This window comes from Burkholderia torrens (genome assembly GCF_984668525.1).
On record NZ_OZ480211.1, the window covers coordinates 735716 to 793386 of the forward strand.

The 57671-nt window shown below is 64.2% G+C and carries 46 protein-coding genes (2 of these 46 running past the window's edge); 28 read left to right on the forward strand and 18 right to left on the reverse strand.

The window, feature by feature from the left end:
* Positions 1-3897, reverse strand: the 5' portion of a protein-coding gene (locus AC5LXX_RS03385) for a YhdP family protein (protein ID WP_493410468.1). The gene continues 306 nt to the left of window position 1, outside the view; the window shows 3897 of its 4203 coding nt (coding positions 1-3897); its start codon is at positions 3895-3897; the stop codon falls past the left edge of the window.
* Between the two features lie 230 nt (positions 3898-4127).
* On the opposite strand from AC5LXX_RS03385, the gene glnE reads away from it, so the two are divergent.
* Complete coding sequence (gene glnE, locus AC5LXX_RS03390; protein WP_493410469.1) at positions 4128-6935, forward strand: bifunctional [glutamate--ammonia ligase]-adenylyl-L-tyrosine phosphorylase/[glutamate--ammonia-ligase] adenylyltransferase; 2808 nt, start codon at positions 4128-4130, stop codon at positions 6933-6935.
* A gap of 92 nt (positions 6936-7027) precedes the next feature.
* Here the strand turns inward: glnE and recN are convergent, their stop codons facing one another.
* Both recN and AC5LXX_RS03400 read right to left on the reverse strand, forming a co-directional pair.
* Positions 7028-8677 (reverse strand): DNA repair protein RecN, encoded by a 1650-nt coding sequence (recN, locus tag AC5LXX_RS03395; protein ID WP_493410470.1) that lies wholly within the window; start codon positions 8675-8677, stop codon positions 7028-7030.
* A 19-nt stretch (positions 8678-8696) separates the two neighbouring features.
* Positions 8697-9599 (reverse strand): NAD kinase, encoded by a 903-nt coding sequence (locus AC5LXX_RS03400; RefSeq protein ID WP_493410471.1) that lies wholly within the window; start codon positions 9597-9599, stop codon positions 8697-8699.
* A 131-nt stretch (positions 9600-9730) separates the two neighbouring features.
* Here AC5LXX_RS03400 and hrcA point away from each other — a divergent pair, with 131 nt between their 5' ends.
* From hrcA to AC5LXX_RS03415, 3 genes are all read left to right on the forward strand, one after another.
* Positions 9731-10753 carry a heat-inducible transcriptional repressor HrcA gene (gene hrcA / locus AC5LXX_RS03405; RefSeq protein ID WP_011544637.1) on the forward strand — a complete coding sequence of 341 codons (1023 nt, stop codon included), beginning with the start codon at positions 9731-9733 and terminating at the stop codon, positions 10751-10753.
* A 135-nt stretch (positions 10754-10888) separates the two neighbouring features.
* Positions 10889-11953, forward strand: coding sequence for a ferrochelatase (gene hemH / locus AC5LXX_RS03410; protein ID WP_322081922.1), 1065 nt, complete (start codon positions 10889-10891; stop codon positions 11951-11953).
* Positions 11954-12037: 84 nt separating this feature from the next.
* On the forward strand, positions 12038-12445 hold the full coding sequence (locus AC5LXX_RS03415; RefSeq protein WP_493410472.1) for an RNA-binding S4 domain-containing protein: 408 nt from the start codon (positions 12038-12040) through the stop codon (positions 12443-12445).
* Here AC5LXX_RS03415 and AC5LXX_RS03420 read toward each other — a convergent pair.
* Positions 12417-12578 (reverse strand): hypothetical protein, encoded by a 162-nt coding sequence (locus tag AC5LXX_RS03420; RefSeq protein WP_185658127.1) that lies wholly within the window; start codon positions 12576-12578, stop codon positions 12417-12419. The two genes, AC5LXX_RS03415 and AC5LXX_RS03420, sit on opposite strands and share 29 nt — an antisense overlap.
* A gap of 354 nt (positions 12579-12932) precedes the next feature.
* Here AC5LXX_RS03420 and grpE point away from each other — a divergent pair, with 354 nt between their 5' ends.
* The 5 genes from grpE (at position 12933) to AC5LXX_RS03445 (ending at position 19328) form a co-directional block, all read left to right on the forward strand.
* Positions 12933-13478: a nucleotide exchange factor GrpE gene (gene grpE / locus AC5LXX_RS03425; protein WP_493410473.1), complete on the forward strand. Its 546-nt coding sequence runs from the start codon at positions 12933-12935 to the stop codon at positions 13476-13478.
* Positions 13479-13488: 10 nt separating this feature from the next.
* Entirely contained in the window at positions 13489-13917 is a 429-nt protein-coding gene (locus AC5LXX_RS03430; protein WP_493410474.1) for a thioredoxin family protein, read from the forward strand.
* Positions 13918-14064: 147 nt separating this feature from the next.
* On the forward strand, positions 14065-16017 hold the full coding sequence (gene dnaK, locus AC5LXX_RS03435) for a molecular chaperone DnaK (RefSeq protein ID WP_039361356.1): 1953 nt from the start codon (positions 14065-14067) through the stop codon (positions 16015-16017).
* A 266-nt stretch (positions 16018-16283) separates the two neighbouring features.
* Entirely contained in the window at positions 16284-17420 is a 1137-nt protein-coding gene (gene dnaJ / locus AC5LXX_RS03440; protein WP_124449377.1) for a molecular chaperone DnaJ, read from the forward strand.
* Positions 17421-17423: 3 nt separating this feature from the next.
* The gene (locus AC5LXX_RS03445) at positions 17424-19328 is read left to right on the forward strand and encodes a chorismate-binding protein (RefSeq protein WP_493410475.1); all 1905 of its coding nucleotides are present in this window, start codon (positions 17424-17426) and stop codon (positions 19326-19328) included.
* Between the two features lie 7 nt (positions 19329-19335).
* On the opposite strand, the gene AC5LXX_RS03450 is transcribed toward AC5LXX_RS03445, so the two are convergent.
* The 8 genes from AC5LXX_RS03450 to hda all read right to left on the reverse strand — a co-directional run bounded on the left by AC5LXX_RS03450 (position 19336) and on the right by hda (position 25441).
* Positions 19336-19785: an STY0301 family protein gene (locus AC5LXX_RS03450; RefSeq protein ID WP_493410476.1), complete on the reverse strand. Its 450-nt coding sequence runs from the start codon at positions 19783-19785 to the stop codon at positions 19336-19338.
* Positions 19782-20162 (reverse strand): BPSL0067 family protein, encoded by a 381-nt coding sequence (locus tag AC5LXX_RS03455; protein ID WP_493410477.1) that lies wholly within the window; start codon positions 20160-20162, stop codon positions 19782-19784. The genes AC5LXX_RS03450 and AC5LXX_RS03455 overlap by 4 nt, the downstream gene beginning before the upstream one ends.
* 190 nt (positions 20163-20352) lie before the next feature.
* The gene (gene panB, locus AC5LXX_RS03460; protein ID WP_124449373.1) at positions 20353-21168 is read right to left on the reverse strand and encodes a 3-methyl-2-oxobutanoate hydroxymethyltransferase; all 816 of its coding nucleotides are present in this window, start codon (positions 21166-21168) and stop codon (positions 20353-20355) included.
* A gap of 44 nt (positions 21169-21212) precedes the next feature.
* Positions 21213-21899 (reverse strand): deoxynucleoside kinase, encoded by a 687-nt coding sequence (locus AC5LXX_RS03465; protein ID WP_124449371.1) that lies wholly within the window; start codon positions 21897-21899, stop codon positions 21213-21215.
* Positions 21896-22438 (reverse strand): 2-amino-4-hydroxy-6-hydroxymethyldihydropteridine diphosphokinase, encoded by a 543-nt coding sequence (gene folK, locus AC5LXX_RS03470; protein ID WP_124449369.1) that lies wholly within the window; start codon positions 22436-22438, stop codon positions 21896-21898. The genes AC5LXX_RS03465 and folK overlap by 4 nt, the downstream gene beginning before the upstream one ends.
* A gap of 35 nt (positions 22439-22473) precedes the next feature.
* Complete coding sequence (gene pcnB, locus AC5LXX_RS03475; protein ID WP_493410478.1) at positions 22474-24012, reverse strand: polynucleotide adenylyltransferase PcnB; 1539 nt, start codon at positions 24010-24012, stop codon at positions 22474-22476.
* 5 nt (positions 24013-24017) lie between these two features.
* A complete protein-coding gene (locus AC5LXX_RS03480; protein ID WP_493410479.1) occupies positions 24018-24695 on the reverse strand; it encodes a histidinol-phosphatase in 678 nt (225 codons plus the stop codon).
* Between the two features lie 11 nt (positions 24696-24706).
* The gene (hda, locus tag AC5LXX_RS03485) at positions 24707-25441 is read right to left on the reverse strand and encodes a DnaA regulatory inactivator Hda (protein ID WP_059235994.1); all 735 of its coding nucleotides are present in this window, start codon (positions 25439-25441) and stop codon (positions 24707-24709) included.
* Between the two features lie 250 nt (positions 25442-25691).
* Here hda and purM point away from each other — a divergent pair, with 250 nt between their 5' ends.
* Together purM and AC5LXX_RS03495 are read left to right on the forward strand one after the other, a co-directional pair.
* Positions 25692-26747, forward strand: coding sequence for a phosphoribosylformylglycinamidine cyclo-ligase (gene purM, locus AC5LXX_RS03490; protein ID WP_006484927.1), 1056 nt, complete (start codon positions 25692-25694; stop codon positions 26745-26747).
* Between the two features lie 110 nt (positions 26748-26857).
* Positions 26858-27253, forward strand: coding sequence for a YybH family protein (locus tag AC5LXX_RS03495; protein ID WP_493410480.1), 396 nt, complete (start codon positions 26858-26860; stop codon positions 27251-27253).
* A gap of 37 nt (positions 27254-27290) precedes the next feature.
* Here the strand turns inward: AC5LXX_RS03495 and tet(64) are convergent, their stop codons facing one another.
* Positions 27291-28484 (reverse strand): tetracycline efflux MFS transporter Tet(64), encoded by a 1194-nt coding sequence (gene tet(64) / locus AC5LXX_RS03500; protein WP_493410481.1) that lies wholly within the window; start codon positions 28482-28484, stop codon positions 27291-27293.
* Positions 28485-28546: 62 nt separating this feature from the next.
* On the opposite strand from tet(64), the gene tetR reads away from it, so the two are divergent.
* Complete coding sequence (gene tetR / locus AC5LXX_RS03505) at positions 28547-29179, forward strand: tetracycline resistance transcriptional repressor TetR (protein WP_493411081.1); 633 nt, start codon at positions 28547-28549, stop codon at positions 29177-29179.
* 5 nt (positions 29180-29184) lie between these two features.
* On the opposite strand, the gene miaA is transcribed toward tetR, so the two are convergent.
* Both miaA and mutL read right to left on the reverse strand, forming a co-directional pair.
* Positions 29185-30162: a tRNA (adenosine(37)-N6)-dimethylallyltransferase MiaA gene (gene miaA / locus AC5LXX_RS03510; protein WP_493410482.1), complete on the reverse strand. Its 978-nt coding sequence runs from the start codon at positions 30160-30162 to the stop codon at positions 29185-29187.
* A complete protein-coding gene (gene mutL, locus AC5LXX_RS03515) occupies positions 30159-32156 on the reverse strand; it encodes a DNA mismatch repair endonuclease MutL (protein WP_493410483.1) in 1998 nt (665 codons plus the stop codon). Before mutL ends, miaA begins: the two co-directional genes overlap by 4 nt.
* 184 nt (positions 32157-32340) lie before the next feature.
* Between mutL and AC5LXX_RS03520 the strand changes: the two genes are divergently transcribed.
* Complete coding sequence (locus AC5LXX_RS03520) at positions 32341-33024, forward strand: DedA family protein (RefSeq protein ID WP_493410484.1); 684 nt, start codon at positions 32341-32343, stop codon at positions 33022-33024.
* 84 nt (positions 33025-33108) lie between these two features.
* Here AC5LXX_RS03520 and AC5LXX_RS03525 read toward each other — a convergent pair whose 3' ends face one another.
* From AC5LXX_RS03525 to AC5LXX_RS03535, 3 genes are all read right to left on the reverse strand, one after another.
* Entirely contained in the window at positions 33109-33921 is an 813-nt protein-coding gene (locus AC5LXX_RS03525; RefSeq protein WP_493410485.1) for a mechanosensitive ion channel family protein, read from the reverse strand.
* A gap of 234 nt (positions 33922-34155) precedes the next feature.
* Positions 34156-36159 (reverse strand): capsule polysaccharide biogenesis protein, encoded by a 2004-nt coding sequence (locus AC5LXX_RS03530; protein WP_493410486.1) that lies wholly within the window; start codon positions 36157-36159, stop codon positions 34156-34158.
* Between the two features lie 27 nt (positions 36160-36186).
* Positions 36187-37338, reverse strand: coding sequence for a glycosyltransferase family 4 protein (locus AC5LXX_RS03535; RefSeq protein ID WP_493410487.1), 1152 nt, complete (start codon positions 37336-37338; stop codon positions 36187-36189).
* Between the two features lie 440 nt (positions 37339-37778).
* On the opposite strand from AC5LXX_RS03535, the gene AC5LXX_RS03540 reads away from it, so the two are divergent.
* The 15 genes from AC5LXX_RS03540 to AC5LXX_RS03610 form a co-directional block, all read left to right on the forward strand.
* Entirely contained in the window at positions 37779-38963 is a 1185-nt protein-coding gene (locus tag AC5LXX_RS03540; protein ID WP_493410488.1) for a polysaccharide biosynthesis/export family protein, read from the forward strand.
* Between the two features lie 2 nt (positions 38964-38965).
* Complete coding sequence (locus tag AC5LXX_RS03545) at positions 38966-40072, forward strand: KpsE/RkpR family capsule polysaccharide export protein (protein WP_493410489.1); 1107 nt, start codon at positions 38966-38968, stop codon at positions 40070-40072.
* Positions 40062-40856, forward strand: coding sequence for an ABC transporter permease (locus AC5LXX_RS03550; RefSeq protein WP_493410490.1), 795 nt, complete (start codon positions 40062-40064; stop codon positions 40854-40856). Before AC5LXX_RS03545 ends, AC5LXX_RS03550 begins: the two co-directional genes overlap by 11 nt.
* Before the next feature lie 13 nt (positions 40857-40869).
* Entirely contained in the window at positions 40870-41523 is a 654-nt protein-coding gene (locus AC5LXX_RS03555; protein ID WP_493410491.1) for an ABC transporter ATP-binding protein, read from the forward strand.
* Between the two features lie 76 nt (positions 41524-41599).
* Positions 41600-43504 (forward strand): class I SAM-dependent methyltransferase, encoded by a 1905-nt coding sequence (locus AC5LXX_RS03560; RefSeq protein WP_493410492.1) that lies wholly within the window; start codon positions 41600-41602, stop codon positions 43502-43504.
* A complete protein-coding gene (locus AC5LXX_RS03565; protein WP_493410493.1) occupies positions 43501-46410 on the forward strand; it encodes a rhamnan synthesis F family protein in 2910 nt (969 codons plus the stop codon). Before AC5LXX_RS03560 ends, AC5LXX_RS03565 begins: the two co-directional genes overlap by 4 nt.
* Before the next feature lie 101 nt (positions 46411-46511).
* A complete protein-coding gene (gene rfbB, locus AC5LXX_RS03570) occupies positions 46512-47570 on the forward strand; it encodes a dTDP-glucose 4,6-dehydratase (protein WP_493410494.1) in 1059 nt (352 codons plus the stop codon).
* A 279-nt stretch (positions 47571-47849) separates the two neighbouring features.
* On the forward strand, positions 47850-48734 hold the full coding sequence (rfbA, locus tag AC5LXX_RS03575; protein ID WP_493410495.1) for a glucose-1-phosphate thymidylyltransferase RfbA: 885 nt from the start codon (positions 47850-47852) through the stop codon (positions 48732-48734).
* Positions 48731-48853 (forward strand): hypothetical protein, encoded by a 123-nt coding sequence (locus AC5LXX_RS03580; RefSeq protein ID WP_493410496.1) that lies wholly within the window; start codon positions 48731-48733, stop codon positions 48851-48853. Before rfbA ends, AC5LXX_RS03580 begins: the two co-directional genes overlap by 4 nt.
* Positions 48854-48873: 20 nt before the next feature.
* Positions 48874-51138 carry a glycosyltransferase family 2 protein gene (locus tag AC5LXX_RS03585; protein WP_493410497.1) on the forward strand — a complete coding sequence of 755 codons (2265 nt, stop codon included), beginning with the start codon at positions 48874-48876 and terminating at the stop codon, positions 51136-51138.
* 192 nt (positions 51139-51330) lie between these two features.
* On the forward strand, positions 51331-53631 hold the full coding sequence (locus AC5LXX_RS03590) for a glycosyltransferase family 2 protein (protein WP_493410498.1): 2301 nt from the start codon (positions 51331-51333) through the stop codon (positions 53629-53631).
* A gap of 129 nt (positions 53632-53760) precedes the next feature.
* Complete coding sequence (locus AC5LXX_RS03595) at positions 53761-54717, forward strand: phytanoyl-CoA dioxygenase family protein (protein ID WP_493410499.1); 957 nt, start codon at positions 53761-53763, stop codon at positions 54715-54717.
* Positions 54718-55097: 380 nt separating this feature from the next.
* Positions 55098-56303, forward strand: coding sequence for a capsule polysaccharide biogenesis protein (locus AC5LXX_RS03600; protein WP_493410500.1), 1206 nt, complete (start codon positions 55098-55100; stop codon positions 56301-56303).
* A complete protein-coding gene (locus tag AC5LXX_RS03605) occupies positions 56296-57087 on the forward strand; it encodes an SDR family NAD(P)-dependent oxidoreductase (protein WP_493410501.1) in 792 nt (263 codons plus the stop codon). Before AC5LXX_RS03600 ends, AC5LXX_RS03605 begins: the two co-directional genes overlap by 8 nt.
* Positions 57084-57671 carry the 5' end (the start) of an LTA synthase family protein gene (locus AC5LXX_RS03610; protein ID WP_493410502.1) on the forward strand. Its footprint extends 942 nt past the window's final position, so the window shows 588 of its 1530 coding nt (coding positions 1-588); it begins with the start codon at positions 57084-57086; the stop codon falls past the right edge of the window. Before AC5LXX_RS03605 ends, AC5LXX_RS03610 begins: the two co-directional genes overlap by 4 nt.

A 57671-nucleotide genomic window follows, 5' to 3' on the forward strand; every position in this document is an offset into this window, starting at 1 on the left:
CATCATCGAGAAATCGTCGGTGCGCGCGATCCCGTTCGAGATCCGGCCGGTACCGGTGATCTTGTCGAACGGCAGTCCCTTGCCGACCACGTCGCGGAAATTCAGCGTCAGGAAGCGCGCGAGGCTCTGCAGGCTCAGCACGCCGAGGAGTTTCGCCGCGCCCGGATCGACCTTCAGGATCTGCCCGTGTTCGAGATCGACCGCGACCTGGCCGCCGAGCGACGGGAAGTCGAGCGCCGTCGGGCCGCCGCGCCAGCCGACCTTGCCCGTCACCGTCCCGTGGCCGTCCGCGAGCGTGCGCGGCAGGCCGACGCGATCGAGCAGCGCACCCGCGTTGTCGATATCGAGCTTGAAGTCGAACACGGTGCGGCGCGGCGCGTCGTTCTCGTCGGCGCCGCGGGCGAGCGCGCGGCGCGACGTGCGCCAGTTGCCGGTCGCCGTCAGCTTCGCGGCCGGGTTCGACAGTTCCAGCTTGTCGAGCTGCCACACGGGCGTGCCGTCTTCGTCGATGTTGCGCGCATTGACGACGAGCCGGCCGATGTCGTGGTTGCGCTCGACGACCTGGTCGACGATCAGGTCGATCGACGGCATCGGGCGATCGGTCGGCGTCGGCAGGTTCATCGCGCGGCCGACGAGATCGTGCTGCGCGCTGTCCGGGATCACGAGCTTCGCGAGCCGCGCGTTCAGTACGCCCGCGCCGTTGTGGCCGCCGCCCGGCGCCCACGACAGGTAGCCCGACACCTGGTTCGACGCGATGTTCGCCTGCCACAGCTCGTCGACGTGCGACGCGCCGACGATCACGTTTTCCCAGTTGCGCTTGAGCAGCTTCAGCGTGCCGAAGTGGAACGCGAAACGCTTCGGCGCGAAGCTTGCGAAATCGACGCGCGGTGCAGCCTGCTCCGGTGTGCGCGGCGTGTCGGACTTCAGCGTGTGGGCGAGTGCGAGCCACGCATCGGCGTCCAGTTCGTTGACGTCCACGGCCGCGCTTACGCCGTCCTGCGGCATGTCGGGCATCCGGTGGATGCCCATCGCGCCGCGCACCGCGCGCAGCGGCTGGCCGCGCGTCGCGTCGAGCAGGTAGGTCGCCGATACGGGGCCGAGCGTCAGGTCGGCATGCTCGAGGCGCTTGCCGTCCGCCTGCGGCGCCGGCTGCAGCGTGAAGCTGAACGGCATCGGCGTGCCGGCCGGTTTCGCGAACGGCGCGGGGAAGTTCAGCGCCACGCCGGTCAGGTCGGAATGCGCACTGACGTCGGGCAGGCGGCCCGGTGCGCCGCGCACGGCGATCTTGTACGGCGCGTCGCCGACCACGTGTTCGAGCAGCGCGGCCGCCGCGCCGTGCAGGTTCAGGCCGCGAGCGGCGTCGAGCGCGAGCCGGCCGTCGACGTCCACTGTGTACGGGCCGTGCGACTGGAAGTTGCCGTTCGCGCGCACGGGGCCGCCGAGGAAGCGCGCCGACAGGTCGTGCAGCGACGCGCCGGCCTCGGTGAAGCGGACGCTGCCGCGCAGTGCCGACAGCGGCGGCACGCCGCTGGTCGTCAGCGTGTTGCCGCCGAATGCGAGCGCGCCTTCGACGTGCGTGTGCGGATGCGCGACGTGCTGTGGAATCGTGATCTTGAGCGCGAGCGACGCGGGCCCCTGCGCGTCGATCCGCTGGCCGATGTGGCCGCTCATCGTGCCGAGCGAGCTGTTGTCCGCGTAGTCGACCAGGTCGGCGAGCGGGCCCTGCGCATGGCCGTCGATGATCAGCGGCGAATGCGACGGATTGCCGAGATCGTCGATGCGGCCCGTGACCTTCGTCAGCGCGACGCGCTTGTAGTGCGCGCGGTGGATGTCGAAGTGCAGCTTGTTCTGCGCGAGCTCGAACACGCCGTCGATCCCGTCGAGCGCCGGCCAGACGCTCGGCGTACCGTTCGCGAGCTTGCGCGGCGGGTAGGGCGTCGGCTCGAAGCGGCCGCCGGTGAACGGCGCGACGATGTGGAACACGCCGGCGTCCGGCTCGTGTTCGAACGGGAATTTCTCGAGCGGGCCGCGCGCGACGATCGACGCGCCCTTGGTCACCTTGCCGTCCTGCAGCGCGTGGCCGAGATAGTCGCGCAGGTGCTCCGACATCCCGGTCGGCAGGTAGCGCGGAATGCGCGCCACCGATGCGCGTGCGAAATCGGCGCGCAGGTCGAGCGTGCCGCGGCCGTGGCCGGGGTTCGTGTACGAGCCCGACACCGCGATTTCGGCATCGGGGTTCGACACGAGCAGGTCGGGCAGCGATACGTCGACGCGCGCGTGCTTGTCGCCGGGCTGGGGCGTGATCGTCCATTTCGCGTTGCCCCGCAGCCGGTCGAACGTCAGGCGCGGCTCGTCGAACTCGCCGGGCACGGTGACCGCCGCATTGACCGTGTCGAAATGTGCGTTGCCGCCCGTTTCGTTCGCGTCGACGCGGCCCCACAGGTTCTCGATGCCCGGCCAGCCGGCGCGCGGGTGGCCGCGCGGCGAGAGCCCGGGCGGCGGCTCCTGGGCCGCGAAGCTGATGCCCTGCAGGTCGCCGAGGAAGCGGTAGCGGACGATCGGCGCGGCGCCCATGCGCCGCTCCTCGTCGGCGAGGTCTGGCCGCGCGGGTTTCGCGCGCTCGACCTCGATGTGATAGTTCTGCACCATCCCGCGCGGGTCGATCTTGATCAGCTCGTTGCGCAGGCGCGCCGGCAGCGGCAGGCCGCGGATGAACTCGCTGAGGATGCCGAGATCGACGCGGTCGCCGACGACGCTGATCAACTGCCCCTGCGTCTCGGTCGGCACGCGGTAGCGCGCCGTCAGCGTCGACAGCGCGAGCGAACGCGCGAGCGGCGTGCCGTCCGGCAGCGGCGGCTGGCCGAGCTCCGCGTTGAAGTGCGTCAGGTGCAGCGTGTAGTCGTGGCCGGCGTCGAGCACCATGTCCCAGCCGAAGCCGACCGTCGGCACGTCGAGCCGCGGTTGCGTCGGGCGCACGCGCAGCGCGACGTCGGCGCCTTGCAGGTCGCCGCCTGCCGAGCGCAGGTGGCCGTCGCCGAAGGTCGCCCAGATCGCGTTGTCGATCCGGCCCGCGTGGATCGTCAGCGGCACGTCGAGATAGCGCGTCAGCGTCTGCAGGTCGACCGGGCCCGTCGACAGGTATGCGTCGCCCGTCCAGTTCGACGGCTTGCCGATCGGCGCGAGCGGCTTGTGCCTGAAGCGTGCGCGGAAATCGAGCGGGCCGAGCAGCAGCGTGCCGTTCGCGGGCGCCTGCAGCGCGGCCTTGTGCACGCGGCCGTTGTTGAGCACCGCGAGCCGGATGCCCGACAGCACGAGCTCCGGCGCGTCGTGCTGCGCGTCGCGCCAGCGCAGCGTGCCGCCGCGCAGCACGATCGCTTCCTGCTTCAGAAGCCACGTGCCGAACGTGTCGTTGCCGCCGTGCGTGGTCGCGACGCCGACGCCCGCGACGCTCAGCGAGCCGTCGGCCGCGCGTGCGACGACGAGGTCGGGCTGGTCGACGATCAGGCTCGACAGCGCCGGCGACAGCCGCAGCAGCGACATCCACGACAGCGCGGCCGTCGCGTGCGGGACCGACAGCGCGACCTTGCCGTCACGGCCGCGGATCGTCAGGTTCGTGAGTTCGACGCCCGGCTGCATGCCGGACCAGTTCGGGGAAAGCTTGCCGATCGAAAGCTGCGCGTGGAGCTTGTCGGACACCGCGCGCTCGATGCGCGGGCGGAATTCGTCGATGCGGGGCAGCAGGACGTAGCGCAGCCCGAGGAACGTGCCGGACGCGATGAAGTAGGTGCCGATCCCGACTGTCAGCGTCACCCTGAACACGCGACGCAGGACCGGATGATCGTGCTTCGGAGGTCCCGCTTCGGGCGCAGCTACGGCGGATTCCTGACGGTCGGACATGCGGCGGACGGGCGGCGATATGGTAGTTTTGCAGATTGACGTTGAAATGTATCACACGGGTTCGTGCCGGCGGCCGTTGCGGCAGCGCGGCACGGGCTTTCCGGCGCGCGGTTTCGCGGCGGCGCACGAGCGTCCCGCGATGCCGCGCCGAGTTCATGAGGCCGGTCGGCAGCGGGGCGCGCACGGCGCCGGCCCGTGCCGGCCGGCCTTTCCGCCAGGCCCGCTTCTCGATGACCGACGCTTCCGCCCTGATCAGCACGTCCTATTCCCGATACCTCGCCCGCGCGGCCGCCGCGCGGCCCGCGCTCGCCGAGCAGGTCGCCGCGTGGGCGGCCGCGCCGCTCGGTCGCGCGCAGCTCGACGCGCGCCTCACCGAATTGCTCGCGACGCCGGCCGGCACGGCCGCGCCGACCGAGGAGCAGTTGAAGCGCGCGCTGCGGCAACTGCGCGCCGAGGCGTTCGGCGCGGTCGCGGAGCGCGATTTGCGCGGGCTGGCCGACGTCGCCGAGGTGACCGGCGCGATGACCGATCTCGCCGAAGTGGCCGTGCAGCGCTCGCTCGCGCTGCTGTCGGCCGAGCTCGAGGCGATGTACGGCGAGCCGCGCGGCGCCGACGGCCAGCACGTCGTGCTCGGCGTGGTCGGGATGGGCAAGCTCGGCGGCCGCGAGCTGAACGTGTCGTCGGACATCGACCTGATCTTCGTCTACGAAGACGACGGCGAGACGACCGGCGGCACGCGTTCGCCACTGTCCACGCAGGAATACTTCACGCGGCTCGGCCGGCGCCTGATCGGCGTGCTGTCCGAGGTCACGGCCGACGGCTACGTGTTTCGCGTCGACATGCGGCTGCGCCCGAACGGCGATTCGGGGCCGCTCGCGTGCAGCCTCGGGATGCTCGAGGAATATTTCTACGTGCAGGGGCGCGAGTGGGAGCGCTATGCGTGGATCAAGGGGCGGCTCGTGTCGGAAAACGACAGCGACGCCGCGCGGCGGCTCCAGTCGCAGCTCGAGTCGCTCGTCAAGCCGTTCGTCTACCGTCGCTATCTCGATTTCGGCGTGATCGGCGCGATCCGTTCGCTGCACCAGCAGATCCGGCAGGAAGCCGCGCGCCGCGCGTCGATGCGGCCCGACAAGGCCGACGACATCAAGCTCGGGCGCGGCGGGATCCGCGAGATCGAGTTCAGCGCGCAGGTGTTCCAGCTGATCCGCGGCGGCCAGGATGCTGAATTCCGCGTGCGGCCGACGCTCGCGGTGCTGCGCCATGCGCAGGCGCGCGGGCTGATCGGTGAGGACGTGCGTGCGCGCCTGTCCGATGCTTACAACTTCCTGCGCACGCTCGAGCACCGGCTGCAGTACCGCAACGACGCGCAGACGCACGCGATGCCGGTCGAGCCCGACGAACGCGCGGCGCTGGCCGCGTCGCTCGGCTTTGCCGACTATGCGGCGCTGATGACGGTGCTGGACGAGCACCGGAACTTCGTCGAGGCGCAGTTCGACCAGATCTTCGCGGACAAGGTGAAGGGCGGCGGCGGCCCTTGTACGGCCGGCGACGACACGGCCGCTGCGTGGATCTGGAGCGGCGCGCTGGCCGACGACGGCGAGGACGACGCGCTGGTCGCGCGCCTCGACGGCCTCGGTTTCGCCGATCCGGCCACCGTGCTCGCGCGGCTGCGCGCGGTCTGGCAATCGTCGCGCTACACGGGCCTGCCGGAAAAGAGCCGGCAGCGCTTCGACAGCGTCGCGCAGCGGGCGCTCGACGCCGCGCCGAAGATCGATGCCGCGCGCCGCGACGACACGATCGTGCGCCTGTTCGACCTGCTCGAGACGGTCAGCCGCCGTGGCGTCTATCTCGCGCTGCTGACCGAATATCCGGCCGCGCTCGACCGCGTGCTGTCGGTGCTCGGCGCGACGCGCTGGGGCGGCGGCTACCTGATCCGCCACCCGCAGCTGCTCGACGAACTGCTCGACGACGAGGTGATCGCGAGCCCGTTCGACTGGCCCGCGTTCAAGGACGCGCTGCGCGCGCGCCTCGCGGCGGCCGACGGCCCCGAGCAGCAGATGGACCTGCTGCGGCACGCGCAGCACGCGGAGGTGTTCCGGATCCTGCTGATCGACCTGGCCGGGCAACTGTCGGTCGAGCATGTGAGCGACCGGTTGTCCGAGCTGGCCGACGCGGTGCTCGACGTGACCATCGAAGTCGTCTGGTCGCAGTTGGCGAAGCGCCATCGCGACGTGCCCAAGTTCGCGGTGATCGCATACGGCAAGCTGGGCGGCAAGGAACTCGGCTACGCGTCGGATCTCGACCTGATCTTCCTGTACGACGATCCCGACGAGCGCTCGGCGGACGTCTACACGACCTTCACGCGACGGCTCATCACGTGGCTCACGACCGCGACCGGTGCCGGCGCGCTGTTCGACATCGACCTGCGGCTGCGGCCGAACGGCGAGGCCGGGCTGCTCGTCACCGATCTCGATGCGTTCCGCCGCTACCAGCTGCGCGAGGGCGATGCGGCGAACACCGCGTGGGTGTGGGAGCACCAGGCGCTGACGCGCGCCCGCTACAGCGCGGGCGACGCGCAGATCGGCGAGGATTTCGAGGCGATCCGCCAGCAGGTGCTGACGACGCCGCGCGACGGCGGCGTGCTCGCGAAGGAGATCGTCGACATGCGCGGCAAGGTGTTTGCCGGCCATCCGAACCAGACCGAGCTGTTCGACCTGAAGCACGATCGCGGCGGGATGGTCGACATCGAGTTCATCGTCCAGTACTGGGTGCTGCTGCACGCGTCGAGCGACGCCGAGCTGATCCGCAACACCGGCAACATCGCGCTGCTGCGCGAGGTCGCGCGCTTCGGGCTGATGGGGGCGGACGAAGCCGAGCGCGTCGGCGCCGCGTACCGCAAGTACCGGAAGCTGCAGCACAAGCTGCGGCTCGACGGGATGGAGAAGGCGCGCGTCGATCCGGCCGTGGTGGCCGACGAGCGGGCGGCGGTGACGGCGCTGTGGGCGCGCGTGTTCGGCGCGGTTGAAACGGGTGTTTGAATGAAGGCGGGGCAGGCGCGGTATCGATCCGCGCACTGCCCCGAGCCGGTTGCGAGCGTGCCTGGTTCGGCCGGCGCAGGCCGGCGGCGGCGTCAGGCCGCCAGCATTTCCTTCGCGTGCTTGCGCGTCGTGGCCGTGATCTCGAGCCCGCCGAGCATTCGCGCGACTTCCTCGATGCGGTTGGCGCGGTCGAGCGCGACGACCGTCGAAACCGTGCCGCCGCGATCGTCGGCGCCTTTCGCGACCTGGAAGTGATGGTCGCCGCGTGCGGCGACCTGCGGCAGGTGCGTCACGCACAGCACCTGGCGCTCGCGCCCGAGCTGGTGCAGCAGGCGGCCGACCACTTCGGCGACGCCGCCGCCGATCCCCGTATCGACTTCGTCGAAGATCAGTGTCGGCGTCGGGCTTGCCGCGCTGGCAATGACCGCGAGCGCGAGGCTGATCCGCGCGAGTTCGCCGCCCGACGCGACCTTCGCGAGCGGCCGCAGCGGCACGCCCGGGTGCCCCGCGACGCGGAATTCGACCTGCTCGAGCCCGTGCGGGCCGCCGTCGGCGAGCGGGGCGAGCGCGACTTCGAAGCTGCCGCCCGCCATCGACAACTCCTGCATGCCGGCGGTGACGGCCGTGCCGAGCGCCTTCGCGGCCTGCGCGCGCGCCTTGGACAGGTGCCGGGCATCGGCGAGATAGGCTTCGCGCGCCTTGGCTTGCGCCGCCTCGAGCGCGCCGAGATCGGCGGCCGCATCGAGCGCGGCGAGCTGCGCACGGCGCGCCGCATGTTCCTCGTGCAGCGTGTCGGGCGGCAGCCGGAACTTGCGGGCGGTCGAGTGCAGCGCATCGAGACGCGTCTCGACCTGCGCGAGCCGCTCGGGATCGAGATCGACGCGCTGCGCGTAGTGCGACAGCGAATAGACGGCTTCCTGCAGCTGGATCTCGGCCGGTTCGAGCGACGCGAGCGCGTCGCCGAGCGCCGTGTCGTAGTCGGCCAGGCTGCGCAGCTTCGACACGATCGCGCCGAGCTGCGCGAGCATCGCGTCGTCGGACTCGGACAGTGCGTTGAGCGCGCCGCGCACGCCTTCGATCAGGTTCGCCGAATGCGACAGCCGCTTGTGCTCGTTGCTGACTTCGTCCCATTCGCCGGGCTGCGGCGCCAGCTTGTCGAGCTCGGCGAGTTGCCACGCGAGCTTTTCGCGTTCGAGCTGCAGCTCGCGCTCGTGCGCCTTCGCGGCATCGATCGCCTGCGTCGCGTCGCGCCACACGCGCCAGGCACGCGCGACGTTCGCGGCGTCGGCGACGAGCCCCGCGTGCGTGTCGAACAGCTCGCGCTGCGCGTCGGGCCGCATCAGCAGCTGGTGCGCGTGCTGGCCGTGGATGTCGACGAGCATTTCGCCGAGTTCGCGCAGCTGCGCGAGCGTCGCGCTGGTGCCGTTGATGAACGCACGCGAACGGCCGTTGGCGTCGATCACGCGGCGCAGCATCACGGTGTCCTCGGTGTCGAACGCGTGTTCGTCGAGCCAGCGCGCAACGCGGTCGTGCGGCGTGAATTCGGCCGTGATGTCGGCGCGGCCGCAGCCGGTGCGCACGACGCTCGCGTCGGCGCGTTCGCCGAGCGCGAGGGCGAGGGCGTCGATCAGGATCGATTTCCCGGCGCCGGTTTCGCCGGAGAAGACGGAAAAGCCGCTGTCGAATTCGAGATCGAGCGCGGCGACGATGACGAAGTCGCGGATCGAGAGGTGGCGGAGCATGGTGTCGGGCGGAGCGGCGTCAGGACGCCTTGTCGTCTTCGTTCGAGGCGTGTTCGTTCCAGTGCAGCTTCTTGCGCAGCGTCGCGTAGTAGCTGTAGCCGATCGGGTGCAGGAACGGCACCGTGTGCTTCGAGCGGCGCACCTCGATCGTGTCGTTCAGTTCGAGCGACGTGAACGACTGCATGTCGAAGTTCACGTTGACGTCGCGCCCGCCGACGATCTGGATCGCGATTTTCGAATCGTCGGGCAGCACGATCGGCCGGTTCGACAGCGCGTGCGGCGCGATCGGCACGAGCACGATGCCCGCCAATTGCGGATGGAGGATCGGGCCGGCCGACGACAGCGCATAGGCGGTCGAGCCGGTGGGCGTCGCGACGATCAGGCCGTCCGAACGCTGGTTGTACATGTACCGGCCGTCGACCGACGCGCGCAGCTCGACCATTCCGGAGAAGCCGCTGCGGTTCACGACGACGTCGTTGAACGCGAGCGCGTGGTAGATCGGTTCGCCGTCGCGCATGATCCGCGCCTCGAGCAGCGCGCGCTCCTCGCGCTCGAACTTGCCCGACAGGATCACCGGGACGAGCGCCTGCATGTCGGCTGCCGCGATGTCGGTGATGAAGCCGAGCCGCCCGTGGTTGATCCCGATCAGCGGCGTCTTGTACGGCGCGAGCTGACGGCCGATGCCGAGCATCGTCCCGTCGCCGCCCAGCACGACCGCGACGTCGGCGCGCGCCCCGATTTCGGCCGGCGTCAGCGCCGGGTAGCCGGTGATGCCGATCTCGCGCGCGGTCTCGGCTTCGAATACGACCTCGAAGCCCTGCCTGGCGACGCAGGCGGCCAGCGTGGCGAGCGGCTCGGCGATGTTGGGCGTGTTGCTTCGGCCGACGAGCGCGACGGTGTTGAACTGATTACCGGTTTTCATGCCGGCATTACACCATAGCTCGTTGACGAAAAGAACCGGTTGTGCGCCTGCGGGGCCGGATCGGGCCGGCCCGCGCAACGGTGGACGACGCCACTCGCCGCGGTCGCGCGGTTGCGCTAAAATTTTCCACCATGCTAGATCCTCGCGCACGAACCCTCCTGAAAACCCTGATCGAACGGTATATCGCCGACGGTCAGCCAGTCGGATCGCGCACGTTGTCCCGTTACTCCGGGCTCGAGCTGAGCCCGGCGACGATCCGCAACGTGATGTCCGACCTGGAGGAGCTCGGCCTCGTGTCGAGCCCGCACACGTCGGCCGGGCGCGTGCCGACGCCGCGCGGCTACCGGCTGTTCGTCGACACGATGCTGACGGTCGAGGCGCCGATCGACGCCGAGGCCGTCGCGCGGCAGGTGCAGAACACGCTGCAGGCCGGCGAGCCGCAGCAGCGGGTGGTCGCGGCCGCCGCGAGCGTGCTGTCGAACCTGTCGCAGTTCGCGGGCGTCGTGCTGACGCCGCGCCGCAGCCACGTGTTCAAGCAGATCGAATTCATGCGCCTGTCCGACAAGCGCATCCTGCTGATCATCGTCACGCCCGAGGGCGACGTGCAGAACCGGATGCTCGCGACGCCGCGCGACTATTCGCCGTCGCAGCTGACCGAGGCGTCCAACTACATCAATGCGCATTTCGCCGGCCTGTCGTTCGACGAGGTGCGCCGCCGCCTGCGCGACGAGATCGACCAGCTGCGCGGCGACATGACCACGCTGATGCACGCGGCCGTGACGGCCAGTACCGAGGTGCCCGACACCGAGGACACCGTGCTGATTTCCGGCGAGCGCAACCTGCTCGAAGTGGCGGATCTGTCGTCCGACATGGCGCGGCTGCGCAAGCTGTTCGACGTGTTCGACCAAAAGACGGGCCTCCTGCAACTGCTCGACGTATCGAGCCACGCCCAGGGCGTGCAGATCTTCATCGGCGGCGAATCGACGCTCGTGCCGATCGAGGAGATGAGCGTCGTCACCGCGCCGTACGAGGTGAACGGGCAGATCGTCGGCACGCTCGGCGTGATCGGCCCGACCCGGATGGCCTACAACCGCGTGATACCGATCGTCGACATCACCGCGCGCCTGCTGTCGCTCACGCTGAGCCAGCAATAGCCTGCGATCGGCAGTCTGATCCCGCCCCGTCATCGTGTCGCAATGCCGCACGCGCCGACAGTCGGCCGAACGGCATGGGGCGGCCCGCTATAATTGAGAGCCGTCCGGTCCCGTGCCTCGAGCACGTTCTTGCCCATGCGTTTCGATCTTGAGCCGCCTTCGAGCATCGCGGCCGCCCACCGCATCGGTGTGCTGCTGATCAATCTCGGCACGCCCGACGCGCCCACGCCGCGCGCGGTGCGGCGCTACCTGGCCGAATTCCTGTCGGATCCGCGCGTCGTCGAGATTCCGCAGGCCGTCTGGCAGGTGCTGCTGCGCACGCTGATCCTGCCGCTGCGCGGCCGCGCGTCCGCGAAGAAATACGCGGCCGTCTGGATGCCCGAGGGCTCGCCGCTGCGCGTGTACACCGAGCGCCAGACCGACAGCGTGCGGCACCTGCTCACGTCGAACGGCTATCACGTGACGGTCGACTACGCGATGCGCTACGGCAGCCCGAACATTTCGCACGCGCTCGCGCAGTTCAAGCGCGCGGGCGTCGAGCGCGTGCTGCTGATGCCGATGTATCCGCAATACTCGGCGTCGACCACGGCCACCGCCTTCGATGCCGCGTTCGACGCGCTCGCGCGCATGCGCAACCAGCCGGAAGTGCGCACGGTGCGGCATTACGCCGACCATCCGGCCTATATCCACGCGCTGGCCGAGCAGGTGCGCCAATACTGGGCGCAGCACGGCCGGCCCGATTTCGCGGCCGGCGACAAGCTCGTGCTGAGTTTCCACGGCGTGCCGAAGCGCACGCTCGACCTTGGCGACCCATATCACGACCAGTGCCAGCAGACGGGCGCGTTGCTGATGGCCGCGCTCGGGCTGTCGACGACCGAATGCCGCGTCACGTTCCAGTCGCGCTTCGGCAAGGCCGAATGGCTGCAGCCGTACACCGCGCCGACGCTGCGCGAGTTCGGCGAGGCCGGCGTGCGGCGGGCCGACGTGTTCTGTCCCGGTTTCACGGCCGATTGCCTGGAAACGATCGAGGAGATCGGCATGGAAGTGCGCGACGAGTTCCTGGCCGGCGGCGGCAAGACTTTCCACCGCATTCCGTGCCTGAACGGCGCGCCTGCGTGGATCGGCGCGCTCGGCGAGATCGTCGCCGAGAATCTGCAGGGCTGGCCCGTTAGGGCCGCGCAGCCCGAAACGGTGAACTGAGATGAAACGACCCCCACGCTTGCTACGCGCGCTGCCCCCCAAGGGGGCGGTCAGCCTCCTTGGGGCGGCCCGGCGGAGGCTGACATGAACTACAAGATTTCCACGGACCCCGGTGCGAAGCTGCGCATCGACAAATGGCTATGGGCGGCCCGCTTCTTCAAGACGCGCTCGCTCGCGACCGATGCGGTCGACAAGGGGCACGTGAAGATCGGCGGTGCGGCGGTCAAGCCGGCCAGGGACGTACGGGTCGGCGACGAGGTCGAGATTGCGATCGACGGCATCGTCTGGCACATTGCCGTGCTGGGCGTGTGCGACGTGCGCGGGCCTGCGAGCGTCGCGCAGACGCTTTACGAGGAAACGGAAGCGGGGCGGGCCGCGCGGCTCGCCGAACTGGAGCGGCGCCGCACGTATCGCGAGCCGGCGGCCGAACTGCACGGCCGGCCGACGAAGCGCGACCGGCGCATCATCGACAGATTTTCTGGTGGGAGCTGAACATCTGGTCGAAGGTCGCCCGCGCGCTTCCGTATTCGGTCGTGCGGTCGGTGACGGCTCCGGACAGGCAGATGGTGGTGGTGCCGGCAACGAGTACCAGCGCGACCACCGATATCGCAAAGGTCAGTTTCACGGTACTCCCCTCGGGATCAAGGGTGAAAACGGCGCCAGGTGGATGTCAGGCGGCGGTCAGCTAGGGGTAAACACGCTTTTCCGACGCTTGAGTGGAGTGTAGTGCAGCGGACCTGTGCCAAGCTAGTACTTGCCAGGTAAGCGTTGTTACAGCCGGTTTCGGCCGATCTGGTGGACTATGCGGGCCACGCACCGCCGGGCAGCGCGGTTGTTTCGCGGCGTTGGGGAATGCCGGCGAATAACCCTCTTGAAATTGCAGTTTCCACCCTTATCTGCACCAGCAATGTGCGGTACCGCCGGGTATATGGCCGGCGGTTGCCGATTTGGCTTCAACCTCTAATCGACTTTCAGCGACATGGAAAACACGCAAGAGAACCCGGCACCCCAATCGGCCGAAGAGATCAGCAGCGAGAAGCAGGCGGCGCAAGGCGCTGCTCCCGCCGCCGAAGCCGCCGACGCGGCGCTCGCGGAGGCTCAAGCCAAGGTCGCCGAGCTGCAGGAAAGCTACCTGCGGGCGAAGGCCGAGACCGAGAACGTCCGCCGCCGCGCGCAGGACGACGTGTCGAAGGCGCACAAGTTTGCGATCGAGAGCTTCGCGGAACACCTGCTGCCGGTGCTGGACAGCCTGGAAGCGGCCGTCAACGACACGTCCGGCGACATCGCGAAGGTACGCGAGGGCGTCGAGCTGACGCTGCGCCAGCTGACGAGCGCGCTCGAGAAGGGCCGCGTCGTCGCGCTCAACCCGGTTGGCGAGAAATTCGATCCGCATCAGCACCAGGCGATTTCGATGGTGCCGGCCGACCAGGAGCCGAACACCGTCGTCACCGTGCTGCAAAAGGGTTACACGATCGCCGACCGCGTGCTGCGTCCGGCGCTCGTCACCGTCGCCCAGCCGAAGTAAGGCTACGGGGATGGTGCCCGCCGGCGTCGATCCGGCCGCGTTCGACGCGTTCGACATGCAGGCGCTCGACGCCGGCACGTTCGACGCGGCCATCGACGGCGCGGGCGATGCGCTCGCGGTGGTGTTCTTCTGGGGTGTCGACTGCTTCAACTGCGAGATCGCGAAGAAGGCGATGCTCGCCCAGCCCGACGCAATCCGCGCGCTGGACCTGAAGTGGTTCCATTGCAACGTGTACGAACACCCTCAGCTGGGGCGCCGCTTCGGGCTGCACGGCGTGCCGACGTGGTTCTTTTTCCACCGCGGCAAGCGGCTGGGCCGCGCGACGGGCTGGCATGGCCTCGCGCAGTTCCAGGCGGCCGTGTCGGCGGCGCGCGCGAAGGTCGCGGCGGCCGCCGGTGGCGATCCGCCGGGCGGCGATCCGCTAGCCGGCGGCGATTGAAAAAATTTAATATCCGCATCGCTCGTCGGGTCTTGAAAACGGATCGGACGGACGCATTTCGGGAACAGAGTTGAATTCTGGCGCGCGAAACCGCCCCAAAACGCAGCGTTTCGCGCAGCAAACAGGCATTTCTGGAGATTAGGAAAAATGGGAAAGATCATCGGTATTGACCTCGGCACCACGAACTCGTGCGTCGCCATCATGGAAGGCAACCAGGTCAAGGTCATCGAGAACTCGGAAGGCACGCGCACCACGCCGTCGATCATCGCCTACATGGACGACAACGAAGTGCTCGTCGGCGCGCCGGCGAAGCGCCAGTCGGTGACCAACCCGAAGAACACGCTGTTCGCGGTGAAGCGCCTGATCGGCCGTCGCTTCGAAGAGAAGGAAGTCCAGAAGGACATCGGCCTGATGCCGTACACCATCATCAAGGCCGACAACGGCGATGCATGGGTCGAGGCACACGGCGAAAAGCTCGCGCCGCCGCAGGTTTCGGCGGAAGTGCTGCGCAAGATGAAGAAGACGGCCGAAGACTACCTCGGCGAGCCGGTCACGGAAGCCGTGATCACGGTGCCGGCCTACTTCAACGACAGCCAGCGTCAGGCGACCAAGGACGCCGGCCGCATCGCGGGCCTCGAAGTCAAGCGGATCATCAACGAGCCGACCGCAGCCGCGCTCGCGTTCGGCCTGGACAAGGCAGAGAAGGGCGACCGCAAGATCGCCGTGTATGACCTCGGCGGCGGTACGTTCGACGTGTCGATCATCGAGATCGCGGACGTCGACGGCGAAATGCAGTTCGAAGTGCTGTCGACCAACGGCGACACGTTCCTCGGCGGCGAAGACTTCGACCAGCGCATCATCGATTACATCATCGGCGAGTTCAAGAAGGAGCAGGGCGTCGACCTGTCGAAGGACGTGCTCGCGCTGCAGCGCCTGAAGGAAGCTGCCGAAAAGGCGAAGATCGAGCTGTCGTCGAGCCAGCAGACCGAAATCAACCTGCCGTACATCACGGCGGACGCGTCGGGCCCGAAGCACTTGAACCTGAAGATCACCCGCGCGAAGCTGGAAGCGCTGGTGGAAGACCTGGTCGAGCGCACGATCGAACCGTGCCGCATCGCGATCAAGGACGCAGGCGTCAAGGTGTCGGACATCGACGACGTGATCCTGGTCGGCGGCCAGACGCGCATGCCGAAGGTGCTGGAAAAGGTGAAGGAGTTCTTCGGCAAGGATCCGCGCCGTGACGTGAACCCGGACGAAGCCGTCGCAGTCGGCGCGGCGATCCAGGGCCAGGTCCTGTCGGGCGACCGCAAGGACGTGCTGCTGCTCGACGTGACCCCGTTGTCGCTCGGTATCGAGACGCTCGGCGGCGTGATGACGAAGATGATCAGCAAGAACACGACGATCCCGACGAAGCACGCTCAGGTGTACTCGACGGCCGACGACAACCAGGGCGCCGTGACGATCAAGGTGTTCCAGGGCGAACGCGAAATGGCAGCGGGCAACAAGCTGCTCGGCGAGTTCAACCTCGAAGGCATCCCGCCCGCACCGCGTGGAGTGCCGCAGATCGAAGTGACCTTCGACATCGACGCGAACGGCATCCTGCACGTCGGCGCGAAGGACAAGGCGACCGGCAAGGAAAACAAGATCACGATCAAGGCGAACTCGGGCCTGTCCGAAGCTGAAATCGACCAGATGATCAAGGACGCGGAAGCGAACGCAGCGGAAGACCACAAGCTGCGCGAGCTGGCCGATTCGCGCAACCAGGGCGACGCGCTGGTCCACAGCACGAAGAAGGCGTTGACCGAGTACGGCGACAAGCTGGACGCGGGCGAGAAGGAAGCGATCGAAGCGTCGCTGAAGTCCCTCGAAGAAGTGCTGAAGGACACGTCGGCCGACAAGGCCGCGATCGACGCGAAGGTCGAGGAGCTCGGCAAGGTGTCGCAGAAGCTCGGCGAGAAGATGTACGCCGACATGCAGGCGCAGCAGGCGGGTGCGGCCGGCGCGGCCGGTGCAGCTGAAGGCGCGGCCCATGCAGGTGGTGCGCAACAGGCTGCCGACGACGTCGTCGACGCCGAGTTCAAGGAAGTGAAGAAGGACTAAGCCGGGTTCCAATGGCACCGCACGCCGCGCGCGCAAAACGCGCGCGGCGCGACTGACCAGCGGCTGAAAAGCGGTCTGTCTTTCCTTCCGGATGGCCGGATCGACTCCACGCCTGGCGGGCTTCGCGGCCCTCCGGGCACATTTGTTTTTTGGCGGGTGCTGCGCGAGCCGTCCGCGGACGGTGCAGCGCCAGACGAGTCGAGAGACTTTACTGCGGGCGAAAGGAGCCGCCGCGTGCGCGATGCGTGGCGGCACAGTGAATCGATATGGCGAAACGGGATTACTACGAGGTTCTGGGCGTCGCGAAGAATGCGAGCGACGACGAAATCAAGAAGGCATATCGCAAGCTTGCGATGAAGTATCACCCTGACCGCAATCCGGACAGCAAGGATGCGGAAGAGCATTTCAAAGAGGTGAAGGAAGCCTATGAAATGCTGTCGGATGGCCAGAAGCGGGCCGCGTACGACCAGTACGGCCACGCGGGCGTCGATCCGAACATGGGCGGTGCGGGCGCACAGGGCTTCGGCGGCTTCGCGGATGCGTTCGGCGACATCTTCGGCGACATCTTCGGCCAGGCCGCGGGCGGCGCCGCACGTGGCGGCCGCGGCGGCCCGCAGGTGTACCGCGGCGCGGACCTGCGCTACAGCATGGAAATCACGCTCGAGCAGGCCGCGCACGGCTACGACACGCAGATCCGCGTGCCGAGCTGGGTATCGTGCGAGGTCTGCCACGGGTCGGGCGCGAAGCCCGGCACGAAGCCGGAAACCTGCCCGACCTGTCATGGCCAGGGCACGGTGCGCATGTCGCAGGGCTTCTTCAGCATCCAGCAGACCTGCCCGAAGTGTCACGGCACCGGCACCTACATCCCCGAGCCGTGCGTGCATTGCCACGGGTCGGGCAAGGTGAAGGAAACCAAGACGCTCGAAGTGAAGATCCCTGCCGGGATCGACGACGGGATGCGGATCCGCTCGGCCGGCAACGGCGAGCCGGGCATCAACGGCGGGCCGCCGGGCGACCTGTACGTCGAGATCCACATCAAGCCGCACGCGGTGTTCGAGCGCGACGGCGACGATCTGCACTGCCAGATGCCGATCCCGTTCACGACCGCTGCGCTCGGCGGCGAGATCGAGGTGCCGACGCTGGCCGGCCGTGCATCGTTCCCGGTGCCGGAAGGCACGCAGTCGGGCAAGACGTTCCGTCTGCGCGGCAAGGGCATCAAGGGGCTGCGTTCGAGCATTGCGGGCGATCTGTACGTGCACGTGCAGGTCGAGACGCCCGTGAAGCTGACCGACAACCAGCGCGACCTGCTCAAGCAGTTCGAGAAATCGCTGGCCGAGGGCGGCGCGCGTCACAGCCCGCAGAGCAAGAGCTGGTTTGACCGTGTGAAGAGCTTCTTCGAGTAAAGCATGACTGAAGGCAACGAGAGCGCGTCGTTCGCGCTCTTGGACGATTGCGACTCGACCGCGTCCGCGCGGTCGAGTCGTTTGTATTCGGGATTCGTGCGCGAACGCGTGTGCACGGATCCGGCACGGCTCGACGAAATCGATGCGGCGCTCGCGCAGGATCTGCGCGACGGGCTGCATGCGGTCGTCGTCGGCGATTACGAATTCGGACGCAACCTGCAACGAGCGCAGCCGGGCCATGCCCCGCTGCGCTTTTTGCTGTATGCGCGCTGCGAGCGGCTGTCGTGCGACGAGGTCGACGCATGGCTCGCGCAGCAGGACGGCGGTGGCGCGCCGTCGATCGCGGGCGTCGCGCATGTCGCGAAGAGCGTGTCGCGCGATGCGTTCGACGCGGCGATCGCCGCGGTGCACGATGCACTGCGCGCGGGCGATTCGTACCAGGTCAACTACACGTACCGGCTGAATTTCGACGTGTTCGGCACGCCGCTCGCGCTGTACCGGCGGCTGCGCGCACGCCAGCCCGTGCGGTACGGCGCGCTGATCGCGCTGCCCGGCGGCGCGTGGGTCGTGTCGTGCTCGCCCGAGCTGTTCGTCGAGAAGCACGGCGACGTGTTGCGTGCGCGGCCGATGAAGGGCACCGCACCGCGTTCGGCCGATCCGCGCGACGATGCGGCGGCTGCCGCGTTTCTCGCGAACGATCCGAAGAACCGTGCGGAAAACGTGATGATCGTCGACCTGCTGCGCAACGATGTGTCGCGGATCGCGCGCACGGGCACCGTCAAGGTGCCGGCGCTCTTCTCCGTCGAGCCGTATGCGTCGGTGTGGCAGATGACGTCGACGGTCGAGGCCGGCTGGCGCGACGGCACGACGTTCGCGCAGATGCTGCGTGCGCTGTTTCCGTGCGGGTCGATCACCGGTGCGCCGAAGCACAAGACGATGGAACTGATCGATGCGATCGAGTCGACGTCGCGCGGGCTGTATACCGGTGCGATCGGTTGGCTCGACGCGCCGAAGGACGGTGCATCGGCAGGCGCTGCAGCGCCCGACGGCGCGGCCGGTTGCGGCGATTTCTGCCTGTCGGTCGCGATCCGGACGCTGACGCTCGATCCGGCCGGCGCCGCCCCCGCCGCAGCCGGCCGACGACGCGGCACGATGGGCGTCGGCGCGGGCATCGTGCTGGACAGCGTCGCGGCCGATGAATATGCGGAGTGCGAATTGAAAGCGCGATTCCTGACGGACGCCGACCCCGGCTTCCAGTTGTTCGAAACGACGGCTGCCACGCGGGCGGACGGCATCCGCCATCTCGATCGCCATCTCGCGCGGCTGCAACGCAGTGCCGATGCGTTCGGCTTCCGCTTCGACGCCGACGCGCTGCGTCGCCAGATCGTCGAGCGCTGCGCGGCGCTCCACGACGCCGGCGCGTACCGGATGAAGCTCGCGCTGGCGAAGGACGGCACGATCGAGATCACCGCGGCGCCGCTGAAGCCGCTGCCGGCGGGGCCGGTCGGCGTGCTGCTGGCCTCCGCGCACGGCTTCGCGCCGACGCGCACCGACGACGCGCTGCTGCAGCACAAGACCACGCGCCGCGCCGAATACGACCGCGCGTGGCAGGCGGCCGAGGCGCTCGGCGGTTTCGACATGCTGTTCGTCAACGAACGCGGCGAGGTGACGGAAGGCGGGCGTTCGAACCTGTTCGTGAAGCTCGACGGCCAGTGGGTGACGCCGCCGCTGGCGTCCGGCGTGCTGCCGGGTGTGATGCGTGGCGTGCTGCTCGACGATCCGGCGGTAGGCGCAAAAGAGCGTGTGCTGACGCTCGACAATGTGCTGAACGCGGATGAGTTGATGATCTGCAATGCACTGCGCGGGCCGATGGCAGCGCGGTTGCTTCACGGTTGCGCACTGGCCTGAACGCGGATTATTTCCGCGGCGTACATTGCCAGCTTTGTACGATGGCGTGTCCGCGTCTGTAGCGCGCGACGCAAGTCTGTGCGTGTCTGCCCAGCGGCCGTGCAATCACGACGCTCGTGTTGCCGTAGTCACACGAGACCCAGTAGTCTTCACGGTTGTCTGCGAGCGACCAGATGTAAACGTCGCTTTTGGACTCGGAGCGCGAACGGGTCGGCAGCAACGACATCATCCGGTCCGGCGGCCCTGACCAGAAGGTGACGCTGGCGAGCGGATAGGTGCTTTGCGTGTCGAAGTTTTTCCAGCCATCGGGAGGTTGACCTTCGAGCTGCTGGGTAACCGCAAGGCGTGCGGGGCAATCGGCTGCCGCAGCGGACGCAGGTAATGCGACGAGCGAACTGTACGCGATCGCGGCGATGGCGAGCAGTCGATGCGATGTTTGGCGGATGCGCATCATCATTTCACGACCGAAAATGCATCGGCGTTATTGCTCGGATCGATGTAGCGGCCATTCTTGTCCTTGCCCTTGAACGGTATGCATCTTCTCTGAATGGCCTTGAGTGAGCGCCACTGTTCAACGACGTGGATGCCACGCACGTCCTGGCCCAGATAGAACGCCGCATGATTGCCATGCGATCGGCTCGGGTAGCGGTCGTTCTCGAAAGTCGCAATGACGGTTCCGACGCGGATACTCCGGTCGCCGCCAGCTTTTTTTCCCGGTCGCCAGATGGCGGTGGGACCGACGGAAGTATAGATTTTGACCAGCGCGACGCACTCTCCGTCGCCTGCCAGCTTTTGCCCGACGAGTTCAGCCGCCTTTTCATACACGTGAGCCATCTTTTATCGCTCCTTCGATTGACGAAGGTTTGATGGTCACCGCGACGAAGGCGAGTAGAAATAGGACGAGTTAGAAAGTACGCGTTGTCCGGTAATGCAGTACGAGAAACGGAGTACCGCATTGCCGGTCAGCTCGGTGAGCGTGCTGCAGTGAACGCCGGCAGCGCGCCACGGCGCCGCCGGCCCTGCTTCAGAACGAGTGCTCCGGGCCCGGAAACGACCGATCCTTCACCGCGCTCACGTAGGCTTCGACGGCCGCCTGGATGTTCGGCTGGCCCTGCATGAAATCCTTCACGAAACGCGGCCGCTTGCCGGGGAACACGCCGAGCATGTCGTGCAGCACGAGCACCTGCCCCGAGCAGTCGACGCCCGCGCCGATGCCGATCGTCGGAATCTTCAGCATGTGCGTGACTTCCGACGCGACGAGCGTCGGCACGGCTTCGAGCACGACGAGCTGCGCGCCCGCGTCCTCGACCGCGCGCGCATCGCGCAGCAGCTGCGCGGCGCCGGCTTCGGTCTTGCCCTGCACCTTGAAGCCGCCGAACGCGTGCACCGATTGCGGCGTGAGGCCGATGTGCGCGCACACCGGCACCGCGCGCTCGACGAGGAAGCGGATCGTTTCGGCGAGCCATTCGCCGCCTTCGAGCTTGACCATCTGCGCGCCGGCGCGCATCAGCTTGACCGAGTTCGCGAACGCCTCGGCCGGCGTGCCGTACGTGCCGAACGGCAAATCGGCGACGACGAGCGCACGCGGCTGCGCGCGCGCGACACAGGCCGTGTGATACGCGATGTCGTCGATCGACACGGGCAGTGTGGTCGTGTGGCCCTGCAGCACGTTGCCGAGCGAATCGCCGATCAGCAGCACGTCGGTGCCTGCCCGGTCGAGCAGCGCGGAGAAGCTCGCGTCGTAGCAGGTGAGCATCGCGATCTTCTCGCCGGCGTCGCGCATTGCCTGCAGCTTGGGGACCGTCACGGCAGGCCGGCTCGATTCCTGGAGATAGGTCATGGGGAAATCCGGGTCGATGGGGGAAGAACGACAGGCGGGACGCGTCAGCGCGTCGTCTCGCCCTTGACGAAGAATTCCTTGCGGCCGCGCATCGTCTCGATGCGCTCGACCAGCAGGGCGAGATCTTCGGGGGAATCCAGCGGGTTCAGGTGTTCGGCTGCGACCGTCAGCACCGGCGTGCGGTCGTAGTGGTAGAAGAACTCGTTGTACGCGTCGACGAGCGAGCGCAGGTACGCATCGCTGATCTGCAGCTCCATCGGCAGGCCGCGCTTCTGGATGCGCGAGAACAGCACTTCGGGGCTGGCCTGCAGATAGACGACGAGGTCGGGCGACGGCGCCTGCGGCACGTCGACGTGCGTCGCGACCGAGCGATACAGCTGCCACTCGTCTTCCGGCAGGTTCAGCCGCGCGAAGATGTCGTTCTTCTGCGGCATGAAATCGGCGATGACGGGGCGGCCCGTTTCGAGCGCGCCGATCAGCTCGCGCGCCTGCTGCGCGCGCTGCAGCGCGAACGACAGCTGCACGGGCAGCGCGTAGCGCGCGGTGTCGCGATAGAAGCGTTCGAGGAACGGGTTGTCCTGCGGGCGTTCGAGCAGCGTCTGCATCGACCAGCGCTCGGCGAGCAGGCGCGCGAGCGACGTCTTGCCGACGCCGATCGGGCCTTCGATCACGAGATAGCGGTGCGGGGCGCGCAGGTCGGGGGCGGTGACGGTCAGCGGAGTCGAGTTCATCGGCAGCGGGTCTTGTCGGCGTCTTCGCCGGCAGCGAGTGCCTTCTGCATCAGGCACTGGCAGGTTTGCACCTTCTCGACGCGCTGATCGGCGACGGCGGCGAGGAAGGTGTCGGCGCGGCCGCGCGCGGGAATGTCGAGCAGCGGCTCGATCTCGACGAGCGGCACGAGTGCGAACGCACGGTCGGTGAGGCGCGGGTGCGGGACGATCAGGTCGGGTTCTTCGATCGAATCGGCGCCGAACAGCAGGATGTCGAGGTCGAGCGTGCGCGGCGCATTGCGATACGGGCGCTCGCGCCCGAAGTGATGTTCGATCTTCTGGCAAAGCGCGAGCAGCTCGCGCGCCGACAGCGTCGTATCGAGCTTGACGACGCAGTTGTAGTAGTCGTCGCCGCCCGCTTCGAAGGGCGCCGTGCGATACAGGCTCGACTTGCCGAGGATCGAGATGGTGCGCTGCTGCGCGAGGCACACCACCGCGTCCTTCAGGGTCTGGCGCGCATCGCCGAGATTCGCCCCCAGTCCGATATATGCAACCGTCATGGCATCACTTCCTACGTCGTTCGCCGGCGCGTGCGTCAGTCGTCGGAACCGCCCGAGGCATCGGGTGCCTGCTCGGCGGCACCTTCACCCGGCTGGCGGTTTCGCGCACCACCGCGGCGGCGCCGCTTGCGGGGCGATTTTTCCTTCGAGCCGCCCTGCGTGAGCAATGCCTCGCGAGCAGCCGCGTCGCCTTCGATGAAATCCGTCCACCACTGTCCGACTTCCGCATCGAGCTCGCCGGATTCGCAGCGTAACAGGAGGAAATCATACCCCGCTCTAAACCTTTGGTGTTCCAGCAGCCGCATCGCGCTGCGGCCCGAGCGCTTCTCGAGGCGCAGCTGCAGGCCCCAGATCTCGCGCATGTCGGCCGAATAACGCTTGTGGATCGCGAGTTTCTCGGTCTGCATGTCGAGCACGTCGTCCATCGCGCGATGGAGCGCCGGCACCGGAATCTCGCCTTCGGCCGTGTATTGCTCGAAGCGCTGGCGCATGTCGTGCCACAGCAGCGTCGCGAACAGGAAGCCCGGCGACACCGTCTTGCCGGCGCGCACGCGCGCGTCGGTGTTGTTCAGCGCGAGCGTGATGAACTTCTCGCCCTGCGGCTGTTCGAGCACGACGTCGAGGAGCGGCAGCAGCCCGTGGTGCAGGCCCTCCTTGCGCAGCCGCTGCAGGCACGCGAGCGCATGACCCGACAGCAGCAGCTTCAGCATTTCGTCGAACAGGCGCGCGGCCGGCACGTTGTTGATCAGGTCGGCGAGCGCGTTGATCGGCTCGCGCGTATGCGGCTCGATCTCGAAGCCGAGCTTCGCCGCGAAGCGCACGACGCGCAGCATCCGCACCGGGTCCTCGCGGAAGCGCGTGGCCGGATCGCCGATCATCCGCAACAGGCGGGCGCGCACGTCGGCCATCCCGTCGTGGTAGTCGAGCACCGTCTGCGTCGACGGGTCGTAGTACATCGCGTTGATCGTGAAGTCGCGGCGCGCGGCATCTTCATGCTGTTCGCCCCACACGTTGTCGCGCAGCACGCGGCCGCTCGCGTCGACCGCATGCGTGCGGCGATCGAGTTCGTCGCGCTTCAGGCGCTTCGGCGGCTCGGCCGCGGCCGCCTCGGGCGGCGCATCGACCAGCGCGCGGAACGTCGACACCTCGATCAGTTCCTGGCCGAACTGCACGTGGACGATCTGGAAGCGGCGGCCGATCAGGCGCGCGCGGCGGAACAGGCGCTGGACTTCGGTCGGCGTCGCGTCGGTCGCGACGTCGAAGTCCTTCGGCGCGATGCCGAGCAGCAGGTCGCGTACCGCGCCGCCGACGATGAACGCACGAAAGCCCGCCTGCTGCAGCGTGTCGGTCACGCGCACGGCGTTCCTCGAGATCAGCGCCGGATTGATGCCGTGCACGCTGGCCGGCACGACGGTCGGCTCATGGTTGCTGCGCGGCTTTTTCGCGCCGCCGCCGCGGGCGCCCTTCGGCGCGCGCGGGGCAGCAGGGGCCGCTTCGTCGGCCTGGGCCGATGCGGGAGACGTTTGCTCGGTTTCGTCCTGGCCGAGCAGCTTGCGGATGAATTTTTTGATCACGACGTTCAGAAGAGATCGAGGATACGCCAGCCGCGGGTGCTTGCATGCGCACGCAGCGTGTCGTCAGGGTTGGTCGCGATCGGGTCGGTGACTTTCTCGAGCAGCGGGATGTCGTTGTGCGAGTCGCTGTAGAAATAGCTGTGCGCGAAGTCGTCCCAGTGCTTGCCGAGCGACGCGAGCCATGCTTCGGTCCGCACGATCTTGCCTTCGCGGTAGCTCGGCGTGCCGGTCGGCCGGCCCGTGTACGGCGAGTCGGGATGCCCGTCGGTCGTCTCGACCTCGCACGCGATCAGCGTATCGACGCCGAACGCGGCCGCGATCGGGCGCGTGATGAATTCGTTGGTCGCCGTCACGACGCAGCACAGATCGCCCGCATCGAGGTGCTTGCGCACCAGTTCGAGTGCGGCGGGCGTCATTGCGGGCCGGATCACCTCGTGCATGTACTGCTCGTGCCATTCGGCGAGCTGCGCACGCGAATACTTCGCGAGCGGCGTGAGCATCGCCGTCAGGTACGCATGGATGTCGAGCTGGCCGGCCTTGTAGTCGGCGAAGAACTGGTCGTTCTGACGCGAGAAGCTTTCCGCGTCGACGATGCCGAGCTTCACCATGAAGCGGCCCCATTCGTGGTCGCTATCGGTCGGGATCAGCGTGTGATCGAGGTCAAAGAGTGCCAGATTAGTCATGGAAGCGCATTTTACTCGAAGCGGTTCGGGCCCGTGCCCGGTGGTGTGATGTCGTCGCCGGGACGCGCGAGCATCCGGCGCAGTAGCGGCAGCGTGACCGCGCGTTTTTGCTCGAGCGAGAAGCGGTCGAGCGCGTCGAGCAGCGCCATCAGGCTCGGCATGTCGCGGCGGAAATGGGTCAGCAGGTAGGCGGCGATATCGTCGGTGAGCGCGATCCCGCGCTCCTTCGCGGCGAGCTTGAGCACCGCGATCTTGCCGGCGTCGGACGGCGGCGACAGGTGGAACACGAGCCCCCAGCCGAGGCGCGTGCGGAGATCCTCGCGCACGTCGAGCGCGAGCGGCGCCGCGGGGCCCGCCGCGACGAACGCGCTCGACGGGTGCGCGCGCACTTCGTTGAACAGGTTGAACAGCGCGACCTGCTGCGTGTCGCTCATCCGGTCGCAGTCGTCGATCGCGTAGATGCCGATGCGCGGGTCGAACGTGAACGCACCGAGCGGACTCTGCGGCGTCAGGTAGCGCGCATAGCCGTACGACGCGTCGCTCACGAGCGCCTGCAGCAGGTGGGTGCGGCCGCTGCCGGGCTCGCCCCAGATGTAGAACGACCGGTCCGGCACGGGGCCCGCCGCGAGCGCGAGGTCGAGCTTCTGCAGGCGCGAGATGAGCTCGTCGTTCTCCTCGTTCATGATGAAGTTGTCGAACGTGGCGGGCGGCGGCGTGCCGAGATCGAGCGTCAGTTGACGGGACACAACAGTCACAATGCAGGTCGGTTGAAAATACGCGCGCCGTACGCCGGGCGCGCGCCGGGGGCTGCGGATCCGTGGGCTACACGCGCGGCCGCACGCACGGCGCCGCGCGGGTTTCGGCGCGGTTCGCTCGGCGAGGAAAACGGGGACGTGTCGACCAAGATGCAATCCCTGACGATTCGATACTGGGAATTCCGGCCAACGGGCCGGCTTCGGGTAAAATCGCATTTTACCGACCTTCTCGCATTCCCCCATGAATCCTCCGAAATCCGCTCCCGACGCTCAGGGTCTGTCCTATCGTGACGCAGGTGTCGACATCGACGCAGGCGACGCGCTCATCGACAAGATCAAGCCTTTTGCGAAGAAAACCCTGCGCGACGGCGTGCTCGGCGGCATCGGCGGGTTCGGCGCGCTGTTCGAAGTGCCGAAGAAGTACAAGGAGCCCGTGCTCGTATCGGGCACCGACGGCGTGGGCACCAAGCTCAAGCTGGCGTTTCATCTGAACAAACACGACACCGTCGGCCAGGATCTGGTCGCGATGAGCGTGAACGACATCCTCGTGCAGGGCGCCGAGCCGCTGTTCTTCCTCGACTACTTCGCGTGCGGCAAGCTCGACGTCGATACGGCCGCCACGGTCGTCAAGGGCATCGCGCAAGGGTGCGAACTGTCGGGCTGCGCGCTGATCGGCGGTGAAACGGCCGAAATGCCGGGCATGTACCCCGATGGCGAATACGATCTGGCCGGCTTCGCGGTCGGCGCGGTCGAGAAGAGCAAGATCATCGACGGCAGCACGATCGCCGAAGGCGACGTGGTGCTGGGCCTCGCGTCGAGCGGCATCCACTCGAACGGCTTCTCGCTGGTGCGCAAGATCATCGAGCGCGCGAACCCCGACCTGTCGGCCGATTTCCATGGCCGCTCGCTCGCCGACGCGCTGATGGCGCCCACCCGCATCTACGTGAAGCCGCTGCTCGCGCTGATGCAGAAGCTGTCGGTGAAGGGCATGGCGCACATCACGGGCGGCGGTCTCGTCGAGAACATCCCGCGCGTGCTGCGCGAAGGTCTCACGGCCGAGCTCGACCAGAACGCATGGCCGCTGCCGCCGCTGTTCAAGTGGCTGCAGGAGCACGGCGGCGTCGCCGATGCGGAAATGCACCGCGTGTTCAACTGCGGCATCGGCATGGCCGTGATCGTCTCGGCGGCCGATGCGGACGCAGCGATCGCCGACCTGACCGCCGCCGGCGAACAGGTGTGGAAGATCGGCACCGTGCGTGCGACCCGCGAAGGCGAGGCGCAGACGGTCGTGGTCTGACCGCCGCCGCAGCAGATGCAGCAAGGAAAGCCGCCCGGATTTGATCCGGGCGGCTTTTTTTTCGGGTGCCGCGTGGCATGGGCGCGCGCGCCGATGAAGGAGGGACGACGATGACCGAAGACGAACATGCGATCCGCGCGCTCGTGGAAAACTGGTTCGTGTCGAGCCGGCGCGGCGATCTGGCCACTGTGCTCGACCTGATCGCCGACGACGCGATCTTCATGGTGGCCGGCAAGCCGCCGTTCGACAAGGCGGCGTTCGCGGCCGCGTCGCGCGACGCGAACGCGGGCGGCGAGCACGCGCCGAAGGTCGACGGCCGCTACCGGATCGACGAACTGCGCGTGATCGGTGACTGGGCCTACATGCGCAATTTCATCGAGATCGACGCAACGCCGCCGGGCGGCGACATGATCCGCCGGTCGGGCCACACGCTGACGATTTTCCGCAAGACCGACGGCCGCTGGCAGCTCGTGCGCGACGCGAATCTCGTGACGCTCGTGCATTGAGCACGGCGGCACGGATAGCGGTGGTATGTGCCGATGCTCATGCCGATGGCCGCGGCGCGCCAGCCGGACGCGTGCCGGCCAGCAATGGCGGTACCAGCAGGTAGAGCAACGCGGCGGCGGCCCATACGAGCCCCGGCCATGTCGCGTGCGTCGCTGCGTAGGTTGCGGTGACGACCAGCGGCCCCGCGACGCCGATCAGGCTGGCGACGCTCGCGAGCGTGCCTTGCAGCTCGCCCTGGCGCGCATCGTCGACCTGCCGCGCGAGCATCGCCTGCAACGCCGGCAGCGTCATGCCGCCGGCCGCGAACAGCGGCAGCAGCGCGAACGGCACCCAGGCGGCGGTCGCGAACGCGATCACCGCGAGCCCGAGCGCGTCGCCCGCGAGGCCCAGCGCGAGCGCGCGGCGCTCGCCGAGCCGCGCGATCAGCGGCCCGATCGCGAACGCCTGCGCAAGCGCGTGGCATGCGCCGTAGCCGGCGAGCGACAGCCCCGCGACCGGCGTCGACCAGCCGAAATGTTCCTGGCCATACAGGATCCACAGCGTCGCGGGCGCTTGCGACACGAGCGCCACGATCACGTAGATGCCGATCAGCGGCACGAGCGCGGGCGTGCCGCTCAGCCGGCGCAGGCTCGCGAACGGGTTGAGTGCGCCGACCGCGCGGCCTTCGCGGGCCGAAGGCGGCCGTGATTCCGGCAGCGCGCGCCAGACCAGCACGAGATTGAGCGCATTGAGCAGCGCGGCCGCGACGAATGGTGCGCGCAGGTGCAGCGCGCCGAGCAGCCCGCCGATCAGCGGGCCGGCGATGAAGCCGATGCCCATCATCGCGCCGAGCTGGCCGAAGCGCCGTGCGCGGTCGGGCTCGGCCGTCACGTCGGTCACATAGGCGGTCGCGACCGCGACGTTCGCGCCGGTGATGCCCGCGACCAGCCGCCCGACGTAAAGCCACGCGAGCGTCGGTGCGAGCGCCATCAGCAGGTAGTCGAGCGCGGCGCCCGCGAGCGACGCGAGCAGCACGGGGCGGCGGCCGAAGCGGTCACTCAGCGCGCCGAGCAGCGGCGCGCACAGGAACTGTGCGAACGCGTACAGCGCGAGCAGGATTCCGTAGTGGGTATCGGTGCTGCCCGCGCCGGCGAGCGAGCGCAGCAGCCCGGGCAGGATCGGCATCACGATCCCGACGCCGATCGCGTCGAGCAGGACCGTGGCCAGGATGGCAATCAGGGATGGATTCAAGAGGGTGACTCTATCGATGATAGAGTGATGATTATTCCATGGTTTCCCTATCGGTGATAGAGATGAAGGACACGGGGACGCGACTGACGCGCGACACGGTATTGCGCGCGGCGCTCGACCTGCTGGATGAAGTGGGGATCGATGGACTGTCGACGCGGCGGCTCGCCGAGCGGCTCGGCGTGCAGTCGCCGACGCTGTACTGGCATTTCAGGAACAAGGCCGAGCTGCTCGACGCGATGGCCGAGGCGATCATGCTCGAACGCCACGACGGGTCGCTGCCGCGGCCGGGCGATGTGTGGGATGCGTGGCTCGCGGAGAACGCGCGCAGTTTCCGCCGCGCGCTGCTGGCCTATCGTGACGGCGCACGCCTGCATGCCGGGACGCGGCCGCGCGCGCTGCATTTCAGTTCGATCGAGCGCAAGGTCGCGCTGCTGGGTGAGGCCGGCTTCACGCCGGACGAAGCGGTCGACGTGATGGTGGCGATCGGCCGCTTCGTGGTCGGCTGGGTGCTGGAGGAGCAGGCGGCACCGGACGGCGACGCCGACGCGTCGCTGCCGGATGCGGCCGAGTATCCGCTGCTCGCGAAGGGCTGGGCCGTGCTGCGCGAATGCAGCGGCGACGAAGCATTCGAGCGCGGCATCGCGTGGATCGTCGACGGCGCGCGTGCGCGCCTCGCGGCGCGTCACGCGGGCTGACGCGTTCAGCTACCCGGCGTACCGCCGTCGAGGACGCGCTCAAGCGCATCGAGCGCGCGGGCCGTCGAGTCCGGCGCGATGCAGTCGACGACGATCCGCTCCGGCATCGCGCGCAGCCACGTGATCTGGCGCTTGCAGAGCTGGCGCGTCGCGAAGATGCCCTTGTCGCGCATCGTCCGGTAGTCGGTGTCGCCGTCGAGGAATTCCCACGCCTGCCGGTAGCCGACGCAACGCATCGACGGCAGGTCGGGATGGAGATCCTCGCGGCGGCGCAGCCGTTCGACTTCGTCGATGAAGCCCGCGTCGAGCATCGCGTCGAAGCGCTGCGCGATCCGGGCGTGCAGCACCGCGCGATCCGACGGTTCGAGCGCGACCGGCACGAAGCGGTACGCGGCGGCCGCGTCGTCGATGCGGCGCGGCGCGGCGAGCAGCACCGACATCGGCTGCCCGGTCAGCATGAAGATCTCGAGCGCGCGCTGGATCCGCTGCGAATCGTTCGGCGCAAGCCGCGCGGCCGTGTCGGGATCGACCTGCGCGAGCCGTGCATGCAGCGCGGGCCAGCCGTCGCGCGCGGCGTCGGCATCGAGCGTCGCGCGCACGTCCGGATCGGCGCCGGGCAGGTCGTTGAGCCCCTGCGTCAGCGCCTTGTAGTACAGCATCGTGCCGCCGGCGAGCAGCGGCGTGCGGCCGCGCGCGATGATCTCGCCGACCAGGCGCAGCGTGTCCGTGCGGAATTCCGCGGCCGAATACGCGTCGGCCGGGTCGATGATGTCGATCAGGTGGTGCGGCACGCTCGCGCGTTCTTCGCGCGACGGTTTCGCGGTACCGATATCCATGTCGCGGTAGACGAGCGCCGAATCGACGCTGACGATCTCGATCGGGCGGCGCGCGGCGAGCGCCAGCGCCGCGGCCGTCTTGCCCGAAGCGGTGGGGCCGAGCAGGCAGGCGATCGTCGTCGGGCTGGACTGCGAAGAAGCGCTCATTGCCCGCGCATGAAGAGACGGTCGAGATCGTTCAGCGTGAGCTGATACCAGGTCGGCCGGCCGTGATTGCACTGGTCCGCGCGTTCGGTCGCCTCCATCTGGCGCAGCAACGCGTTCATCTCGTCGAGCGTCAGGCGCCGGTTCGCGCGCACCGCGTGATGGCAAGCAAGTGTGCCGAGCAGTTCGTGCTGGCGCTCGGTGAGCACGCGCGAGCCGCCGAACGCGTGCAGGTCGGCGAGCACCGCGCGCGCGAGCGATTGCAGGTCGGCGTCCTTCAGCAGCGCCGGCACCGCGCGGATCGCGAGCGTCGTCGGCGACAGCACCGCGAGGTCGAAGCCGAGCGATTCGAGCGTGTCGCGTTCTTCCTCGACCGTGCCGATCTCGACCGGCGTGGCCGTCATCGACACCGGCAGCAACAGCGACTGCACGGCGACCGTGCGATCCGCGAGCGCGTTCTTGAACTGCTCGTACAGGATCCGCTCGTGCGCCGCATGCATGTCGACGATCACGAGGCCGTGCGCGTTCTGCGCGAGCACGTAGATGCCGTGGATCTGGCCGAGCGCGAAGCCGAGCGGCTGCTCGTCGTGCGCGGTGGCCGCGATCGCCGATGCGGTGAAGCCCGGCAGCGGTGCGATCGGGGCGTCGGACCCATCGCGTGCGACGGTCGTCGTGCCGTCCGGCGTGCCGGCGCCCGTATCCTTGCGGCCGAACAGCGCGTCGTAGAGCGCGAGCGGCTGCGCGACGGGCAGCGTGCCCTGCGTCATCCGCGCCTGGCGCATCCAGGTGTTGCCCGACGACGAGGACGACGGCGACGAGAAGCCGCCGCCGCCCACGCCGCCGGTCCCGGTCGCGTGGCCCTGGCTCTGCCCGAGCGGCGTGTCCAGGAACGACGACGGCCCGCGCGGCGCGGGTTCGAGATGCGCGGCATGGCCGCCTGCCGTGGTTTCCGGCGACGCGCCCGCGTGGCGCGCGAGCGCGCGCTGGACCGCATGGAACACGTACTGGTGGATCGAGCGCGAATCGCGGAAGCGCACCTCGATCTTCGACGGATGCACGTTCACGTCGACGGCTTCGGGCGGCAGGTCGAGGAACAGCACGTACGACGGGTAGCGGTCGCCGTGCAGCACGTCCTCGTAGGCCGCGCGCACCGCGTGCGTCAGCAGCTTGTCGCGCACGAAGCGGCCGTTGACGAAGAAATACTGCTGGTCGGCGCGCCCGCGGCTCGCGGTCGGCAGCCCGGCGCAGCCGTAGACCGCCAGCGGGCCGGCCTGTTCGTCGAGCGGCAGGTGCGCGGTCGCGAAGCTGTCGCCGAGGATCTTCGCGACGCGCTGCGCGGGCTCGGTCGCGTTCCAGTGCTCGACGGCCTTGCCGTTGTGCAGCACCGAGATCGCGACGTCCGGCCGCGCGAGCGCCGCGCGGCGGATCATTTCCAGGCAGTGACCGAACTCCGTCTGCTCGCTCTTCAGGAACTTGCGCCGCGCGGGCGTGTTGAAGTACAGCTCGCGCACCTCGATCGTCGTGCCGACCGAGCCGGCGGCGGGCGACAGCACGCCCGTCTGCGCATCGATCTTCATCGCGTGTGCGGCGTCGGCCGTCCGGCTCGTGATCGACATCTCGGCGACCGACGCGATCGACGCGAGCGCTTCGCCGCGAAACCCGAGTGTCGCGACCGCTTCGAGCTCCTCGAGCGAGCGGATCTTGCTGGTCGCGTGGCGCATCAGCGCGAGCGCCAGCTCGTCGGGCGGGATCCCGCAACCGTCGTCGGTGATCGAGATGCGCTTCACGCCGCCTTCTTCCAGCACGATGCGCAGCGACGTCGCGCCGGCGTCCATCGCGTTCTCGAGCAGCTCCTTCACGACCGACGCCGGGCGTTCGACGACCTCGCCCGCAGCGATCTGGCTGATCAGCTGGTCGGGCAGGGGCTGGATCGCGCGCAGCGGGCGCGGAGCGGGGGCGGGCGCGGCGCCCGCGGCCGTTTCGGTGATATCGGACATGGCCGAATTATAGCGAGGCCGCGCCCGCGTGCCGGGGCGGCGAACCGTTACGTTTTTTCACGGAGCCTTAAGGTAGTTTCGGTATCATCACGCCAATGCGCGCGCCGCCTTGGCTGGCGGGCGCCTCCGCCATCTCTGGCCTGTTCCGGCCGTTCCGGCCCTATCGCCTTCGAGGGAATCGCATTTGGATACGCTGCTTCATTTCGTCAACCTTGTCCTGCATATCGACGCCTTCCTCGGCGATTTCATCCGGCAGTACGGTGCGTGGGTCTATCTCGTGCTGTTCCTGATCGTGCTCTGCGAGACGGGGCTCGTCGTGTTCCCGTTCCTGCCGGGCGATTCGCTGCTGTTCATCGGCGGCGCGTTCGCGGCGAGCGGCGAAATGAACGTCGGCGCGCTGATCGTCCTGCTGCTCGTCGCGGCGATTTCCGGCAACACCGTGAACTACCTGATCGGCCGCTGGGTCGGCCCGAAGGTGTTCAATACGCATATCCCGGTGCTCGAGCGCTTCCTCGACCGCGCCGCGCTGCAGAAGACCCACTCGTTCTACGACAAGCACGGCGGCAAGACGATCGTGCTCGCACGCTTCATCCCGGTCGTGCGCACGTTCGCGCCGTTCGTCGCGGGCGCGTCGTCGATGAGCGCCGTGCGCTTCCAGCTCTTCAACGTGATCGGTGCGCTGGTCTGGGTGCTGCTGCTCGTGCTGCTCGGCTATTTCTTCGGCAACATCCCGTTCATCCGCCAGTACCTGAACGTGATCGTGCTGGTCGGGATCGGCGCGGCGATCGTGCCGGTCGCGCTCGGCGCGGCGTGGAAGCTGGTGCGCCGGAAGCAGTCGGACAATGTGCCGAAGGCGGGTGGGCGCTGAGCACGCGCGGTTCCATTTCCTTGCGGCAGTAAAAAAGCGTGGCAGTTGTGAACTGCCACGCTTTTTTTTCGTCCGTCGATGCTGTTACGCAGTGCGATGCGCGACCGGCGTTTCGGGCGTCGGGTATTGCGCGTCGCGGAACGTCTCGAGGATCACGCGGTTGGTGTCGCAGTACACCTGCCAGTAGTGCTCGGGGGCCGCGGACGGGCGCACGAACAGCAGCGGGCCTTCCGGCGTGAACTGCAGCACGCCGACGTCCGGCGCCGGGGTGGTCAGTACGTTCGGGATCTGCTGGATCGACGACTTCAGGCGATTGATCGCGTCCACTGCGTCGACGCCGTTGGCGATCTTCGCGGTCAGGTCGACACGGCGGTACGACGTCGCGCTGTAGTTGGCGATGTTGTCCGAGAAGATTTTGTTGTTGCCGACGATCGTGACGATGTTGTCCGGCGTGACGATCGTCGTGCCGAACAGGCCGAGCTCCTTGACCGTGCCCGTGACGCCGCCCGCGCTGATCACGTCGCCGATCTTGAACGGACGCAGCACCTGCATGAACACGCCTGCGGCGAAATGCGCGAGCAGGCCGCCCCAGGCCGTGCCGATCGCGAGGCCGAGGCCGGCGAGCAGTGCCGCGAACGAGGTGGTCTGAACGCCGAAGATCTGCAGGATCGCGAGGATCAGCAGGATCGTCAGCAGCACGCCGACGACGGAAGTCAGGTAGTCGGTGAGCGTCGGGTCGACCTTGCCGCTGCGGCGGACGACCTTGCCGAGCAGGCGGGTAGCGATGTGGATCGCCCAGCGGCCGACGAACCACAATGCAATCGCGGCGAGGAGGTTGAGGCCGAAGTCGAGGCCGCGGGTCATCAGGAATTGCTGGGCGGTGGCGAGATCGATCATGCGTTCTCCGAAGTCAAGGGTGAAAAGGGGCGGCGCATGCACCGGGATGGGTGGCGCTTTTATAACCTGACCTGTGACGGGCCGGCAACCCGCCTTACATTGATTGACGTAATGAAAAACGGGCAGGACGCGTGTGCGTGCTGCCCGTGACGGGTGTCGGTTTCGTGCCGATGGCGTCTGGAGTGGCTCGAACAGGTTGTCCCTGACGATTCGGCGACCGAGTATCGATCGCCGTCAACGCATCATTCGATCGCGAAAATATTGGCGTCCCTGCCAACCGGCATAACGCATCGCATTGCGCGTCCAGCGCATCGCCTTGACGAGCGGGCGAGCGCGGTTGCCGCGAATTTTTTCGAGCGGTCGAGCCGCATTCGGCGCGAGTTGCCGGACGACTGCCTCGGGCGTCGTGAACAGCGAGCGCTGCCAGTCCCAATAGATCGCGTAACGCAGCAACACGCCCGCTGTCAGCATGTCGAGCGACAGCCGGCGTTCGCGCCACGGTTGCTCCAGTGCATCGTGCGTCAATCCCCAGCCGGCATAAAAGGGCAGGCCGTAGGTATGGACTTCCTTCCCGCGCATCAACGCATCGAAGCCGGCAAGTGACGACAGCGTATGCAACTCGTCCGTCACGTCGATCAGCGAAATGAGATCCGCGTCCGCGTCGACGACATCTGCGAGGTGCGCTGCGTCGACAAGCCCGGCACGATTGCCGGACAGCACGTCCGGATGCGGTTTGTAAATGATGAATGCGTCCGGCCGGCGAGCCCGTACCTCCTGCAACAACGCTTCCGACGTGGCTATTGTGCCCGTTCCCAGTCGGATCGATGCATCGTCTGCAACCTGGCCCGCGACGAGCACGATACGTTTGCCTTGCGGAACACGCCATGTCGGTGCCTGACGGCCGAGATTGTATTTCGTGAGGCCGAGCCGCACGATCTCCTGTCTCAGCGCCGCCGCGCGCCGCAATTCCGGTTCGTCGAAGGTGGCCTGATTGAGAATGACGGTCAGGTCGCTGGGGCGACTCGCGTCGAAATACAGGCCGCGGCGGTCGATCACCTGGCTGCACGGCGGCGACATATCGGACCCGAGCCCTGTCGAATGAATGAAACCATCCTCGATGCGGACGTGTGCTGCCCCGTCCGGCAGGCCTTCTGCCGAACGTCCACCCCATATCGCTGCGTGCTCGTCGGTGTGGGTGTCGCGCGGATTCGCTATCCAGCGTAACGTCCCGCCTCCTGCCGACAGGTACGGCGTCGCATACGGACGTTTCCACCACTGGAAGCGTATGCCGACTACCCGTTCGAGGTCGCTGTAGCGGGCGGCGACGGCATGCTGCAGCTCGATGCAGTCGAGGGCGCTTTCTAGCGTGCCCTGGGTGCCGCGTGCCGGGTCGAGGTAATGCGCGAGTTGCAGGAACGCTGCATCGAACAACGCGAGCACGGACGGGCGCGCACGACGATCCGGCATCACCGTGCGATCCTGCGTCAATCCCCAGCCGGCGTAATACGGCGTGCCGAACACATGAACCGGCACGCCGGCCAGAAGTGCGGCCATCCCTTCGGACGCACCGACGACATAGACGGCGTCGGCTTGTCGAAGAATGTCCCGCAGGGAATGCGCAACGTCGAGGACTCGAGCATTTTCAGGCAGTTGCATCTTGTTCGACAGCCAATCGCCGGCACCTGCATCGGCGGAGCGCAAGATCCACAAGTGGGCGTCGGGGTGTGCGATATGCGCTGCATCTGCCATCGCAGCAAAATTTCTGCGGCGGTGCCCGGCCGGCGTGCAGGTGTCGGAATGCGACGTTTCTCTTTCGTCTATCAGCACGATGCGCTTGTCGCGGCCGGACGCGTGCCATGCCTCAGGCAATTCAGCCACCCGGTGCCGGACGTGCAACGCGTCGCTTTCGAGCACTCGGTGAATCAGGTCCCGACATTGCGCGTCCGCGTCGGTGCCGAGCGAGTTCCGGAGCACGCGATCGAGTGCGGCGACAAGCCCGCCACGAGCAATCAGATCCGGCGGAATGCGGAACCACGAAAGAGGCGGCGCGTGCCGGACGAAGACGGGGCCGGGGCAGACCGGGTAGACGGTACGTCCGAGCGATACGGAAGTTCGGGCAAATGCGGCGCCGAGCCGCGAATCGACCCACACGAACGGTGATTTTCCGGTCGGCCAGTTGCCTCTACGCTTGCCGGGCACAATGGAGGTTGCGTCGAATGGCTGGATTTCGGGCGTCATCGAGGACTCAGTCGGTGCCGGATTCATTTACCGGAGCGACTCGAGAAAGCCGTCAATTCGTTCAAAGTGCTCGGCCCACGTCGGCGCTCGAAAGCGTTCGATCCGCGCGATCTGGTTCGCCCGATCGGCGCTATCCGGCAGGGCGTACGCGCGAATCCGTGCGAGCCATCCCGGCCCGTCGAGCGGGTCGAGATAGTCGGGAATGTCCGACGCGATCTCGTGAAAGACCGGCAAGTCGCTGGCGAGCACCGGCACGCCCAGCATCAACGCTTCGACGAGCGGCATGCCGTAGCCTTCGGCGAACGACGGAAACACGAGTGCGCGCGCATGCTGCAACCACGCATGCAGCCGATCGTCGCTGCAATCCGATTCCTCGATGACCGCACCGCGAATCGCGGCGCACCGCTCCAGCATGTCGACGACGTTCTCGCATTCCCAGCCGCGTCGGCCGATGACGACGAGCTTGGGGGCGGCGTCACCCATCTGTTCGACCAGGTGCCGCCATACGTGCAGGATGAACCAGTGGTTCTTGCGCGGTTCAATCGTGCTGAGCATCACGAAATAGGGTGCTGCGATCGGCGGCGGGCTCGGCGGATGAGGCTCCACCGCGGGTGCGAGTGGTGCGACGACGACCGGCGGCAGCGGCAGAGACGCTTGCCGCGCCTCGTTTGCCAGTTCGTCGTAGGTCGCCTGTGAGTTGCTGATCAAGCCGCTCGCGTGCCGTAGCGCGGTATGGATGCGGGCGCGATGCGATGCGTCCACGCCCGGGCGGCAGTACTCCGGATGCGTCAACGGAATGAGGTCGTGGACCATGAAGACCGGGCGCGCGTTGCGTCGCGCCATCGACCGATAGTAACGGGTGAACTCCATCCCGTTGTGACTTGTATGCAACAAAATTGCGCGATCGAATCGCTGCGGATAAAGCTGGTTCAGCAACGCGGAAGCGACAATCTTGCGCAGCGCCCATCGGTCCCGACTGGACGACAGCAGCAACGCGAATATTTTTCGCGAGTCTTTTTCCGTTAAAACGGTCGAAAGGCCGCGTTCGCTCAGGACTGCACGTGCGTGATCGCCATATCGGCGGATGTAAGCCAGTCCTACTCGGTCTACCCCGGTGGGGATCAGGCCATCATAAAAGCGGGTGGCAAGACGAGTGACGTCCAGAAGTATTTTTGTCACGCAGGTGCAATGTGGTTGTGCGCACGGAAATGAAAGATGTTTCTGTTTGCCGAAGCCCGATGGCTCATGCAACAATTCCGCCGGGTAATTCTATGGCATCTCGCATGGCGGGACAATTCGCGTGTGCGCATCTATCGGTCAGCACAAATGCCGAGCGTGCCAAACCCAAATGAAGCTTGATGTCAGATTTACCGATCCGCTTGCGTCCTCGCGCGCGGCGGCAATGGACTTTTGAGACCGCACCTGTCTGCACCAAACCGGCTCGCGCCTTAGCGGGCAAGGGGTTGGCTGCTTGTAAGCCAGGGCCGCTGGACGGCGAAAAACCGAAGGAACCTCAAGGGTATCTGTCGGTGATTCGGATGCTCCACGCGGGTGAATTCTCCGGTACATCTTACATTGTGCGGTAAAATCCGGCGGCCTTTGAATGACTGGATTGTTAAATGCAGAGTTTAAATCGCAGTGTTTGGTTGGCTGCTGCCATCGGCGGTGCCATTGGGTTGGCTGCTTGCGGGGCCATTCCCACGTCGGGGCCGAGTCGTTCCGAAATTAACGCCAGTGGCGCAGGCACAAATCAGGTCAGGTCGCAAGGAATCCAGGTCGTTGACGTGACGGACCAGATTGCGCGGCAACTCTATGCGGGCCGCAAGAGCACTGACTTCGCTGCAACATTAGGCGATAACTCGGCGTTTCAGCAACAACTTGGCGTAGGTGACGTAGTGGAGGTGTCGATCTGGGAAGCGCCGCCTGCCACTCTGTTCGGCGGCGGCACGAGTGACGTCCCGACGGCCAGCAGTCTGCCGACTGGCGCGCGGCTGACCAAGCTGCCGACGCAAGTGATCGACGGGAGCGGCAACATCCATGTGCCGTTCGTCGGTGCCATCAAGGCGTCGGGCCGTACGCCGAGCCAGCTGCAGGCGTTTATCGCAGCGCGCCTCAAGAATATCGCGCACGACCCGCAGGTACTGGTGCAGTTGGCGCGCAATGAGACTTCGTACGTCACGGTGGTGGGAGACGTATCGAGCAGCACGCGCATGCAGTTGAGCGCACGCGGCGAGCGCGTGCTCGACGCGCTTGCTGCAGCCGGTGGCGTGAAACAGCCGATCAACAAGATCATGATTCAGGTGACGCGCGGTGAAACGGTTGCGCTGGAGCCCCTGGAAACGGTGATACGCGATCCGCGCCAGAATGTGCCGCTCAAGGCCGGCGACGTCGTTACCGCATTGTTTCAGCCGTATAGCTTCACCGCATTCGGTGCGACCGGCAAGAACGAGGAAATCAATTTCGAGGCGCAGGGCATTACGCTGGCGCAGGCGTTGGCGCGGGCCGGCGGCCTGCAGGACTCGCGCTCGGACGCGCAGGGCGTGTTCATCTTCCGGCTGGAAGATCAGCAGGCGCTCAAGTGGCCCAACCAGCCGGTGCGAACGACGGCAAACGGCAAAGTTCCGGTCATCTATCACATCAATCTGAAAGACCCGGATTCGTTCTTCGTGGCGCAGAGCTTCATGATGGACAACAAGGACGTTCTCTACGTTTCCAATGCGCCGGTGGCAGAACTGCAGAAAGTGCTGAACCTCGTGTTCTCCGTAGCCTATCCGATCGTGTCTGGTGTCCAGACGTTCAAGTGATTATGAAATTTCTGAAGCGAATTAACCGTTTGTTTTTGATAACGGTCATCATTCCTACTGCTGCTTCGATTATTTATTTCGGTCTTGTTGCCAGCGATCAATATACGTCGGTGAGCAGTTTTCTGATTCGCAGTCCGCAACAATCCAATGCATCTGGGCTGGGTGGGTTGCTGAAAGGCGTCGGCGGATTTTCGCAATCAGACGGCGACGCCTATACGGTTCAGAAATACATTCTTTCTCGTGATGCGATGATGGTGCTGGATAAAGAGCAGCACATCAAGTCGGCTTTTCAGAGTGGATCGATCGATTTTATTAATCGATTCTCGATCTTTGGGCTGAACAGCAGCCTGGAAGAGTTTTATCTTTACTACGGCAAGAATATCGTCGATGCCAAGGTCGAGACCGATTCGTCGATTGTGACGTTGAACACCAACGCATACGACCCTCATCTTGCATGGAGCATGAACAAGCGTTTGCTGGAACTGGGTGAGCGGATCGTCAATCAGATGAACACGCGCGCCCGGGCAGACCTGATCAATACGGCCCAGCACGATGTTGACGTAGCCAAGGAGCGTGACCGGGTCGCCACGCTGGCATTGGCGCATTATCGGAACAGCGCGGGAGTGATCGACCCCGAGCGGCAATCGACGATCCCGCTGCAGCAGGTTGGAAAGCTTCAGGACGATTTGATTGCCACGCGTGTGCAGATTGCCCAAATGGAACGGCTGTCGCCGAACAATCCGGGACTGCCGACCCTGCGGGATCGTGCAAAGCTGCTGCAGCAGGCGATCGATCAGGTGAGCCAGCGCGTGGCCGGCTCGCAAGGGGCTTCGCTTGCCAGCAAGGCCGCCGAATTCCAGCGCCTGACGCTGGAGAAGGAAGTGGCCGACAAGATTCTCGCGGGCGCGATCACCTTGCTGGATCAGGCGCGTGTCGAGGCCGAGCGCAAGCAGCTTTACCTCGAGCGCATTGCCGAACCCAGCCTGCCCGACTATGCGATGAGCCCGCGCCGTGGGCGAGCCATTCTCGCTACCTTCCTGCTTGGCCTTGTCTTGTGGGGCGTGTTGACCATCGTCATCGGCGGAGTGAAAGAACACTATGACCGCTGATTATCGTCCGCCGACATTTTGGGAGCAGTCGCGCATCCAGATCCGCGTCATATGGGCCCTGGTCATGCGCGAGATGATCACGCGTTTCGGTCGGGAAGGGCTCGGTGTATTGTGGATGATGGCCGAGCCGGCGATGTTCGTTGTCGGCGTGATGATTATTTTCAGTCATACGGAATCGAAGGCCAAGTATTCAGTTGCCGAATACCTGGCAGTCAGCTATCCGACCCTCCTGTTCTGGCGAAATACAGCCAGCCGAGTAATCAAGGCCATCGAATATAATCGCTCGCTGCTGCATCACAAGCCGATTCGTCCGATCGACATACTGTACTCGCGCATCATTCTTGAATTTGCGGGCGCTACTGCTTCGTTCCTCCTGCTGTACACAGTACTGGTGGTGATCGGCATCTGCCAGCTTCCCGCGGATCCGCTCAGCATGATTCTCGGGTACTTCCTGGTCGTGTGGTTTTCGTTCAATTTTGTCATGACCATGGCGGCGTTGTCCGAGATGAGCGAGGCGGTGGAGCGAGTCTCGCATGTCATCCTGTACCTGATGATCCCTTTTTCGGGTGTTTTCATTCCGACATACGTCCTGCCGCCGCGACTCGCGGAATTGCTGACGTACTTCCCGTTGGTCGATGCGGTGGAGTACTTCCATTACGGATATTACGGGGATCGCATGCCGACGCTGTATTACCTCGGCTATACGGTAACCGTGCTCTTGTTTTTTACTCTCTTTGCTCTCTCGATTGCGCACATCGCCATCCGGCGCGTGCAATTGAACTGAGTCGAGGTCGGGCATGATTGAACTGCGCAATGTCACCAAGCGGTATTCGATCCATCACGGGCGATCGCATCGCGAAGTGCTCAAAGGTGTGAACCTTCGTGTTCAGGCGGGCGAGCGGTGGGGCATCCTCGGCCGCAACGGAGCGGGAAAATCCACACTGATTCGCATTATCAGCGGGTCGGACAAGCCGCATTCCGGCGAGGTTATCAAGACGATGTCGGTATCGTGGCCACTGGCATTCGGCGGGACGTTCCAGGGTAGCCTGACCGGCAAGGACAATGTGCGGCTGATCGCCCGCATATACAACGTCGATTATCGCAAGACCCTTGATCTGGTCGAGGATTTTGCCGAACTCGGCGCGTATCTCGACGAACCGGTCAAGTCGTACTCTTCCGGGATGGCCTCGAGGTTGGCTTTTGCCATTTCGATGTCGATCGAATTTGATTGCTTCCTGATCGACGAGGGCATGTCGGTCGGCGATCACCGTTTTCATCAGAAGTGCAATGTCGAACTGTTCGAAAAACGGGGCGATCGCGCGATGATCATCGTTGCCCACCAGACGGATCTGATTCGTAATGTTTGCAGTCATGCTGCCGTTCTGGAAAACGGCGTGCTTAAGGTTTGCGAGACCGTTGAGGACGCAATTCAGATTTATGAGTCGCTTTGAAATAAAGCGAGAATGAACTCTATGTATAAGGAAGCGTCGTATGCATGACACTGCATATAAGATTGGTGGTCTGGTCATGGATACCTATTTGCCATCGATCCCTTCGAAGATACTCGAGATCGGTGCGCAGAACATCAACGGCACATTGAGAGACCACTCCCCGCGCAATGCCGAGTATATCGGGCTGGACTTTGTGGCGGGCGACGGGGTCGATGTCGTCATCACCGGTCTCAACGATTGGGGCGTGCCGGACGATCACTTTGACCTGGTCATCGCGTCATCGGTCTTCGAGCATGACAATGCCTTCTGGCGGACCTTTATCGAGATGTGTCGGAAGGTGAAGCCGGGTGGGCATGTCTATGTCAGTGCACCTTCCAATGGCTCGGTGCACCGCTATCCGAAAGATTATTGGCGCTTCTACCCGGATTCCGGGCTTGCACTGGAAGAGTTGGCACGCAGCGAAGGCTTCGAGTTGACGCTCGTGGAAAGCTTTGTGGCAGAGCGGGAAGCCGATTCGTGGAACGATTTCTGCGCCGTTTTCCGGCGCGGGCCGTGCGATGCCGAGCTCAATCTGGACTTCGTTCACAACAAGGTGCGTTGTACCAATGCGCTCAATTGGCGGTCGTCGCTGATTGTCGATTCGATGGAAGCGACCGAGGACATGCGTCTTTTGCGTCAGGCACGTGACGACGCGGAGCAGGTTGCCGCTCACCAGCGTTTTCTCGAAGCGCGTCTCGCGGAACTCGCCGATCAGAAAGCGGCGAGCGAAAAGCACTTGCATATCCAGATTGGCGGCCTGACGCAGTTTGTTCAGGAGCGCGATCAGCAACTCGAGACGCAGGGCGGTCAATTGCGGGGACTGACCGAGGAGCTTGAGAAGGAGCGGGCCGATTCCACGGCGTCGCAACGCTCTTTCGAGGCTCGGCTGGCGGAACTCGCGGCGGAGAAGGCATCAGCTGAAGCAGGTCTGCAGACGCGAATCGATGAACTGACGGCACTTGTCCGGGAGCGCGACCAGCGTCTTTCGGATCAGGACGATCAGTTGCAGGCGCTTGCCGAGAAACTCGAGAAGGAGCAGGCCGGCTCTGCTGCCTTGCAGCGTGCTTTCGAGGCCCGGCAGATCGAGTTCGGCAATCGGCAGACGGCGAGCGAAGTGCGTTTGCAGGAACGGATCGGCGACCTGGTACAACTGATTCGTGAACACGATGAGCATCTCGACGAACAGAGCAGGCAGTTGCAGGCGCTGACCACTGAGCTTGCGACGGAGCGGGCCGAGGCGGCTGCGCGACAGGGGGCTTTCGAGGCGGCGCTTGCGGAGCTTGCCGTTCAGAAAGCAGCGAGCGACGACCGTTTGCAGGAGCGATTCCGTGAGATTGGCGGGCTGACGCGGCTTATCCAGGAGCGCGATCAACACATCCAGGAGCGCGATCGCCATATCAGGGAGCGTGATCAACACATCCAGGAGCGCGATCATCATATCGGGGAGTTGCGCGCGCAGTTGCAGGCAATGGTGTCGGAACGGGTGCGGGAGCACGCGGGCGCCGCGGAGACGCAGCTTGTCCTGGAGGCAAGACTCGCAGAACTGGTTGCGCAGAAGGCGACGAGCGAGGAGCGTCTGCACGAGCGTTTTCGCGAAATCGGCGGGCTTACGCGACTTATTCTGGAGCGTGATCAGTACATTCAGCAACGCGATCAGCAAGTTTCCGACCTGAAAATGCAGATCGAATGGCTGTGCCGCGTTATTTCGGTTTTGACGAGAGGTTTTTCGACCTCCAGCAAGGCGCGCGCGCTCGCCTGGCTGCCAGCGTATTTCAGCCACAAGAGCCAGAAGGTCTCGCTGAAAGAACAGGGCCTGTTCGATCCGGATGATTATGTCGCTACCTATCCCGACGTTCTGAAAGGCAGAGCAGACCCTCTGCGACACTACATCAATCACGGCATCAACGAGGGGCGCGTTATTAAGAAAGGGGTGCGACTGTGATCGACACTATCAATGAGAGAGAAGTAGCCGCTATTCGCGGATGGAAGCATTTTGATGCCGAGTGGTATTTGCGGGAGTATCCCGACGTCGGCTGGATCGGTCTTGAACCGGCTTATCACTATCTGTGGATCGGTGCGCGGATCGGGCGACGGCCGTCAGCCAATTTTACGTATTTCACGGAGAATTTTTCCGGAACACGTGATCTCCTGAAAAGAATCGATGAAGGTGATTTTTCGGATCGGCCGGATATCGGGCATGTGCGCGCGCAGCCGGCGGAATTCGTCGGTCCGGGCGGCATCGACGTGGCTGCGGTTCAAGGCATGTCCGTGGCCGTGCACGCGCATATGTATTACGCGGATCTGGCTGGAGAGTTCGCCCAGTACCTGAGCCGGATACCGTGTTCGTTCGATCTCTATGCTTCCACGGCAAACGAAGCTGCCCGCGAGACCGTCGAGAAGGTTTTTGCGACCATTCCTAATGCCGCGCGCGTCGATGTTCGTGTCGTGCCCAATATCGGTCGTGACATCGCTCCGTTCGTTGTCGAATTCGGTAAGGATCTGGCGAAATATGACGTCATTTCGCACATCCAGACGAAAAAGTCGTTGTACAACAACGGGAAGACGGATGGCTGGCGCGAGTATCTGCTGGGTTCGCTTTTCGAGCAGCCTGAAAGAATCGCGTTGTTCCTGCGAGCGCTCAAGAGCGGTCGCTACGGCATGATTTATCCGCAGTGCTTCTACAATCTGCCTTACATGGCCAACACCTGGTTGGCCAATTCGGGCGTCGCGCGCGCATGGGCGCCGCGCTTTGGTGTGGAGAAGCTCCCTGACGGGTATTTCGATTTTCCGGCCGGGTCGATGTTCTGGGCATGTACGGAAGCCGTGCGGCCTTTGCTCGAAGCCGGACTGGAGTGGAGCAACTTCCCGCCGGAACAAGGGCAGACCGACGGCACACTCGCGCACGGCATCGAACGGATGCTGGGCGTCATTCCGACATCCCGGAATTTCCAACTCGGCGTCATTCGTGATACGCGGACGCCGAGCTGGTCGCGCTGGCGGCTCAATCAATACATCGACCGGCCGCTCGCGCATCTGCACTCGACGATCGAGAGCGATGATGTGAAGGTCGTTGCGTTCGACATTTTCGACACCCTGCTGACCCGACCATTTCTCGACGCCGACTACGTCAAGTGTCTGTTGGATGCGGAGTATGCACGGGAAGGGATCGCAGGTTTCCGCGAGCTTCGCGTGCAGGCCGAAGGTCGGGCGCGCGAAGCCAAGGGACGCGATGTCGACATCCACGATATCTACCAGCACCTTGCCGTCGACCAGCGCGGGGAGCGGAAATCCCTGACGCCCGACCGGGAAATCGATCTCGAGATCAAATCGGTCCGGCCGAGGCATGAAATGGTGGCGCTCCTGAAGTTCGCCGCACAAAAGGGCAAGAAGGTCATCCTGGCCAGCGACATGTTCCTGACGCGGGCAGTCATCGAAGAGATGCTGCGGCGCTGTGGTGTCGACGGCTGGAACCACCTTTATCTGTCGTCCGAAATCGGCGTGCGCAAGGATAGCGGCAAGCTGTACGAGCACATTCTGGCCGAAGAGAAAATTGCGCCGCACCAGATGGTGATGATCGGCGACAACGAGCGATCGGATTTCCAGATCCCTGCGGACATGGGTATCCGGGCAACGCATGTCGTCAAGCCGATCAACATGATGCGTGCGATGCCGCAACTGACGGACCTGATCCCGAATGCGGAAACGGCACCGGCAGCCGACCAGTTCCTGTTCGGCACGCTTGCGTCGGAAAATTTCGGACCGGTCAGCTATCCCGGTTTCTCGGCCGACGACATGTTCGGCCCGAGCGCGCGGTCGGTCGGCTACAGCCTGCTCGGCCCGATCGTGGTCGCGTTTTCGGAATGGCTGCGTGACCAGGTACGCGACAACAACCTGGATCGCCTGTATTTCCTGGCGCGCGAGGGCAAGTTCCTCAAGGAGGTCTTCGATTGCTGGCAGGCCGGCCAGGAGCAAGCGATTCGCAGCGAATATCTGCTGATCTCTCGCCGGGCCGTCACCGTGCCTTGCATTCGCACGGTCGAGGACATCTTCGACATCGCGGCGGCCAACAACTTTTATGGTGCGTCCATGGCAATGTTCCTGGACGAGCGGTTCGGCACCGTGCTGGACGATCGGCAATGGGCCGAATGCGAACGGGCGAAGGTATGGGCGCGGCACGAGCCGCTGACGATCATGGATCACGATATCGATCATATTCGTCCCTTCCTGCACTTCATCACGCCGCATATTCTCAAGCAGGCTGGGCTGGAGCGCGAGAACGCGCTGGCTTATCTGCGCGACAAGGGGCTTGATGCCGATGGCCGGGGTGCCGTGGTCGACGTCGGTTATGGCGCGACCATTCAGCGGCATCTGGTCAAGCTGCTCGATCAGAAGGTGCACGGCCTGTATCTGATGACCGATACCAAGGGGCAGTCGCTGGAAGCCAGTGCCGGCGTGCGGGCGGCAGGATGTTTCGCGGAAGGCGTCGAACGTGCGCCTACCGCGCCGCTGATGTTTCTGAACAGCTTCTTGCTGGAAAAGATGCTCAGTGCAGATGACGAGCAGGTGATCCGCTATGCCTCTTCCGATTCCGTCGAGTTCCGTGAATCGGGCGACTATATCGACCAGGGGCGGAAATGCCGGCACGAGTTGCAGCAGGGGGCCATGGATTTCGTCAAGGAAGCCGTCCGTTTCCGCGACGAGATGTCAGGGTCGCTGCAAATCAGCAAGGCGCGTTGCGAGGAACTGTTTTCGCGGTTCGTTGCGAGATTGTCCAGCAACGAAAAGCAGATCTTCTCGTCTCTTGCGCTCGATGATTTCTACTGCGGCAGAGGCATCGTGGTCGAGTGAGCGCGTCACGTGATTGCGGCGAAGGCAGGGTTCGATGTCGACGAATGCCTTGCGATTACGCACGGGACATCAATTTTCTGAAATGAACAAAGGTAGCGAGTATGTTGTTTATTACGGGGGGCGCTGGGTTCATCGGCGGAAACTTTGTTCTCGATTGGCTTGCCGGTTCGGATGAACCCGTCGTCAATCTCGATAAGTTGACTTATGCGGGGAACCTGGACACGCTGAAATCGCTGGAGGGCGATTCGCGGCATCATTTTGCCCGGGGTGACATCGGTGATCGTCAGCTTGTTTCAAGGCTGCTCGCCGAGCATCGGCCACGTGCAGTGATCAATTTTGCTGCCGAGTCACATGTCGATCGTTCGATCCACGGCCCGGGCGAATTCATTCAGACGAACGTTGTCGGGACCTTCAATCTTCTCGAGGCGGTGCGCGCCTATTGGTCCGACCTCGCGGCAGACGAGCGCCAGGCGTTTCGCTTTCTGCATGTCTCCACCGACGAAGTGTTCGGCACGCTCGGCGCGGATGATCCGCCGTTCACCGAAACCAATACGTACGAGCCGAATAGCCCGTATTCGGCGAGCAAGGCGGCATCGGATCATCTGGTACGCGCCTGGCACCATACGTACGGGTTGCCGGTGGTGACCACGAATTGCTCGAACAACTACGGTCCCTATCATTTCCCCGAGAAGCTGATTCCGCTGATCATCCTGAATGCGCTGGCCGGCAAGCCGCTTCCGATCTACGGCGATGGCCAGCAGATTCGCGACTGGCTCTACGTCAAGGATCACTGCTCGGCGATCCGCACGGTCCTGGCGAATGGTGCGCTCGGCGAAACCTACAACGTCGGCGGCTGGAACGAGAAGCCGAACATCGAAGTCGTGCGCACGATCTGCGCGATCCTCGATGAGCTGCAGCCGCGCGATGACGGCAAGTCGTATGCGGAGCAGATCAGCTTTGTCCAGGACCGGCCGGGCCATGATCGCCGTTACGCAATCGATGCTCGCAAGCTTGAGCGCGAACTCGGCTGGAAGCCCGCCGAAACCTTCGACACGGGTATCCGGAAGACGGTCGAGTGGTACTTGACGAATCAGGCTTGGGTGAAAAACGTCACGAGCGGCCAGTATCGTACGTGGATCGACCGTCACTACGGGGAATAGTCGCCTGACAAGTCGCAGCATGCGGCGAGACGAACCGGTGCGAGCATGCGCGTCGCGTCGCGGCGCTTGCGGAAGTACGTAGCGTCGATCTGACGTTGTGCATTTCCGATATCGCAGCGGTTGCGGCACGTGAGTTTCGGCATCCTGCTGCGCGACCGATGGATGTCCGTCCCGATTGCGGCAAGTTGATCGCGAGGGTCGGGGTATCGGTCTCCGATTGGCGCATGGCCTAGTGACGCATTCGAGCAACTGTACGACTGAAACGGAAGAAGAACAAGCATGAAGCGCAAAGGCATTATTCTTGCCGGAGGGTCGGGTACCCGCCTTTATCCGGCGACACAGGCAGTCAGCAAGCAACTGCTGCCGATCTACGACAAACCGATGATCTATTACCCGTTGAGCACGCTGATGCTGGCGGGGATCCAGGACATCCTGATTATTTCAACGCCCCAGGACACACCGCGATTCGAGCAGTTGCTGGGAGATGGATCGCAGTGGGGGATCCGTCTGCAGTACAAGGTGCAGCCCAGCCCGGACGGGCTTGCACAGGCGTTCGTGCTAGGCGAGTCCTTTATCGGCGGCGATCCTTCTGCGCTGATTTTGGGCGACAACATCTTCTATGGCCACGATCTCGGCGGACTGTTGAAGAGCGCGGTCGGCAAGACCGCTGGCGCCCAGGTGTTCGCCTACCATGTACAGGATCCTGAGCGATATGGTGTTGTCGAGTTTGATTCTGCCGGCAAGGCGATCAGCATCGAGGAAAAGCCCGATGTGCCGAAGTCGCACTACGCGGTGACCGGCCTCTATTTCTACGATGAGCAGGTGGTGGACTTTGCGAAATCGTTGAAGCCGTCCCGGCGCGGAGAGCTGGAGATCACCGATCTCAACGCGCTATATCTGAAGGATGGTTTGCTCAACGTGCAGACGATGGGGCGCGGATTTGCTTGGCTCGATACCGGCACGCACGATTCGATGCTCGAGGCCTCGCAGTTCATCGCGACGATGGAGCACCGGCAGGGACTGAAGATTGCCTGTGTCGAAGAGATTGCCTATCGGTTCGGCTATATCGCCGATGAGCAGCTGGAGCGTCTCGCGCAACCACTCGGAAAAAACGGCTATGGCCGTTACCTGCAGAGCATTCTGAAGGAAGGAAAGGGGCGGTGAACGCAATTGCGACCGCCATTCCGGATGTGAAGATTTTCGAGCCGAAGGTATCGGGCGACGTGCTGTTATCCGGAACGGATGCAGCGGCGCCTGCTTTCGAGGATGCCGAATACTTTTGAGTCGCTTCCCGCGCAAGCCCATGTTTGACTTCAATGCCCTGCGCCTGACGTGGGGGATGCCGTTCCTGGTCGATTCATCCGGTGCTGAAATGCACGTGTCGGAGGAACGGCCGGGAACCCGAGTGTATCTGGTCGACGTCCGGTTGCTGCCGGGTTGGTACATGATCGAGCTGCGCACGAGCGGTCATGCGGCGCAGGTACGAGCGCGGGTAAGGCTGCCCGGCGGCCCATCGGCTGCAACGCTGGCGATGGCGCTCGGCGCGCGGCAAGTGAGCAAGCGGCTCGTGCACCTCCCGGTGCGGGGAAAGATCGCAATCGAGATTGATTTCGACGATCCGTCCGTCGATCGCATCGAGACGTTCCGTCTTGCCCGGGTCACGTCGCGGTTCGCGCATTCGCGCATCATGACCAAGCTCGAAGCGCTGCATCCGAGGTACAAGCCGTGCGGCGATGATTACGACCTGGCGGAGAGTCGTCGCGGGCGTGGCGACATGGCGCAAGCGTGGCGCGACTACTGCTGCCTGTTTGACGATTCGGAACTGCTGGTCGGGTATCCCGACTGGATTCGTCACTTCGATACGCCGAGCCTCGACACATACAAGGTCATGCAGGACAGTCTGCATCGGTTTACTGCCAGTCCGGTGTTCGCGATCGGCATGGAGGTGTCCGATGCGTCGTCGCCGCATTGGGAAACGGCGATCCGTTCGGTTGCAGCGCAGATCTATCCGAACTGGCAACTTCTGATCGTCGATCGACGCTCCGGCTCCGACCGCACCGATCTGATTCCGCGGGACCTTCGTGCCGATGCGCGCATCCGTGTCATTCCGGATCGCGCTTCGGCGGACGTACACTCGACCCTTGACCGTGCACTTGTCGAAAGCGGCAACTGGGTCGTGTTCTTCGGACAGGATGACGTACTCCCGCGACATGGCCTCTACGTCGTGGCCGATGCGATCGACCAGCGCCCCGACGTCGATCTGCTCTATTCGGACGAGGACTGCATTGACGTCGATGGTGTTCGGCATAGTCCACGGTTCAAGAGCGACTGGGATGAGGACCTGATGCTATCGTCGGATCTGTTTTCCGGCCTTGGCGTTTACCGAAACGAAGTGTTTGCGTTGTCCGGCGGACGGGATCATCGCTACGGAGCTGCGTCACGTTACGACATGACACTGCGGTGTCTCGCGCATACCAGCCGGGATCGGATCGTGCACATTCCGCGTGTGCTCTACCATAAACGTGCCGAACCCGAATCGATTCTGGACCCGGTTGCCCGACGCGATGCGCGCGATACAAGTAGGCTCGCGGTCGTGCGCCACCTGTCGCGGGCCGGTATTCAGGCAACGGTCTCGTCGACGGCATACGGCCATCACGTACGGTATCCCGTGCCAGAACAGGCGCCGCTCGTCACGCTCGTGATTCCTACCCGCAACGGGTTCTCGCTGCTTAGCCGTTGCGTCGATTCGATTATCGCCAAGACGCACTACCGTGCATTCGAAATCATCATCGTCGACAATGGATCGGATGACCCGGACACGCTCGACTACATGGCGCGGCTTGCAGTCGACCATGGGGTAAGGATCCTGCGGGACGATCGTCCGTTCAATTATTCGGCCCTCAACAATCGTGCGGTCGATATGGCGAGAGGAGAATTCGTCGCGCTCGTCAACAACGATGTGGAAATCATCGATGGCGACTGGCTCGACGAAGTGATGGGGCACGCGCTGCGGCCGGAGGTCGGTATCGTCGGCGTCAAGCTGCTCTATACAAATGGAAGCGTTCAGCATGCGGGCGTCATCGTCGGGCTCAGCGGCTGCGCGGATCACGTGCATCGTGGGTTGGGCCGCGACGAGCCGGGATATCAGGGACGTGCGGTTACGGTGCAGTCCTTGTCCGCGGTCACTGGTGCATGTCTTGTCGTTCGGCGGTCTTTGTATCGGCAACTGGGTGGCTTGAACGAGGTCGACCTCGCAGTTGCGTTCAACGACGTCGATTTTTGTCTGCGTGTTCGTCAAGCGGGCTATACGGTGCTCTGGACGCCGCACGCCGTGCTGTATCACCACGAATCCGCAACGCGGGGGCAGGACGATACAGCCGAGAAGATGGCCCGTGCCGCTCGGGAGATTGAATACATGCGGCGCCATTGGCATGACCTGATCGCGAATGATCCGGCTTATAGCCCGAATCTCTCGCTCGATCGATTTGATTGTCAGTTGGCGTGGCCGCCGCGCGTAGCATCGCTCCGGCGTCTCGCGCTCCGTGCGCCCGGGGCAGCGGGAGATTGAGTACCGATCCTTGACCATAGCCTTGTCGAGGCTTGCTCCGTGCGGACTTGAGGTGGTTCACCATACTCGCTCAAGCGGTGCGCGACGGAATCGCGAGACTGTGTGTACGCTGTCCCCGCGTGCGCTCCGCGCTCGATATTTCGGGCGGCGGGACCGGTTTTTCACCGGTAGCTTCATCCATTTTTGATCAATATGAAAGATTTTCTCCTGTCGATAGTTCGTCGAACCGTTCGATTCAAGGTCAATCCGGTCCGGGATCTGACTTTGTCCGGGGCGATGTCTTCCGACTGGATGTCGACGGGTGAGCATCCCGCTTTCGACCTGGAGCCTGAGAGCGCGGGCGACGTCGTTCCGACGGGCTGGGTGTACATCGAATCCCGAATGGTCAGGCGGGGGGCGCATCTGGTGGCCCGGCTCCACGTGGATACCGGAGCGGGCTTTTCCGATGTGGAATCCTTCGTCATTCCAGCGACTCGACTGGGAAATATCAAACATATCGTCAGGATTCCGCCCGCTGCGCGCCGCCTGCGGCTGTCACCCATGCGCGGTGAAGGTGTCGTCCGGGTGGATTTTCTGCGAATCACCGAAATAACACGCGCGGAGAGGGTTGTCAGAATGGTCGAGTGGGTAATCGGCGATTTGATAAAGTTCAAAAACACCAGCCAGGCAAGAAAATATAATATTAACTGGACTCGTTTGCTGACGGATCTGGGCGGCGCATACGCAGATTGTGCAAAGTTGCGATTCCATTCCGCCCCGATGGATTATGAGTCGTACGTAAGAAGGTTTGACACTCTGCGTCAATCCGATGTTGCCGAGATCAAGCAGCACATTGCTTCTTTCGTGAGGAGGCCATTGATTTCGGTCCTGATGCCCGTGTGTGCGGCGTCAATTGATTACCTGAAATCGGCCGTGCAGTCTGTTCTCGGGCAAATTTATGAAAATTGGGAATTGTGCATTGTTGTCGACGAGGCGCGTGACCGGGAGGCGGTCTCGTATTTGAGAGCCGTCTCGGAAGCCGATGGTCGGATAAAGATTATTTTTCAGAATGCGGGTGGATATGTATCGATTGCGGCGAATAGCGCTCTCGAAATGGCGGCGGGGGAATTTATCACGATTCTCGGCCGAAATGATGTTCTCTCGCTTCATGCTCTGTATTTCGTTGCTCTAAAGGAAAACGAAATTGACGGGCTAAATATAATATATTCGGACAAGGACAAAATCGATCGGCACGGGATCCGTGGTGATGGATGCTTCAAGAGCTCGTGGAATCCCGACTTGTTCTTCTCCCATGACCTGATTTCGCATCTGGCTGCGTATAGGACATCCGTCCTGCGCGAGATCGGCGGGTTTCGGCTCGAATTCGAGGGCGCGCAGGACTACGATCTCGCACTCCGCTGTGTGAAAGCGAGCGCGGCGTCCCAGATTGGTCATATCCCGCGCGTGCTCTATCATTCCCGGCGAGAAAGTGAGCCCGGATGCGTTGATTCAGATCTGGGCAATATCGTTGGCCAGGCTGGGCAGAGAGCGCTTTCGGATTACTTCAAGGATCAACCCGGAGTGAGCGTTTCCCGCGGGTATCTTGCCGGAACTTATCGGGTGCAGTATCCGGTACCCACCCCCGCGCCAAGGGTGACCATCATCATACCGACTCGGGATGGCGGTCCGTTATTGAAGAAATGCATCCACAGCCTGTTTTGCGGAACCTCCTATGAAAATCTGGAGGTAATCGTCGTCGATAATCAAAGCGAAAGCCAGGATACGGTCGATTATCTGAAATCGTTGTCCGCGCAAAGCGATGTTATGGTTTTGAAGTATGATTTTCCTTTCAATTACTCGGCAATAAACAATTTTGCTGTCAAATATGCGTCAGGCGATGTGCTGTGCTTTTTGAATGACGATGTGGAAGCACGCGAGTCGGATTGGCTGAAAGAGATGGTTTCGCACGCGTGGCGCCCGGAGATCGGTGCCGTAGGGGCGAAGCTGCTCTACGCGGACGAATTCATCCAGCATGCGGGTGTGGTGATGGGGATTGGCGGTTTCGCCAGCCATGCGCACAAGCTGTATCCTTCGACGCACCCGGGCTATGCTGGACGAGCGGTGCTGACACAAAATTTCTCGGCAGTCACGGGAGCATGCCTGGTCATGCGTCGTGATGTATTTCAAGCCGTCGGCGGATTTGATGAAGAAAATCTTCCGGTGGCATTTAATGATGTCGATTTGTGCCTCCGCGTGCGGGAAGCGGGTTATCGAATATTGTGGACCCCTTACGCAGTCTTGTATCACTACGAGTCCTATAGCAGGGGCGACGATCAGATGTCTCCCGAGAAGCGTGCCAGATTTAATGGGGAAAAGAGCTTCATGCTTTCAAGGTGGTGTACCGATCAATTAAATGACCCATACTATAATGTAAATTTGACGCTTGATCGGGAAGATTTTACTATTGCCGATTTTCCAAGGGCATATGATCCTTGGCGGGCTCGGGTGGAATGAGTTGTTTGTTGTATTTTTTGAAATTCTTCCCGGAGGCGGGTGGGGTGTCATGAAAGGCGGGGGATTTGGTTGTTATTTTATCTCTCTGGTATTTCCTGGATTAAATAAAGTTACGCAGAAGGAATATTCATGGATGTAAAAAAGCGTTTGCTTCCCGGTATTCCATTGATCGAGTCTCCGCTGTTCGACGCCGAGGTCGGGCAAGCGGAGTTGACGCCCGGGGAGCGCGAGATTGCGGTTGCGTTGAATCGTAACGGCTATGCGGTGATCGATTTTCCCGATACTGAACTCGATGCGCGGATTATGCGGATTCGTGAGCGCTTGGCCGCGCAGTTTGTGGAAACGGGATTAAGCAGCGATGGCGTGGTCCATGGTGCCGGTCGTATCCAGGACGCGTGGATAAAGGACCCGGACGTCAAGGCAATTGCCACCAATCGCCAGATGCTGGATTTGCTCGAACGCCTGTATGGTCGGCCGGCATTTCCATTCCAGACGCTCAATTTCCGGGTTGGCACGCAGCAGCCGTTGCACACCGATGCGGTGCACTTCTCGTCGATCCCGCAGCGCTTCATGTGCGGGGTGTGGGTCGCTCTCGAAGACATCTCGCCGGAGTCAGGGCCGCTTCAGCTGGTCCCCGGATCGCACAACTGGCCGATGATCGACAATGCAACGGCCGGTCGACGCGGGTTTGGCGTTTCCAGCGATTCGGCGCAATTGCCATATCAGGAAATCTGGGATGCCATGGTGGCGGCGAAGGGGGCCAGCATCAAGACATTCGAAGCACGTAAAGGGCAGGCGCTGATCTGGTGTGCCAATCTGCTGCACGGAGGGAGTCGGCAAATCGATCCGGCAATGTCTCGCTGGTCGCAGGTGACGCATTATTTTTTCGATGATTGCGTCTACTATACGCCCGCGTTTTCCGACGAATACCTGGGCCGTCTGCAGCTTCGCAATCTGGTCAACATCGTCGACGGTACACCCAGGCCCAATTCCTATCTGGGTGAGGCGGTCACGCAGTCGCAGGCGGGCACGCCGCGCAAGTCGCGAACGCTGACGGGGCGACTGCGCAAGTGGATGCAGGGTTGATGCGTGCCGAATGTGGAGGGCCGTGCGACGACCTGCTACGCGCCGGGTGACGGACCGGCGCGAAGCGGGCGGCATGCTGGCGGGGAGGGGCAATGAGTGCGGATGCCGGCCTGCTGTCGAACAGGTCCGCCCGCCTGCAAGTATGTGACGCTCGTACGAAATCGGATTCGGCGAGAAGCATATGTCGTTTTTTTGACGATCACGCATATTTCTCATTTGTATTGCAATGAGGTATCCTCCCTACCTTCGGCGGTCATTGCCGCCTCATTCAGCCATTGAGGCCGACGCGAGAGAATGCGGGATTGCGCGCATTACATGTGCCTTTCTAGATCATTGCGCTCGCGCTTAGCTTCTCTTCGGTGCTCCATTCAATAACTTAGATGCCGCGCTCGTTTCTCGTGCTGCAAGGCACTGCCTCGCTGTTTTTCTATCAACTCGCGCGTGCGCTCCAGGACAAGGGGTTTGCCGTCCATCGAGTAAATTTTTGCGGTGGCGATTTGTTGTATGGCGGGACAGGGGCTGTTTTGAATTATAGCGGCAGGGTTGAGAATTTGCCCCAGTGGTACGACGATATCGTGCGTCGAGAGGGGATCACTGACGTCGTCATGTTCGGCGACTGCCGAGACATTCATCGCGAGATGCTGGGAGTCTCGGCGGGGCATGATCTGCGTGTTCACGTATTCGAAGAAGGTTACGTTCGGCCGCACTGGATCACGCTGGAGAACCACGGTGTCAACGGCCGCTCGTTGCTGCCGCGCGACCCTGCATGGTATCTGCAGCAACGCAGCGTGACACCGCCTGCCAGACAGTGGCAAGCCACGGGCTATAACCTGTATGAGCGCGCGTTCCATGACATTGCGTATCGTTTTGCGAACACGCTGTGCTGGCCCCGGTTTCCGAGGTATCGCAGTCACCGGCCTAAAAACGGATTACTCGAGTATTCGGGGCTTGCTGTCCGGATGCTTTTGCAGCGCAAGCACCGGCGTGAAGCAGAGCGGGTCACGCGGGAATTGCTCGGCAGCGTGCGACCTTACTACTTGTTTCCTCTGCAATTGAATTCGGATGCGCAAATCGTCGTGCATTCTTCTTTTGACGGCATCCGGGCGGCAATCAGCCATGTATTGGAATCCTTCGCGCGAAATGCACCACGAGATGCACTGCTGGTCATCAAAAATCACCCGCTCGATACAGGCCTGATCGAGTATCGTAATTTTTCGCTTAAAATTGCGCGTGCCGCAGGCATGGAAGATCGGATTCGTTTCATCGACGCCGGTCACCTTCCGACATTGCTCGAACGCGCACGCGGGGTTGTGGTTATCAACAGCACGGTTGGTCTGTCTGCACTACATCACAAGCGGCCACTGGTTGCACTCGGCTCGGCTATCTACAATTTCAGCGGTCTGACCTGGCAGGGTGATCTCGATGACTTTTGGCTTGGCGGAGTGCCCCCTGATATGGATCTTTATCACGCGTTCCTTGACTACGTGATGCATCACACTCAGATCAACGGTGATTTCTACACCCGGTCCGGTATCGCAATGGCCATTGCCGGCGCGGTCGAGCGGCTAGAGCGTGCGGATGGCTAGGGCGCCGGTCCGGAATGTCGTCGTCACAGGTGCAAGCGCAGGCCTCGGACGTGCTCTTGCGCTTGCGTATGCGCAACCCGGTACCGTGCTGGGCATCGTTGGCCGGAACGAAGTGCAACTCGAATCGACCGCGGCGGCCTGCCGCGCGCGCGGCGCGACAGTGATCGTCGGTATTGTCGACGTGCGGGACGCAGAACCGGTTCGTGCATGGATGCATCGATTCGACGATCAATATCCGATCGACCTGCTTGTCGCCAACGCAGGTGTCGCAAGTACGCTGTCCTCCGCGTCCGACTGGGAGGACCTCGACCGTACCACTGAAGTAGTCGACACGAATTTCTACGGTGCGATGCACACGATCCTCCCCGTTGTCGAGCGCATGCGTGCCCGCAAGCACGGCCGCATCGCCGCGGTCAGTTCCCTCGCCGCGCTTCGCGGCATGGCGATTTCGCCCGCGTACTGCGCAAGCAAATCGGCGGTCAAGGCTTATGCCGATTCCGTTCGCCCTCTGTTGAAGCGTGACGGTGTCGGCATCTCGGTCATCCTTCCCGGCTTCGTCAAGACGTCGATGAGCGACGTGTTTCCCGGCGACAAGCCATTCATGTGGACTGCCGATCAGGCTGCCGCACACATTCGCAGAAAACTCGATGCCGGCCGCGCGGAAATTGCATTCCCGGGCCTGCTTGCATTCGGCATGCGCCTCCTGACCTTGTTGCCCGTCACGTTGGCCGACACGATCCTCGACAAGCTTTCGTATCTGCCTGGCAAGGAAGACGTAAATTGACGGGCGCTATCTGGATCGCGTTCGCCGTTTCGGCCGGCATATCGTTTCTGCCGGACCTGATCGCAGTTCCGCGTGCGTCGTTGCGGCGTCGCGCAGATGCGCTGCTGTTGCACGTGGTTTCCGTCGTGTTCCTCGCGTCGCTGATGCTGCTTGCCACCGCGCGCCCGATCTTCTCTGCGTCCGTTGCGGTCGCGCTGGTCGGGCTTGTCGCGGTCGTCAGCAACGCCAAATATGAATCGCTGCGCGAGCCGTTCGTTTTTACCGATCTCAGCCTTTTCAGTCAGTTGTTCTCGCACCCTCGGCTCTATCTGCCGTTCCTGAGCGCAGGCAAGATCGTGGCGATCGGCGCAGGGATCGTGCTCGTCATCTTTGGCTATCTCGCCGAGGCGCCGGTCACGCCGCGTCCGGTGCTCGCGCTGGCGGCTGTTGTTGCATTTACATTCTTACTGGCGCGATACATTGCAGCTCGCCTGCCATTGGAGCTCGACGCCGAGGAAGACCTGCGCAGTCACGGTTTTTTCGCAGTCTTCATCGCATACTTGCTGAACGGCATGCGTCCCGCGACATTCGAAGCATTCCAGCGA

Coding starts and splice junctions, on each gene's coding strand:
- AC5LXX_RS03605 (WP_493410501.1), top strand. CDS start 56,296: ATGGCTAGGGCGCCGGTCCGGAATGTCGTCGTCACAGGTGCAAGCGCA.
- hemH (WP_322081922.1), top strand. CDS start 10,889: ATGCGTTTCGATCTTGAGCCGCCTTCGAGCATCGCGGCCGCCCACCGC.
- AC5LXX_RS03595 (WP_493410499.1), top strand. CDS start 53,761: ATGGATGTAAAAAAGCGTTTGCTTCCCGGTATTCCATTGATCGAGTCT.
- AC5LXX_RS03445 (WP_493410475.1), top strand. CDS start 17,424: ATGACTGAAGGCAACGAGAGCGCGTCGTTCGCGCTCTTGGACGATTGC.
- purM (WP_006484927.1), top strand. CDS start 25,692: ATGAATCCTCCGAAATCCGCTCCCGACGCTCAGGGTCTGTCCTATCGT.
- tetR (WP_493411081.1), top strand. CDS start 28,547: ATGAAGGACACGGGGACGCGACTGACGCGCGACACGGTATTGCGCGCG.
- AC5LXX_RS03415 (WP_493410472.1), top strand. CDS start 12,038: ATGAACTACAAGATTTCCACGGACCCCGGTGCGAAGCTGCGCATCGAC.
- AC5LXX_RS03465 (WP_124449371.1), bottom strand. CDS start 21,899: ATGAACTCGACTCCGCTGACCGTCACCGCCCCCGACCTGCGCGCCCCG.
- recN (WP_493410470.1), bottom strand. CDS start 8,677: ATGCTCCGCCACCTCTCGATCCGCGACTTCGTCATCGTCGCCGCGCTC.
- AC5LXX_RS03400 (WP_493410471.1), bottom strand. CDS start 9,599: ATGAAAACCGGTAATCAGTTCAACACCGTCGCGCTCGTCGGCCGAAGC.
- AC5LXX_RS03590 (WP_493410498.1), top strand. CDS start 51,331: ATGAAAGATTTTCTCCTGTCGATAGTTCGTCGAACCGTTCGATTCAAG.
- dnaJ (WP_124449377.1), top strand. CDS start 16,284: ATGGCGAAACGGGATTACTACGAGGTTCTGGGCGTCGCGAAGAATGCG.
- miaA (WP_493410482.1), bottom strand. CDS start 30,162: ATGAGCGCTTCTTCGCAGTCCAGCCCGACGACGATCGCCTGCCTGCTC.
- folK (WP_124449369.1), bottom strand. CDS start 22,438: ATGACGGTTGCATATATCGGACTGGGGGCGAATCTCGGCGATGCGCGC.
- panB (WP_124449373.1), bottom strand. CDS start 21,168: ATGACCTATCTCCAGGAATCGAGCCGGCCTGCCGTGACGGTCCCCAAG.
- rfbA (WP_493410495.1), top strand. CDS start 47,850: ATGAAGCGCAAAGGCATTATTCTTGCCGGAGGGTCGGGTACCCGCCTT.
- mutL (WP_493410483.1), bottom strand. CDS start 32,156: ATGTCCGATATCACCGAAACGGCCGCGGGCGCCGCGCCCGCCCCCGCT.
- AC5LXX_RS03480 (WP_493410479.1), bottom strand. CDS start 24,695: ATGACTAATCTGGCACTCTTTGACCTCGATCACACGCTGATCCCGACC.
- AC5LXX_RS03495 (WP_493410480.1), top strand. CDS start 26,858: ATGACCGAAGACGAACATGCGATCCGCGCGCTCGTGGAAAACTGGTTC.
- AC5LXX_RS03555 (WP_493410491.1), top strand. CDS start 40,870: ATGATTGAACTGCGCAATGTCACCAAGCGGTATTCGATCCATCACGGG.
- AC5LXX_RS03560 (WP_493410492.1), top strand. CDS start 41,600: ATGGATACCTATTTGCCATCGATCCCTTCGAAGATACTCGAGATCGGT.
- AC5LXX_RS03545 (WP_493410489.1), top strand. CDS start 38,966: ATGAAATTTCTGAAGCGAATTAACCGTTTGTTTTTGATAACGGTCATC.
- AC5LXX_RS03455 (WP_493410477.1), bottom strand. CDS start 20,162: ATGGCTCACGTGTATGAAAAGGCGGCTGAACTCGTCGGGCAAAAGCTG.
- AC5LXX_RS03530 (WP_493410486.1), bottom strand. CDS start 36,159: ATGACGCCCGAAATCCAGCCATTCGACGCAACCTCCATTGTGCCCGGC.
- AC5LXX_RS03600 (WP_493410500.1), top strand. CDS start 55,098: ATGCCGCGCTCGTTTCTCGTGCTGCAAGGCACTGCCTCGCTGTTTTTC.
- AC5LXX_RS03450 (WP_493410476.1), bottom strand. CDS start 19,785: ATGATGATGCGCATCCGCCAAACATCGCATCGACTGCTCGCCATCGCC.
- AC5LXX_RS03550 (WP_493410490.1), top strand. CDS start 40,062: ATGACCGCTGATTATCGTCCGCCGACATTTTGGGAGCAGTCGCGCATC.
- dnaK (WP_039361356.1), top strand. CDS start 14,065: ATGGGAAAGATCATCGGTATTGACCTCGGCACCACGAACTCGTGCGTC.
- grpE (WP_493410473.1), top strand. CDS start 12,933: ATGGAAAACACGCAAGAGAACCCGGCACCCCAATCGGCCGAAGAGATC.
- AC5LXX_RS03585 (WP_493410497.1), top strand. CDS start 48,874: ATGTTTGACTTCAATGCCCTGCGCCTGACGTGGGGGATGCCGTTCCTG.
- glnE (WP_493410469.1), top strand. CDS start 4,128: ATGACCGACGCTTCCGCCCTGATCAGCACGTCCTATTCCCGATACCTC.
- AC5LXX_RS03430 (WP_493410474.1), top strand. CDS start 13,489: ATGGTGCCCGCCGGCGTCGATCCGGCCGCGTTCGACGCGTTCGACATG.
- rfbB (WP_493410494.1), top strand. CDS start 46,512: ATGTTGTTTATTACGGGGGGCGCTGGGTTCATCGGCGGAAACTTTGTT.
- hrcA (WP_011544637.1), top strand. CDS start 9,731: ATGCTAGATCCTCGCGCACGAACCCTCCTGAAAACCCTGATCGAACGG.
- AC5LXX_RS03525 (WP_493410485.1), bottom strand. CDS start 33,921: ATGATCGATCTCGCCACCGCCCAGCAATTCCTGATGACCCGCGGCCTC.
- AC5LXX_RS03540 (WP_493410488.1), top strand. CDS start 37,779: ATGCAGAGTTTAAATCGCAGTGTTTGGTTGGCTGCTGCCATCGGCGGT.